Origin of the sequence: Bacillus hominis, assembly GCF_018332515.1 — a bacterium.
Taxonomy (GTDB): domain Bacteria; phylum Bacillota; class Bacilli; order Bacillales; family Bacillaceae_G; genus Bacillus_A; species Bacillus_A hominis.
In genome coordinates, this window is record NZ_BOQD01000027.1 from 1 (window position 1) to 56,416 (window position 56,416).

Here is a 56,416-nt window from a genome sequence, read left to right on the forward strand (position 1 = left end):
TGATAATCCTTATCAATTAAAGTAGAATAGTAATCAATGATTATCATTATCAATTAGAGGTGAAAAAATGAAGAAATCCATTACGCTGTTTACAGCGATCTTATCTATTTTTTTCTTATTAATAGGTTGCAGTGCAAAGGGAAACGAAAAAGCATCCGCAACGAAAACAGAAAAAGGAACAGACAAAATCGAAATTACCGATTTCTCAGACAGAAAGGTAACATTTGATAAAAATCCAGAGAGTTTTGCAACATTAAGTATGGGGGACATGGATATTATTCATACTTTGGGTGGCAAAGTAATAGGTCGTCCAGATACAAAGTTAACTCTTCCAGAAGATTTAAAGAAAGCACAAGTAATTGGGAATGCACATCAGCCAAACTTTGAACAAATTGCTAGCTTAAAGCCGGATGTACTTGTTGCTAATAATGGGTTCCAAAAAAATATTCCAACGGTTGAAGGGCAAGGAACAAAAGTAATCATTTCTTCAGCCAACTCTGTAAAAGACATTCAAAAGAGTATTGAAATGTATGGAACAGTAATGAAAAAAGAAGATAAAGCAAAAGAGCTTAATCAGAAAATTAATGATCAAATGAAGAAATATGAGAAAAAGAGCGATGTTAAAGCGTTGCTAGTTTATGGAGCACCAGGTACTTATTTAGCAGCATTACCAACTTCTCTATCAGGTGATATTTTAGAAAAAACAGGCGGGAAAAATATTGCAGCTGGTTTTCCAGAAATGAAAGAATATCCGCAATATGCACAGTTAAGTGTAGAACGTATTATTGAAGCAAACCCGGATGTGATTTATTTAATTACACATGGAGATCCCAATAGCGTGAAAAAAGCATTTGAAGGCGAAATGATGAAAAATGAAGCGTGGAAAAATTTAGAGGCAGTCAAACAAAATCACGTCGTTATTTTACCACCAGATTTATTTGGCTCAAATCCTGGAACAAAAGTGATAGAAGCGATGGACTTTATGTATAAAAGTATACAAGATGTAAGGAAATGATAAGCATGGAGAGTAGTGAAATAGTAAGAGAAAAGAAGCATCCTTTTGCAAAGAAAAGATGGATGATAACAGTTACTTTAGTTGTATTAACTGTTCTAGGTCTTTTTTATGGCCTTTTTGCAGGAAGTTTAGCCTTTTCTTTACGAGACATTATAGTGGGAATACAAGATGAGGGTTCGACAGTTCATCGAATTGTATGGGATCTTCGCATACCGAGAGTGCTCGTTGGTTTTATTGTAGGAACATGTTTAGCTGCATCAGGAGCGTTATTGCAAGGGGTTATGAGAAATCCTCTTGCAGATCCTGGCATTATCGGAGTTTCATCAGGAGCAGGTCTTGTAGCAATTATAATCATGATTTTATTTCCTCAGCATATGGCATTCTTACCACTAGGAGCTTTTTTAGGAGCTTTTATTACAGCAATGGTCATTTACGCACTATCATGGCAAAAGGGTGCGCCACCTTCACGAATTGTATTAGTAGGTGTTTCAATAAACGCCTTAATTGGTGCAGCGACTTCAGCGTTAATGTTATTACATAGCGACAAAGTACAATCAGTTCTACCGTGGTTAGCTGGTGGTATTGGTGGTGTGAGTTGGGCACATTTAAATATGATTATTTATTATGCGATATTCGCTATTGTATTAGCTTTCTTCGGTATTAAACATATTCGAGTATTAATGCTTGGGGATGAAATGGCCAAATTATTAGGGCATAACGTGGAAAGAAGTCGGTTTTATTTAATAGTAGTAAGTACAATGTTAGCTGGAATAGCAGTTAGTGTTTCTGGTCTTATTGGATTTGTCGGTCTCGTTGTACCACATATGCTACGTTTATTAGTCGGAAATGATTATAGATATTTGCTGCCATTATCATGCCTTGGTGGCGGAATATTACTTGTTTTCGCAGATGCGATAGCTAGAAGTTGGTTTGATCCAATCGAATTACCAGTTGGTATTTTATTGTCCTTCTTAGGTGGTCCGTTCTTCTTATATTTAATTCATAGAGGAGGAAAACAACGTGATTTCCGTTGAAAAAGTGTTTTACGCACATTCTGAAAGATTTCTAATGCAAAATATGAATGTACATATTAAAGCTGGGGAAATCGTTAGTTTAATCGGTCCAAATGGATCGGGGAAATCTACTTTGCTTCGTTTAATGGCAAGACTACTTAAACAAAGCGAAGGGGAAATCATTTTAGATGGGGAAAATATTCATACGATGAAGAGTGCCGATGTAGCGAAGAAATTAGCGATGTTACCACAAATGCATGATCATCAATTAGATTTAACAGTGAAAGAATTAATCGAATTTGGAAGAGGCCCCCATAAATCATGGAGCGGTCGCTTAAATAAAGAAGATGAAGAAATTGTTGATTGGGCATTGTCTGTTACAAGTCTTGAAGGGTATGAATATCGTCTTTTACAGTCTTTGTCCGGAGGAGAAAGACAACGGGCTTGGATTGCAATGACGCTAGCACAACGTACAAATGTCTTATTGTTAGATGAACCAACAACCTTTTTGGATATCGTTCACCAGTTGGAAGTAATGGAACTTGTGAAACGCTTAAATGAAGAGTTTGGTATGACAATTATAATGGTTTTACATGACATTAACCAAGCGGCTCAATATAGCGATCGTTTACTCGTATTAAAGCGAGGGAAGATTCAGTATGACGGCGTACCAGAAGAAGTACTATGTCATCAAATGTTTCAACATGTATTTGGCATAGAAGTAGATATTTTTCACGGAAGCGACAAGCCATTTTTTACACCGAAACGAATTTCTAAAAAAGGGGAATCGAGATGCAAACAGAAGAGCGTATTACCACTGAATTAGTAAGAGAATTTGTTATGGCAGCTCACGGTGATCTAGAAAAAGTACAGGAGCTTTTGGCCGAATCACCTAGCTTACTTCATGCTTCTTATAATTGGGGCGGATCAGATTGGGAAAGTGCGTTAGGGGCATCGGCACATGTAGGGCGTAAAGATATTGCTTTATATTTACTGGAAAAGGGTGCTCGAATGGATATTTTTGTAGCGGCTATGCTTGGTGAACTTGAAGTTGTACAAGCCATTTTAGTAGTACAACCAGAAGCATTATTTGCACCTGGCCCGCATGGCATCTCTCTTCTTCAACATGCACGAATGGGTGGTGAAAAAGCTCAGCGTGTATTTGAGTACTTAACAGTGCTTTCTTAATGACCGCAAAGTTCTTATGTGCGGTAAACTTTCCACTCAAAAGATTGGAAGGTTTACCGCCCGTTAGAACGGGATAAGTATCTAGTATATTTGGAAATCCTACACCCCCCTCAATTGTAGTTTTCCTTATGCTAGTTATGATATGGATGAAGTAGACAATATTTGTCTACTTCTTTTTTTACGTTTGTAAAGAGTGAATATTCTATATTTTAATGTTGGTTCATTTATAATAGAGAGTAACACGTACTATACATACAAAATATGATCATGTAATCAAGAACAGCATGCTGGGAAGGAGTTTAAAAATGTTCCATACAGATCGCCTACAATTCCGCAAATATACAATGGATGATTTACAGTTCTATGCTTCGTTATGGGGGAACGAGAAAGTAATGCGCTATATTGGAAATGGGACGTTAAAAACATATATGCAATGTAAAAAAAGTTTGGAGGAGTGGGTGCTTCCAAGTTATAAAAATGGTCTCGGTTTATTTGTAATGATTGAAAAGGAAACTGGGATACGAATTGGTCATGCAGGACTTGTTAAGCAGAAGGTAGATGGAAAAGAGGAAATTGAAATTGGTTATTGGTTACTTCCTCAGTATTGGGGGAAAGGGTATGCGAAAGAATCAGCGGCAGCATTTCGAGACTACGGTTTCCAAGCATTACAAATGAATAAATTAATTTCTCTTATTAACCCGAACCACCCAGCTTCAATATTTGTCGCCAGAAAAACAGGGCTTAGTTATGAGAAAACAACTTCATTTCATGAGATGGATGTTCTCGTTTATTCCATTAAGCGGGTTGGATGAAAAAAGGTGAATTGCATCTTTTGGAGAATGGTATATAAAAATAAAAGGAGGGATTACATGTATATTTACCATAATGGACTTATTATTCGTGAGGGAACGAACGGTGTACCAGCATATGCGATTAAGACATTATTTGAAGATGCTGGCTGGAGTAATGACAATATCCCTTCTTGGCAAATTGAAAAGTTTACGATTGCATTTGAAAATTCAACATGGGCTTTCACAATTTGGGATGAAGAAGAAATGGTCGCGATGGTTAGAGTGATTTCTGATCAAATCATGGTTGCTAACATAGTAAATTTAGTTGTGAAGTGTGAGTATAGGGGAAAAGGGTTAGGTAAGAAACTTGTAGCTCTTTGTTTACAAAAGCTTCCGCATGGCGATTGGTTTGCACATACATCTGCTAACAATTTTGATTTTTATAGAAGTTGTGGTTTTGAAGTAAGAGAGTTATCAAGAAATGGAACATGTGCGTATTATGGGTATCAAGTGGCAAAAAAGGATGGGCATCGATAAAATTATAAGGTAGTGAAGAAAAAGGATTGCTATTTTAATAATATAAACTGAACTGAGACTTATTTTATGATAAAATAAAAGAAAATTCAGTTTATTAAACGGGGGATAAAAATGAATGTAAAAGTCGGGGATGTATTTAAATACGAAAGAAAGTTTACCGAGGAAGAAGTTTTTGAATTTGCAAATATTACAGGTGATAAGGGTAGACATCATATGGAATATGATGAGAATGGACGATTAATGGTTCACGGTTTATTGACTGCTAGCATTGGGACGAAAGTAGGAGAAGAGTTACATTACATAGCGAGGGAATTGGTAAGTGAGTTTATTAGACCAGTTTTTACAGGAGATACGATTACTTGTGAATTAACTTTAACAAATATTGAACAAATGGAAGGATATAAAAAAGTTTCAATTGAGTCAGTTTATCGCAACCAACAGGAAAAGACCGTACTAGTTGGAACAAGTTATGGAATTATAAGGGAGTAAAAAAGAAGCCTGTTATGAAACAGGCTTCTTTTTTTATCATTTAATAAACACGCTTTCGATTTTCCGCATGACTAGAGATAAGTAATAGCGCAGACTCTTCACCTATATTGCGGACAATATGAGGAACGCAAGCATTCCACGAGAAAGAATCACCTTCTGTTACAACCGCGATATCTTCACCATGTTGAACTTCTAGCTTTCCGCGTAATACAAGGTGACACTCTTCACCTTCATGAGCATTTGGTGAATTTTCTTTCGGAAACCCGGCGGAAATTTCTACTAAAGATAAGCGAAGACCACCTTGCTCTGCAACATGCTCAATTCTTTGTTCATCTTTACCATACACACTGTATTTGCGTTCTTCTTTTTTTACAATTTTTAAACGATCTTTTTGTTCTAACAATAAATATGGAAGGGGAACATTTAAAAAATTAGAGATCGTTTCTAAAGTTGAGATAGACGGTGATGTTTTATTGTTTTCAACCTGACTCATAAAGCCTTTAGAAAGACCTGTTCCTTCACAAATTTGGGCAATCGTAATACCTCTGCGTTGACGAATTTCACGAATTGCAGAACCGATATTCATAAAATCAAGCTCCTTTTTGTAAACAACTATTTGTATCATAGCAAAAAAAAAATATTTTATCTCATAAAAAATGAATTGACGAATAAAAAAAATTAGTGTATGTTTTGTAATGTAAATAAAAGTTTTGTATAAGAAAACTATAAAGGAGAGAGAGAAATGAATCAACATATTAGTAACTTAATTATTCGTATCGTGTTAGGGGTAACATTCTTTATGCACGGTTTAACAAAATTCCAATCAGGAATTGACAATATTGCAGGGTGGTTTACAAGCATTGGTTTACCAGGAGGACTTGCATACGGTGTAGCAACAGTTGAATTAGTTGGAGGTCTATTGTTAATTCTAGGTTTAGGTGTAAGATATATTGGATTATTATTTGCACTTGTTATGGTTGGAGCGATTGTGAAAGTAAAATGGTCAGCTGGCTTGTTAGGAGACGGGAAAAATCCTGGGTTTGAGTTAGAACTTGCATTATTAGCAATGGGTGCTTACTTATTTGTTGCAAAAGCTGATGGTTTTATAGATAATTTCTTAAAAGAGAAAATGTCAAAGAAGAACTAATTTAAATGGGGGTATAACAAGATGAGCTTTCAACTTCATCCCGAAACAACACTTGGGGTTGTTCATTTATATGTATCAAATATAAAGAAGTCGCTAGAGTTTTATACGGAAGTACTAAGCATGAAGGTACTAAAAGAAGAGGAAGCAGTCGTTACATTTGGGAATGAAAATGATGAACCACTCCTTATCATTGAAGAAAAGAAAGAAGCTTTTCCGAAACAAAGAGGAAGAACAGGGTTATATCATTACGCAATTTTATTACCAAATAGACAAGACTTAGCGAACATTCTTCGTCACCTTGTAGAGATGGTATATCCACTGCACGGTGGAGCCGATCATTACTTTAGTGAAGCTCTTTATTTAGCTGATCCAGATGGAAATGGGATTGAAATTTATCATGATCGCCAAAAAGAAGTTTGGCGTGATGAGAATGGAGAGCTACCATTTGTTAGTAACCCGTTAGCTGGTGAAGAATTATTACAGCAAGGAAGTGTATGGAATGGGTTCCCGGCGGGTACTGTGATGGGACATATTCATTTACATGTAGCTGACTTAGAAGAAGCGAAACGTTTCTATGTTGATGGTCTTGGTTTTGATGTAACAATCCCAGCTCGTAATGGAGCGCTGTTCGTATCCGCAGGTGGTTATCATCACCATATTGGCTTAAATACATGGCAAGGTGAAGGGATACCACCGCAAATGCCAAATTCCGTTGGCTTGAAGTATTTCACAATTGTACTAGCGGATGAAAAACAAAAAGAGCAAGTATGTGAAAGCTTAAAAAATATTGGCGAGATTGCTACGTATAAAGATGGAATATTACAGGCCAAGGATCCATTTGGACATTGTATCCATTTAAAAATAAAAGGAGAAGCCTAAAAAAGGCTTCTCTTTTTTACTTTCTTATAATTGCTTTTTCGTTTTGTAAAAATAGGTCATCAAATTGCTTCGCAAGTTCAAAATCTAGTTTCGTTAAACCTTTTGCATTCCAAGATGACAAAGTAATAATGACTGCTTTATACTGGATAAGGATAAATGGATGGTGATTATGTTCTTCTGATAGTTTGGCGGCTTCAGAGACAAATTCGACTCCTTTTAAGTAGTCGGAAAACATATATTTTCGTTCAATCCATTTTTCATCTTTTACCATCCATTTATCTACCTTCAATAATTCCTCTTGAACTTCTTCTTCAGTTAATCGTAGCATCATTTTCCACATCCTTTACCTGTAGTAGCGCAAGACCATTGTTAATAAGGCGTGTTACAGCTTCATCAGTTGTGAAAGTAGAAAGTTGCTTTAATAAGGCTGCTGATGTTTCATGCCCTTTGTTATGTTGTAAAAGTAATTCTAAAATTTCAAGACGAAGCAACCATTCTTTCGGATAAAATTTATTTAATACTTCTTGGATTGCTACTAATTGATCAGCGTGAGCATCGTGTAAAATATTTTCGTTACGAATATCCCGAACTGTTTGATACATACGTTCAAGCTCAGTCAGTACAAGCGGATCAGGAGTTTTTTGTATTTCTTCATCCATCGGGAAGAATGCGGCTGCATCTGCTGCTCCTGGGAATACGGAAGTAATTGTTGAACCAACAGCCATATCAAATGCTCCCCATGAAGGATCGAATAATAAACGATCTTTATGAGTAACTGTGCAATCCATAAAGGAGATAAGAGCAATCTTTTCATTATTCTTTATAATGTTTGTTACTGTTCCTTTTACATGAATGCCACTTGCAAAAGTAAGTTCTACACTATTTCCAATTGTAATACCTAATGACTGTAACTTTTCTTCTGTACAATCTTCTAATGTGATATTACCCTCTAGTAATCCGACCGGTGTGCCAAATCCATCGTTGTGTACAGATGTAGAATGATTTGCTAACTGTTTATTATGAATTGCTAATGCAGTTGGTGTATTTGTTCTCATATAAATGACTTCACCAGTATCATTTTTAATTGTCTCTGTAAATGTGCCGGTAATTTGTAATCCGCTACTTAGCTCAGCTGTAGCATGATTTTCGGAGCGAATTGCTTTTTCTAATCCCTCTGTGCCACCTGTTTTGAATGCCATCGTTTCAGAGAACTTCTCAAGTGCCTCAGTCAACTCTTCAAATGATTCACAAACAAATAACTGTGGCTGCATTTTTGTCACGTCATAAGTTGTCCCTGTGCAGGCTTCAATTGAGAATGGAACTTTTTCTACAGCATCTGTTAAGCAATGCTTGCTTTCACCGACAGAGGAAAGGAGACCAGCACCGTAGATTTTTGGAGCGTCTATATTTCCAATCAATCCGTATTCCACTGTCCACCAGAAAAGACGTGAAATTTGTTCTGCTTCTGATAAACCGGAAACTAAGTTTTGTTTTTCGATTACAGTATTTTCAGCAACTTTAACTTCTTCAGGTGTAGAAGTCGGGCTTTCTTTTACAATCGTTAATGTACGAACAGCTTCAAAAGCCTCATGTTCTTCTTTTGTTGAGAAAGCTTTCGCTCCAATTTGTCCAAAGCGCTTCACATATTTTGCATATGTAGAATCAAGTAAAATCGGTGCATGTCCTGCTGCTTCATGAACGATATCAGGAGCAGGGGTATACTCGATATTTTCTACTTTACGAATATCTGTTGCGATTGGTAGTAATCCGTGCCCTTGAAAATCGAAGAATGCTACGCCAGGAATAAGTCCGTCAATCGTTACAGCCCCCCAGCCACTTGGTGCTAAACAATCATTCATTTCTTCTACTTTTGGGATTGCATCTATATTAATACCAGATGATTGTAGTCCGTTAACATAGGATGGATGAGCAACATCTTTTAAGAAGCTATGGTTTTGTCTCATAATGTAACGCCAAACAGCGTGATTCACCGGTGTGTATTGATCATAATGCTGTGTAGATACGAATGGTTTTAAATGTGATGGAATATCTGTTTTCTTTGTCATTTAGACGTCCTCCTTTTTCTTTATCAAAATGAATACCGGTTTCGTATAGCTTGTACCACATCCTTTCAAAATTGTAAGCGCTTATAAAATTTTATCATAAGATTCGGAATTATTTAACATTTGTTTCTGTGAGAAATAGAAAAAGCCCCCATCGGAACATCCGATAGGGGCGAAAGAATCGCGGTACCACCCTATTTGTAAGTGAAAATATACTTACATCTCAACTAATGATAACGGAAAAATTCCGTCTTTTCCTTCATGCATAAAAGCACTACGAAAAAGAAGCTCCAGAATTGTAATTCGTACTTATATATGTGCTAATTCCCACCGACCATTAGCTCTCTGAAACAGGGATATAAGATACTACTGCGATTCTTTCAACGCATAATATATGAATTTATTTAAAAGGGAAGGGCGCAAAAAAGCCCCTATCGGAAAATCCGATAGGGACGATAAAAATCGCGGTACCACCCTATTTGTAAACAGAAAAATTGTTTACCACTCACTTTAAGATAACGGAAAGATCCGTCTTTCTCTTCATGCATCATGTGCACTACGGGAAAGAAGCTCCAGAATTGTAATTCACGCTTGTATATGTACTGATTCGCACCAACCATCAGTTCTCTGAGACAGGGATATAAGTCGCTACTAGTATTCCTTCAAAGCCGATATATAATTCGTTCAACTAAACTATGTTTTGTATTATAAAACTATATTTAAAAACTTGTCAACAATAATTTTATCCTATCCAAAAATCGACTTTAAAGTAAAGCGGTTAGGTGGGGAGTCTTATTGCCTGTTAATGCGGGATGAAATTTGCATATAGTAAGCAGAATATGAGGAATGCTATAAGGGAAATGGAGGGGGCGTATGAAAGGGTTTATCGTGAACAGTAGTGTGGTTTTGTTCATTTTTTTATCTTCAATTTCTAGTACTAGTGCGGAACATAATGGAGCAAAAGTTGCTTTTATTCGTCATCATGACCTTTGGATTAAAGTTGATGGGAAAGAAAAACAAATTACAAAAGGTGAGTACATAACAGGGCCGAAGTGGTCGCATAATGGAGAATGGCTTGCATATGCAAAGGGAACGAAGCAAAACAACCTTGAGTTGTACCAGCTGAAAGATGGAAAGAAAGTTAGGCCGTTACAATCTGAAGTATCGAACTATCAATGGTCACCGGCTGAGAATGTAATTGCATTTGTATATGCGCGTACATTAAATACGTTTGACGTCCAAAAAAAGAACGCAGATTTTGAAAATGTATCGGGTGGTGTAGGGGATTATGCATGGTACCCTGATGGAAAGAAGTTTCTTGTATCTTCCGAGGCGTACTTACTTCCAACCGGATGGACAGGAGCCCAGCTATATGAAGTGCAAAAGGATGCCCATATGAATCCACATAAAATGAAACATTTGTATGCATTACCAAATGAACATGATGATTTTCTAGCGCTAGTTGCAAGTGGATTTAAGTGGTCACCAGATCGAAAGTGGATCTCATTTTTAGCGGTACCGACAGCATCCTTGTCAGCTGATAGTAATACACTTTGCTTAGTTCGAGCAGATGGCAGTCGGTTTGAAAAAGTAGATCAAATGCTATTAAACACACAATGGTTCCAATGGGCGCCATCAAAAAATATATTAGCCTATATTGAAGGAAGCGGGAGAGTTGCATTAGAGAATAAACATTTAAAAGTAAAAGAATTTCCAGCACTTCAGCAGAACACATTTACCCCAAAAGGATATGTTGATTGGGATTTTACATGGAAGAGTGATACAGCGATAATCGTTTCAAGGGCGAAGGAAGCGGATTTATCACCCGAGTTAGAAAAAAGACCATTCCCATCTTTATATGAGATAAATAGCACAAACGATGAACAGCATCAAATCACAAAGCTATCTAATAAGCAAGGCGATTATCATCCCAACTTCTTGAAGAAGAGCAACCAATTAATATGGATACGTTCAGACCGTAAGAAAGCTGATGTATGGATTGCTCATAGTGATGGGAAACATGAAAAGAAGTGGATTGAAAATATAGATGTACCAGAGTGGTATTACGAGAAATGGAATTGGGAAAATGTTATCTCGGTGAAAGAAGAATAAAAAAACTGCCTAAAAGATCATTTTAGGCAGTTTTTTATTATTATTTATGTGTTTTATTTGGCTTTTTTTTCGCTGGGTTTCCGTTCCCTTGGCGTTTTCTATTTTGTTCATCTTTTGCTTGTTTTTCATGTAAAGTATCTAAAAAGTCATTTGAGTTACTCATTTTTATATCTCTCCTTTTTTCATTTCGTCCTAGTTACTATAACCATTTAGGAGGATAATCATGAGATGAAAATTAAGCGCTTAGCTTTCTTCGGTAGTATACGTAAAATAGTCCATACGTCATGAATAACATAAGTAAAACTTGTACCTCTACATTTTCTTTTAAAATAGTTGCGACAGGGTCTGGTAAGTAAGGTGATGTATTGCCCGTTCCTACACCTAACCATTTATTTAAGAGGTTAATGATACAAAACATGAAAACACCAGACCAGCTTGCAATAACGGCCTTCTGCTTAATTTTTGTTTCACGTTCATCATCTGTAATCCAAGGGTTAGCGGTTTTATCACTACTAAAAAATCCATTTCATATTTGTATTCCTCCCCTTATTGTAAAAAGTATTTTACATATATAATTGTAATGTTTTCCAAATATTGATGTCAAAAACTTTTTACATTCTGCTTTTTAAAATAGCAGGAGTAAAGAAAAAAATAGGGAAGAAATATGTGAGACCATTTTCTAGTGAGAGGAAGAGGAGAATGAAACTTGTCTTTGTTCGGCATGGTGAAGGTGAGCATACGAAAGATTTACCATTAAGTTTACAAGCAGTGAATCCACCATTGACGAGTGTGGGAAAGAAGCAGGCTAAATTGCTTCAGTACGATGTACCATTGCAAGAAAAGGATATATTAATCGCTAGTCCTACACTTCGAACTTTACAAACTGCGACAATATGGAGTGCGAAAGTAGCTTGTCAAAAAATCGTTCATCCATATATATCCCCGCGTATTTTTCCTTATCGGGAATCCGCCAAAACATTGCCATGCGATCAATTGTTAGATGGAAATATAATTAAAAATTTATTTCCACATTTTTCATTAGAAGAAAGTATGAATGAATTGTTATGGAATGAGGGAATTAATATCATCTCAGAGAAGGAATTTCAGCAAATAGTAGATGAATTTCTACATTGGTGCAATCAGTTAAAAGCGGAAAAAATTTGTATCGTTTCACATGATGGAACAATTACAGCGTATAGGCAATATTTGCAGAAAGTCGCTTTAACTAGAGCGGATTTTTTGAACGAAACGGGTATGTATGAAATTGATTTATAGGGTAGGGAATTTGTAATGGAAGAGTTAGGAGAAAATGTATACGACTTAAACGAGCAGAGGGTATACTTTGGCGTAGCGGAAATTAAGTAATATGCAAAATTGCATATTACACATATTGTAAATGATTGGTATGAGTTTGGGGAGTTGAAACTAGTAGAATCGATTATTACATAATGATGCAAAATCGTATGTTAGCTCGATAGATTATGTAGATGGGAATGCAGCACTTATGTTTACAATACGCTTATTTTACAGGCTTATTAACCATAACAAAACGTTAGGAGAAGCTGTTCGAGAAGCGAGATTAATCGATGAGGAGACATGTACATTTCGAGTATATAAACAACATGAAACGCATTTGTTCTATATTCGAATGAATGCGTTTCACATTTAACTCACATTTTTTTTACATTTTCTTCAATGAAAATGATTATCACTTGTGGTATGATATGTTCAAGTTTTTACAGGTAATAAAAGTTACTAAATAAACGTTAGTATTTAATGTTTTTTATGTATGTCACAAATTATTCATAATTAACATTTTAAAAGTAAGTAACTAATGTTATTATATTATCTGTAACTGATTTAATTACAACTTTAGGAGGAAGATATGATTATTCAATTTTTAAGAGAAAACAAAGCAGTTTCTTTTGTATTAGCGATAGTTCGAGTGTATCTTGGTTACACATGGTTAATGGCTGGAATCGGTAAACTACAAGGAAAAGGATTCGATGCAACGGGTTATTTACAAGGTGCAATTGAAAAATCTAAAGGAGCACAACCGGCTGTTCAATCTTGGTGGGCATCATTTTTACAAGAATTTGCAATTCCAAATGTAGATCTGTTTAATACACTTGTAACGTGGGGAGAAATTTTAGTCGGAATTGGTTTAATTGTAGGCTGTTTAACAAAAACAGCGGTCTTTTTTGGTCTTGTAATGAACTTTTCCTATATGTTTAGTGGGTCAATTGGTGTGAACCCTGAGATGGTTATCTTATCTATGTTCGTTCTTGTTTCGGGTATGAACGCGGGGAAATTTGGAATGGATGGTTTCGTTATCCCGAAAGTATTAGGATCAAAAACTCAAAAACGTCAAAAGCAAGCTGCTTAATATATGAAAACGGGTATCTCAAAATGAGATACCCGTTTATTTTTCAGCACTTATAGGATTTTTCTCGAAGAAATCTTTTACATACCCTACAAATTCTTGTGGCTCTTGACGAAATGGTGCGTGATAACCTTTTTCAATAATATGGAAAGTGCTATTTTTTAAGAATTGATGATAAGTTTCTCCTTCTTTCCAAGAAACGCTACTATCATTTCTTCCCCATATAATTAAAGTGGGTTGTTTAATTTCATTTGCATTGATTTGAAGACGTCTAGGCCATAATTTCATTTTATTATAATGCTCTTCATCATTACGCTTGAATTTAACTTTGCTCTCGTCATAATCTGCAATAGAAGAAACGGCACTTAAATCGGTCGACAACTCTGGTTTTGGTGAACCTTGTTTATTAACGAACGTATGAGGGCCGCCTGTAGCATCAGTTAAAATAAGATGGGTAACTGCTTCAGGGTATAAATATGTTAAATTAAGAGAAATTTCTCCGCCCATTGAATGCCCCAGTATTGCAAATGAATCATAACCTAGTTTTTTCATTAACTTATAGTACAAATTTGCATGGGTTGGGAAAGAGTAATAAAAATCCATCGGCTTAGAGGAACGTCCGAATCCTAAAGCATCCACAGAAATAATTGTATGGTCTTTTGCTAAATCTGAGTAAACCTTTTGGAAACCATCTGATGATCCTCCAAATCCATGGATCATAAGTAAAGGTGGTTTTTCATCACCAATCTTTTTAAAGTAAATCGTTTGACCATCTATCTCTACCATTTTTTCCTCGGTAGCTAGTTTCGCTGTCATTGTATTTTTAACTTGTTTTACTTGTTCTACTGACTTTTCTGCTGCACTACATCCTACTAATAGTGTAAGAGTAAGACAACCTACCATAAAATAGCTAAATCGCTTCAATTAGTTGTCCCCTTTCTAACATAACGCTGCATCTATCATAGCAAATAGCATATTACGATTTCCAGGAAGTTTATCACCATTTTTTATCATAAGAGGTGAAAGAAGTGTTTCATGGAAATTTGCTGTTTGAAGAAATTTACGAAACGTATATTGTGAATGTGGGGCATCAATTCGTACTATGCCATTCCAACATTCACAAATCACTTTTAATAATTGAATAGCATCCTCCTCTTGTTTTGCGATAAGTGGATTGATACATAATATATTGCCTTTTTGTATGCATAAAGAAAAAGCTTCTATACAGTTATTCCTTTCAATTTTAAAAGAGTGTACCGCTCTTGGTAACAGCGACGAGTAAAGTAGAGCGCGATTCGCACCAGTTGCAATTTGATCGAGAGAAGTAAGAGAAACAAGGTCTTTTTCTTCTACTTGTTGTGTAAGAACGGTATTTGTCTTAGAGGTCTGCTTTTCAAAACGATGAATCGTTGTTACTGTTTGAAATCCACATGATGTGTATAAGGGTTCGCCAGCTTTTGTTGCAATAAGTGAAATTGGTTGTTTTGGATGAGTATGTTCCAAACAACGATTTAGCAACATCCGTCCAATCCCTCTTCCTTGAAAATTAGGGTGTACGAGTAACATACCAATGGAGGAAAGGCTACTTTTAAAGGGAAATACTCCTCCAGTTGCAATTAGTTTGTTTTCATGAAGATAGCCGAAAAGTGTGCCGACAGAAAGGTACATTTCGAATTGTTTTTTCATAAAGGTTTTATCTTGTAGCCATCCAACAGATTTGCAAAGGTCGAGTAAATCAAAAATGAAAGATTTATTTAGATTTACTATTTTCATAAAAGCTCACCACATTTCTATTTATTTTCATGGAAATAGGTTCGAAATTAAAAATAAGAGATTTACGTTGTATGAAATCCAACTTGTTTATATGTAGTTTGTAAAGGGGACGATGATTGATACAGAAAAGACAAACTTATACAAATTATAACTGAAATTTACATAAGTTAACAAAAAATTTACATATAACTAATTTTCTCTTAACAGTCTTCGGTTAAATTTGATAGTGGGAAATGAATAACCTAATTAGGGGGACAAGACAGTGAAAAAGTTTGTAAAGAAAGCATGGCCATTTGCAGTTGTGGCGTCATTAGCAGTTACTTCGGTTGCGACATGGAATTTTACACGTTCTAGCGAGGTTAATGCAGATGAGAATGGAAGCAATGCAAAGATTAAAAATGTCATTGTATTAATTGGGGATGGTATGGGACCTTCATATATGACAGCTCATCGCTATATGAAAGACAATCCAAAAACATTTGAGATGGAATCTACAGAATTTGATAAACATCTTGTAGGGACACAAAAAACATATCCAGAAGATGAACATGAGAATATTACAGACTCTGCATCGGCAGCAACTGCGATGTCAGCAGGTATAAAAACATATAATGCAGCTATTGCAGTTGATAATGATAAAGCTGAAGTGAAAACAGTGCTTGAGCAAGCGAAAGAAAAAGGGAAATCAACAGGACTAGTTGCAACTTCTGAAATTACGCATGCAACACCAGCGGCTTTCGGTGCGCATGATATTAGTCGTAAAAACATGGATGCAATTGCAAATGATTACTTTGATGAGAAAGTAAAAGGTAAGCATAAAATAGATGTTATGCTTGGCGGTGGCGTAAATAACTTTGTTAGAAAAGACCGTAATCTTACAGAAGAGTTTAAGAAGTCTGGTTATAGTTATGTAACAGATCGTAATCAATTACTAAATGATAAAAGCGATCAAGTTCTTGGTTTATTTGCACCAGGTGGTTTAGATAAAATGATTGACCGTAATGATAAAACACCTTCATTAGAAGAGATGACAAATGCAGCGATTGAGCGCTTGAATAAAAATGAAAACGGGTTCTTCTTAATGGTTGAAGGTAGCCAAATTGATTGGGCTGGACATGATAATGATATTGTCGGCGCAATGAGTGAAATGGAAGATTTCGAAAAAGCGTTTAAAGCAGCGATTGAGTTTGCGAAAAAAGATAAAAATACATTAGTTGTTGCAACTGCAGATCATGCAACTGGTGGACTATCTTTAGGAGCGAATGGTGAGTATAACTTTAAAGTAGATCCGATTAAAGCTGCGAAACGTACGCCAGACTTTATGGCAAATGAAATTGTAAAAGGTGCAAATGTAGAAGAAACATTGAAAAAGTATATCGATTTACAATTAACACCAGAAGAAATTAAAGCTGTAAATGATATAGCTCCATCGAAAGATGTAACAAAGATTGATAATGCGATTGAAGATATCTTCAATAAGCGTTCGGTTACAGGTTGGACAACGGGTGGACATACAGGTGAAGATGTGAACGTATATGCATTCGGACCAGGTAAATACTTATTCTCTGGCGTTCAAGAGAATACAAACATAGCGAAACGTGTCTTTGATATTGTTGGCGGTGGCGACCCAAATAAAGGAAGACGTTAATTAAAGAAAGTGAGGCATTTTTGCCTCATTTTTTCTTTTTAGGAAGGGTGAAAAGATGAGCGGTTTTACGAGGAAATTAGGAGGCGCTATGCTAATTGGGCTATTGTTAGTTGGCTGTCAATCTACAGAGGAGCATGTAGAAAAGAAAACAGTTGCTAAGAAAATGGAAGAACGAGTACAGATAACGAGCGAAGAAGAGAGGGCTGTTCAAGGAGTTATTGAAGCATTTGTACGAACGACAAATGAAAAAAATATCACTGAGCATATGGCGTTATTTTCAAGCAAAATGATTGGTGCTGAAGACCTGAAAACACGGAAGGAAGCAGCATTTCAAAAAGGAAATAAGAAAATTGAATTGGAACATATAAATATGAAAGCTCTTAAAGATGGGCTTGTTATTGTGGAAGCAGAGGAAAAAGAAGTAGATGGGGAAGTCAGCCTTCAGAAGAAAACACAGTATGCACTTGGAAAAGAAGAAGAGCAGTGGAAAATTGAAGAGGTTCGTACGATAGAGAAGAAATAAAAAAGGTTCTCATAGAAGAGAACCTTTTTAAAGCGGTAATAAAATTTGATTTGAACAAGCTTCAATGTCATCAATATCTTGACGGATTGTTGCCATCTTATTATCAAGGTCTTCAGCCTTCATTGCAGCATCATGTAGTTCATCCTTCAAATAATCAGGTATGTTTCCTTCATATTTGTAGTAAAGTTTATGTTCTAAACTTGCCCAAAAGTCCATCGCAAGTGTACGTAATTGAATTTCTGCAAAGACATCTTTCGTACCAGAATTTAGTGATAAAGGATATTTAATAATCATGTGCAAACTTTTATATCCGTTTCCTTTTGGATTAGCAATATAATCTTTTACGTCTACGACTTCCATATCCTCACGATTTTCAATTACTTCTTTTAAATGATAGATATCTTCTACGAAGCAACATGTAATACGAATACCAATAATATCTTGTAACTGTGTTTGAGCATTTTCAACTGTTGGTGATAAGTTTTTACGCTCTAGTTTTTTAATAATACTTGCAGGTTGTTTTAGTCTAGTTTTTATATGTTCAAACGGGTTGTAATCCTCTAGAAATTGAGCTTCCCGGTTCATAATTTCAAATTTAGTTTTTAACTCTTCTAAAGCAAATGTATAAGGTAATACAAAAGCTTTCCAGTAGTTAACTGTTGATTGGTTATATTCCATTTATATACACACCTTTTCTTATTTACAAGTGAAGTTGTTATTATACTAAACACCAAATCATGTAGGCACAAGCAGCAAATGATGAGATCATAAAGCGATATTTAGTTTTCATATTTTCAACCCCTTTCAAATGAAATTATATATGAATAAACGTCATTGTTAGTAATTTCATTATGTACAATTCTTATAGTAATAGATTCATGTGAAATTCGTATGAACTAATTGTTTCAGTTTTTTGTCTTTTTTCTCTATATGTAAATGACATTCGTGTAGAGGGAAAATATATTAGGGTTAACATCAATACAGAAAATGGTGCTGTGATGCACTACTCAGGAGAATCTAGCAACATTATAAAAGAATTACTTACATATAAAACAACACCAAAAGTAACAAAGGAAAAAGCGTTAGAAATATATATAGGGGCCATGCGAGTTAATTTAGAATGGTTTTTAGAGAATGATGTAGAGGAAACAAGCTACGAACTACTGTATAAACAAACAACGGATGAAAATTATAAAGACCCCTTCGATTGTAGTCGAGAACTGCGTTATATTGATGCCGACACAGGAAAGAAAATTTGGAGTGAATATTAGTAAAAGCCAATCGGTACGTATCGATTGGCTTTTACTATGTTCGTAGAATCATTTATTAATTTCCGTTAAGTGGTTGAAGAATACCATCTTGAGCTTTTGACCACTCATATAAATTCCCATCAGATCCTACTGCAAAATTTAGAGCACGTTGACGTTCACCGTCACCATTTGTGTATAAAACGTCATATAGCTTAATGCCATTTATTGTGCCGATTAGTTGGTCTTCTGCCGAGACGTAATGAATGTCAGCTGATCGAGCGCCCATTCTTTTTTCTAGAACTCTTACAGCATCTTCACTTGTGAATGTAATAGTATCAGTTTGTTTATTCGGTTGTTTAGCTGGTTGTTGCTCTTTTTGTGTATTTTTAGATTCTGCTTCAGGCTTTGTATTATTTTTAGCTGTTTCGTTATTTTCAGTTTTTTTGTTGTTTTCAGTAGTTGCGTCGCTCTCAGTTTTTGTATTGTTTTTAGGTGTTGCATTGGTCTCAGTTTTTTTGTTGTTTTCGGTAGTTGTGTTGTTCTCAGCTTTTGTGCTGTTTTTAGCTGTTACGTTGTTTTCAGGTTTTGTATTACTTTTAGGTGTTGCATTGTTTTCAGTTTTTTTGTTGTTTTCAGTAGTTACGTTGTTCTCAGTCTTTGTATTGTTTTCAGTTTTTACGTTATTCTCGTTTTTTGCATTTTCCTCAGTGTTTACACTGTCTTCAGCTTTTTGGTTATCTTCTGTTTTTGTGATGTCTTTGGATGCTGCAGTATCCTGTTTAGTCGTCTCAGTTTTTGTGGGCGAAGTTTGTTGTCCACAAGCTGACAGTAAGAAAAAAGATAATGTGAGTACTACAAGGTTTCTTATTTGTGCAGTAAAGTAGCGCATGAAAACACCTCTTTCAAAATTTTGGAACTTAACATATTGTAATACATTGGAAAAATTATGCAAGGTATGAAAGGGTTATTTCGTTCGACAAAAAGCTAAGGATTCCATATTTATATCGTACAGACACAAACAACCTCATGCCCACATACACATAGTAAAGACCACTATTTTGGCGGAGGTGAAGGGTTTGAGTCTATTCGCCGCAATTGGATATATGGTTCGAGAAGTGTTTGTATTTGTTTCTTATGTGAAGAACAATGCGTTCCCGCAGCCATTATCATCAGATGATGAGAGAAAGTACTTAGAGTTAATGGAGCAAGGTGATGCTCAAGCAAGAAATCTTTTAATTGAACATAATTTACGGCTTGTAGCTCATATTGTTAAGAAATTCGAAAACACCGGTGAAGATGCAGAAGATTTAATTTCAATTGGTACGATTGGGCTTATTAAAGCGATTGAAAGCTATTCAGCAGGGAAAGGAACTAAGCTTGCAACATATGCAGCACGCTGTATCGAAAATGAAATTTTGATGCATTTACGTGTGCTGAAGAAAACGAAAAAAGATGTTTCACTTCATGATCCAATCGGGCAAGATAAAGAGGGGAATGAAATATCGCTTATTGATATATTAAAATCAGAATCTGAAGATGTAATTGATATGATTCAGCTTAGTATGGAGTTAGAAAAAATTAAAGAGTATATCGATATTCTAGATGAACGAGAGAAAGAAGTAATTGTGAAGCGTTTTGGACTGGGGCTTGATAAAGAGAAAACACAGAGGGAGATTGCGAAGGCACTCGGTATTTCAAGAAGCTACGTATCGCGAATTGAAAAGCGTGCTTTAATGAAAATGTTCCATGAATTTGTAAGGGCTGAGAAAGAGAAAAAAGCAAAAGAATAATGTATATTGTAGGCAGCTACACTTTAAAAGTGGCTGCTTTTCTTTCGGTAAAACGGAAAGAAAACGAGCTACTCTAAGAAGAAATACATGTTCACTGTTGAAAATGGCGGGTTCTATCTGTAATATTAGAAGGTGCTAAACAATTTAAGAATAAAAATTATACTTAGTTTTTCTTCGTGTATAACGAGACGGCTCAATTCTATATGTGGGAATAAGAACCAATTTTACATATGATATAGAGAGAAAAGAAGGGGAAACTAAAGTTATAGGCTGATTAGGAGGTTTCGTAATTTGCGACGGACATTATATCGACTTATGATCGAACTTACAAATGGTCGTTTTACTTCTTATATATTACGTAAATTTGCACAATCTCGTTTGAGCTCTATCATTATTCCATCGTATGCGAAAGTTTTTCAAATTAATCAAGATGAGATGGAAAAGGGTTTGAAAGAATATCGAACATTGCATGATTTATTTACACGTAGGCTAAAAGAAGGAAAGCGTAGTATTGATACTGATGCATCGAGTATCGTTAGTCCTGTTGATGGTGTTTTTGCTGATCAAGGTCCTATTGAGAATACAAAAACATTCGATATAAAAGGAAAGCGTTATTCAATTGTGGATATGCTAGGTAATGAAGAGCGTGCAAAGCGATATGCAGGCGGTACATATATGGTAATTTATTTGAGTCCAAGTCATTATCATCGTATTCATAGCCCGCTCTCTGGATCTGTAACTGAAAGATTTGTACTCGGCAGAAAATCATATCCGGTAAATGCAGCGGGTATGGAGTATGGGAAAGAACCATTGTCAAAAAATTATCGCTCTGTTACAGAAGTAAATAGTGAAGGCGAACATATGGCGCTTGTAAAAGTAGGTGCTATGTTTGTTAATAGTATCGAGCTCCTTCATGAAAGAAGTACTGTTCAAAAAGGTGAAGAGATGGCATACTTTACATTTGGCTCAACAGTTGTTTTATTATTTGAAAAAGATATGATTGAAGCAGTGCAGGAATTGACAAGTGGGCAAGAGTTGCGTCTTGGTGAAAAAATTGCAACCCGAGTATCTCATAAGTAAAGAAAAGATTTTATAATATATTTATGAAGCTCTAATTAAGAAATGTGGACAAAGATGCTTAATGAAGAAATCCCCTAGATGGGAGTACTTGTTTATTCGAGAGCCATCGCAGGATGGCTCTTTTTACAGGTCAATCAGCAATCTATATGTACTCAAGAAGATTTGAAGAGCTTGTCCTCTAACGAGCGTCTAATAATTTCTTGTTTTATAAGTAAAATGAAGTCGGGATTTAATTTTAGTTCTTTTGCTTTATAATAAGACTCAGTGAGTAAATCAGTAGATAACTGTTCCATATGTTTTGTTTTCAAGGTGAGTCACCTCCTAATAATATAAGGGTTGATTCGTTGTTGCATTTAATGTACCAAAAAAATATGACAGTCACAAACAAGAGGTTATCCACATACCTCAGTGGATAAAGTGTGTATAGAATGTTGGTAAATTCCGAATTAACTGAAAAATTAATGTGGAAAGTGTGTACAAGTTTATCCACAGGTTATCTATCGAAAAATGTTGTCGAAAAATTTTATGAAAAATCCTCAAAGAGGTGAAAGAAATTGAAGTTATTTTTACCAAATGAATATGTGAAAAATGTATATCATGTTCAACCAGAAGATTTGAAAAAACGTGGAATTAAAGGAGTTATTACTGATTTAGATAACACTTTAATTGAATGGGATCGTCCAAACGCAACACCACAGCTTGAAGAGTGGTTTTTGAAAATGAAAGAAAATGATATTCAAGTAACGGTCGTTTCAAATAATAACGAGCAACGCGTTAAAGACTTTGCTGACCCATTAGGTATTCCGTTTATTCATAGTGCGCGCAAACCGTTTGTTCGCGCATTTAAGCGTGCGATACACGAGATGCACCTGCAGCCAGATGAAGTTGTAGTAATTGGAGATCAGTTACTAACGGATGTGCTCGGTGGGAATCGTGTGGGACTTCATACGATTTTAGTTGTACCGGTAGCGCAAACGGACGGATTGGTGACACGCTTTAATCGAAAAATTGAACGAAGAATTATGAGAAACATGAAGAAAAAAGGCTTAATTAACTGGGAGGAATAAAGTTTGACTGAAACAATTAAATGTATTGGTTGCGGTGTAGAAATTCAAACAGAAAATAAAAATGAAGTAGGATACGCTCCTGCATCATCTTTAGAAAAAGAACAAGTAATTTGCCAGCGTTGTTTTCGTTTGAAACATTATAACGAAATTCAAGATGTATCTTTAACAGATGATGATTTCCTTCGTATTTTGAATGGAATTGGACAATCAGACGCACTAGTGGTTAAAATCGTAGATATTTTCGATTTCAATGGTAGCTGGTTACCGGGCTTACATCGTTTTGTAGGGAACAATAAAGTATTACTTGTAGGGAATAAGGCTGACTTAATTCCAAAGTCAGTTAAGCATGATAAAGTAAAACATTGGATGCGCTATAGTGCAAAGCAACTTGGTTTAAAACCAGAAGATGTCTTTTTGATTAGTGCAGCTAAAGGACAAGGAATCACTGAACTTGCTGATGCAATTGAGTATTACCGCGAAGGTAAAGATGTTTATGTTGTTGGATGTACGAATGTTGGTAAATCAACATTTATTAATCGTATGATTAAAGAGTTTAGTGATGAGACTGAGAATGTAATTACAACATCACATTTCCCAGGAACAACGCTTGATTTAATTGATATCCCATTAGACGAAACGTCATCTTTATACGATACACCAGGTATTATTAATCATCATCAAATGGCGCATTATGTTGGGAAACAAAGCTTAAAGCTTATTACACCGACTACAGAAGTTAAGCCGATGGTATTCCAATTAAATGAAGAACAAACATTATTCTTTGGTGGATTAGCACGATTTGATTATGTAAGTGGAGGCCGTCGTGCATTTACTTGTCATTTTTCAAACCGTTTAACAATCCATCGTACAAAGCTTGAAAAGGCTGATGAATTGTACGAAAGACACGCTGGAGAATTATTGAATCCACCGACACCAGAAGAATTAGAAAATATGCCTGAGTTTGTGAAATATGAATTTAATATTCGTGAGCCAAAAACGGATGTTGTATTCTCTGGATTGGGCTGGGTTACTGTAAATGAATCAGGAGCGAAAATTGTTGCTCATGTACCAAAGGGAGTAAGTGTTTCATTACGTAAATCTTTAATTTAATATGGAGAGGGATTTATGAAACAATTATATGGTGTAGTCGGAAATCCAATTGGACATTCATTATCACCTGTTATGCATAACGATGCATTTGAACACTTGAATATGGATGCCCATTATCATGCGTTTCTTGTAGAAGAAGAGGCGCTAGGGGAAGCAGTAAAAGGTTTGAAAGCATTAGGTATTTCAGGATTTAATGTAACGACTCCGCATAAAGTTGCAATTATGGAGTACTTGGATGAGGTTGCCCCGCTAGCAAGGCAAATCGGTGCGGTAAATACAGTAGTTCATCGAGATGGAAAATTGATTGGGTATAATACAGATGGAATTGGTTTTGTTCGTGCCCTGCAGTCAATTAGTGAAGATCCACTTCAAGAGAAACGTATTTTATTAATCGGTGCAGGTGGTGCTAGTCGAGCTATTTACTTCTCGCTTGCAGATGTAGGTGTGAAAGAAATTGATATTGCTAATCGTACGAGAGATAAGGCGGAAAATCTTATCGCTGGGTGCATGGCAAATGTTAATTCGCATGCTCTATCGCTAGAATGTGCAGCAGAAGATCAAGGGGAATATGATATTATCATCCAAACAACAACGATAGGTATGCATCCACATGTTGAGTATACGCCACTGGAAATTCGTTCATTGAAACAAGGAACGATTGTTTCTGATATTATTTATAATCCATTTGAGACGAAAATTTTAGGCGATGCGAAAGAACAAGGTGCAATAATTCAAAATGGAATCGATATGTTCGTTTATCAAGGTGCACTTGCATTTGAAATGTGGACAGGGTGTGTGCCGAATATTGATAGAATGAAACAATTAGTAATGAGAGAGCTTGGAGGCTAATTATATGTTAACAGGAAAACAAAAAAGATTTTTACGTGCAAAGGCACATCATTTAACACCGATTTTTCAAGTTGGAAAAGGTGGCGTAAATGAAAATATGGTGAAACAAATTGGAGAAGCATTAGAAGTTCGTGAACTATTTAAAGTGAGCGTATTACAAAACTGTGAATTTGATCGTCGTGAAGTTGCAGAAGAGCTTGCACAAGGTGCACGAGCTGAAATCGTTCAAGTAATCGGAAGCACAATTGTTTTATACAAAGAATCAAGAGAAAATAAGCAGATTAAACTCCCACGATAAATTGAAACTTTAATTTGTGTTTTTTAGCCTTCATCAATTGGGCTTTTGTGTGCAGTTAATTTCCGGTCTAGCCTAGTTATTGTCAGTGGTTTTTGAGGTGTTGGCAAATAGCGAGATGAAAAATCACGTAAATTATTTCCATAATTGACGCTTGATAGATAGAGAGTGAAATCAATTGAACTTTTATTAACAGTAGACTCTCTTCGAATATTTATGGGGAGAGTTGCTGTATGTAAAAGGAAGGAGCGTTTCTTTTGAGGAAAATTGGCATTATTGGTGGTACGTTTGATCCACCTCATAATGGGCATTTGTTAATTGCAAATGAAGTGTATCATGCTTTAGGGTTGGAAGAGGTATGGTTTTTGCCGAATCAAATTCCACCGCACAAGCAAGGACGTAACATTACGAGTGTGAAAAGTCGATTAAACATGCTGCAAATAGCGACTGAGGAAGAAGCATATTTTTCAATTTGTTTAGAAGAGCTAGACAGAGAAGGCCCATCTTATACGTACGACACTATGGTACAATTAACGGAGAAGTATCCGGATGTGCAGTTTCACTTTATTATTGGCGGAGACATGGTTGAGTATTTACCGAAGTGGTATAACATTGAAAAGTTACTTAAGCTTGTGACTTTCGTTGGAGTTACAAGACCAGGTTATACATTACATACGCCTTATGATATCGTAAAAGTGGAAATTCCGGAGTTTGCAGTTTCTTCTTCTTTGTTACGTGAGAGATATATGACGAAGAAAACGTGCAAATATTTACTCCCCGAAAAAGTACAGGTATATATCGAGAGGAATGGGTTGTATGAATCGTGAGGACGCACTTAGTATTGTCAAACAACAAATGCATGAAAAACGTTATATACACACGGTTGGTGTAATGGAAACAGCGATTGAACTTGCACGGTTATATGGTGTAGATGAGAAAAAGGCAGAGACGGCTGCTATATTTCACGATTATGCAAAATGTAGAGCGATTCCAGAAATGGAAGAGATTATTAAGAGAGAAGCTTTGCCGAAGGATCTACTGCACTATAACAAAGAGTTATGGCATGCACCTGTTGGGGCATACTTAGTAGAAAAAGAAGTAGGCATTACTGATCCTGAAATTCTACAAGCTATTACATATCATACAAGTGGTCATGAAAAAATGACAATGTTAGATAAAGTTATTTATGTAGCAGATTACATTGAACCAGGACGTAAGTTTCCTGGTGTGGAAGAAGCGAGGAAACTCGCATATAAAGATATAAATCAAGCTTTACTATTTGCTTTAAAGCGAACAATTCAATTTTTAATGGAAAAAGATCAAACGATTTATCCATTAACATTCCAAACATACAATACAGTTATCAAGGAGGAAATTAATAAATGAAAGATAAAGAGTTATTAGTATTAGCGGCAAAAGCAGCTGATGATAAGAGAGCAGAAGATATGGTTGTACTAAATATGCAAGGTATTTCACCGATTGCAGACTATTTTATTATTTGTCACGGAAATTCAGACAAGCAAGTGCAAGCAATTGCACGTGAAATTAAATCGAAGGCACATGAGTTCGAAATTAACGTACAACGTATGGAAGGCTTCGATGAAGCGCGTTGGGTTTTAGTGGACCTTGGTGATGTGGTTGCTCATGTATTCCATAAAGACGAGCGTAATCACTATAATTTAGAGCGTCTATGGGGCGATGTGCCGCGTGAAGATATTGCAGATGAGCTAGATCAATGAAATACGAACAATTTGCTTTGCTGTATGACGAACTGATGAATGATGTCCCTTATGATAAATGGGTGGAATTCACAGAGGAAAGTTTGCAACAGGCATCTATGAAAGAGGCAAAAATTCTTGACGTAGCATGTGGAACTGGTAACGTAACACTTCCGCTTGTGCGAAAAGGTTATGATTTAATTGGTGTAGATCTTTCGGAAGAAATGTTAACTGTCGCACAGCAAAAATTGGCGGGAGAAGGTTATTTTATTCCTTTTTACCAACAAGACATGAGAGAGCTCGATGTTCCTGGTGAATTTGATTGTGTGACAATCTTTTGTGACTCATTAAATTATGTATTGCAAGAAGATGGGGTGCAAGAGACATTTAGAAGAGTTTTCCACCATTTACGTCAGGATGGTTTGTTTTTATTCGATGTACACTCTTTATATAAAATACATCACGTATTTCAAAATGAAACATATACAGTGAACGGCGAAGAAATATCACTTATTTGGAACTGCTTCCCTGGAGAAGAATCAGATAGTGTGGAACATGATTTGACATTCTTTGTACAAGATTCAGAAGAAGATGTGTATCATCGTTTTGACGAATGTCACGTGCAGCGTGCATATTCGGTTGAAGTGTTAACAAAATGGCTTGAAGAAGCTGGGTTTACAGTGCTTCGCGTCACAGGGGACTTTGAACGAATTGAAGTGACAGAACAAACAGAGCGCATCTTTTTTATGGCGAAGAAGAATGGATAAAACAAAAGCAACCGATAAGGTTGCTTTTGTTTTATAGAAAAGATGTAGTTTTAGTTCTAGAAAAATAAAAAGATGATATGTGTGAAGTGTAAAAATGCTAGTTTTAGTGAAAATGTAGCATGAAAAAGATAAGTATTAATAAAAAGGATTTGGGATTACGATGGCGTATTTATTATGTGTGTTTATTGAATTGCTGCTCAACGCATTTTAAATCTTCATCAAACTTCTCATGTGTCCGTTCGATTAATTTATGAAACATATCCCCAACGTGCTCTTCTAAAATACGAATACCTTCTCCTGTAACACCGCCTTTAACGCATACCTTTTCTTGTAAAGTAGGTAATGTGAAAATTTCTTTTTCAAGTAATTTCCCCATTCCAATGACCATTTCACTTACTAAAGTAGTGGCTTCTTCGTGTGTGATATTTGTTTTATCTACAGCAGCGTTAATGAAACATTGTAATAAATAACTAAAAAAAGCAGGGCCGCAGCTTGCTATATCAGATGAAACGCGCGTTATATCTTCTTCTATAACAAGGGGAGTAGAAATGTTTTTGAATAGACGAAGTAGTTTTTGTTGCCATTCTAGAGAGCAGTTATTTCCAAATGTAAATAGTGATGCGCCGGATAAGGCGCGGTTTGTGATGCTTGGAATGATACGAGCGACGTGGCAAGGTATAAGTGTTTCTAATTGTGATGGAGATATGGGGCTTGTGATAGAAACTAAGCAATTTTCATCTGAAAAATGGTCGGCGTATTTTTGTAGAATAGGGTATATATCTATTGGTTTTACGCAAATGAAAATAAGCTGGGATTGTTCGATTACCTCTTGGATTGTTTTGGCTATATGAACAGAAGGGTATTTTTCTTTTATATGATATGCTTTGGCAGGCGTCCGATTAATAATAGTAAGGCACGAAGGTTTGACAGCACGGGTTTCTAAAAATGCATCGATTAGTATATTCCCCATGTTCCCTGTCCCTATAATTCCTATGTTCAATGTTTCATCCCTCCTTCGTAACAGCTTTCTCATAAACAATATGAATGATGTTATAAATTTATGATTAGAGGTGTAAAATGATGTGGGATTTTCCAAAAAAATGGTTGGGATTAGTGGTTATTATTGGCACTTTGATTTTTCTTTTTTTCTGGAAAACGAATCAGCATACAGAGCAAACGCTCATTACAACGGAAGTTCAAGCGAAAGATGTGGAGAAAAAAATTAAACCGAAAATATTGGATACAAAGGAACAGAAAAAAATAATTGTAATTGATGTGAAAGGGGCGGTTTTTAAAGAGGGTGTGTATGAAATGAAGGAAGGGGACCGGGTGAAGGAAGCGATTGAAAAAGCTGGTGGTTTGTTGCCGGATGCAGATATGAAGAAAGTGAATTTGGCGCAAATGGTCCAAGACCAAATGCTTCTTTATGTTCCTAACAAAAATGAGCCAGTGCAAGAAGGGGCTGCTTCTTCAAAAGGTGAGGGTAAAGTACAAATAAATACAGCTTCTAAAGAGCAACTTGAAAAAATAACAGGCATTGGTTCTCGGAAAGCGGAAAGTATTTTGAAATATCGAGAAGAACACGGCCCGTTTCAGAAAATAGATGATTTATTGGAGATTGATGGGATTGGAACGAAGTCAATTGAAAAAATAAAAGATCAAATAATTATTCCATAAAAGATTGACGAAGTTTTTCTTCTTTCGCTACACTACAAGTAGACAAAAAAGTAGGTGAAAAATATGGAACGAATTTCATGGGATCAATATTTTATGACACAAAGCCATCTGTTATCTTTACGTAGTACATGTACAAGGCTTGCGGTAGGGGCGACAATCGTTCGTGATAAACGAATTATTGCTGGTGGATATAATGGCTCAATTAAAGGTGGCGTACATTGTATAGATGATGGGTGCTACGTGATTGATAATCATTGTGTTCGAACGATTCATGCAGAAATGAATGCTTTATTACAATGTGCGAAGTTTGGTGCAAAAACAGAGGAAGCGGAAATTTATGTCACACATTTTCCTTGTTTACAGTGTTGTAAGGCGATTATTCAAAGTGGTGTTACAGCAGTTTATTATGCACAGGATTATAAAAATCATCCGTATGCCGTAGAGTTATTTGAACAAGCGAGTGTAACAGTGAAGCACGTTCCGCTAGAATATGATATTACATCGCTAGAGGAACAAGAGCGTCACTTGCAGCTAAAGGAACTATTCGTATCTTTAGAAAAAGATAATTTGTCAATGGAAGAATTACAGCGTGTATTCACTAAAGCAAAAATGATGCTATAAGGAGTGAGTATGAGTTGAATGGACAATGGGGCTATGTTGCAATCTCGTTTATAGTGGGGATTGCAATTACCTTTTCCGCATTGCATTTGTTGACTGCTTGTTGTTTCATTTGTTATGTTTTATTTTGTTTATATCGTACTTCGCGTAAAACCTTCATTTTTTGTATTGTAGCGTGTTTTAGTGGCGCTATGTACACCACGTATGTTCAGAGTCGAAATGAGCCGCTAGGGGATTCCTACGAAGTTACACGAGGGATCGTGCAAAATACACCTCTAATTAATGGGGATCGTCTTTCTTTTCAAATTGAAGATCAGAATAAAAACTTAGTGCAGTTAAACTATAAAATGCAATCTGCTTCGGAAAAAAAGCGATTGCAACAATTACATGCAGGTATATCGTGTATATTTAAAGGGGAGGTGAAAGAACCACAAACTGCCCGGAATTTTCACGTTTTTGATTATCGTAATTATTTATATCAGCAAAAAATACATTTTATATTTGATGTGACATACATTTCTGAATGTCAAAAAACATCGTTGTCATTCGTTCAATGGATTTTCCTTCTCAGGCAACAAACAATCTCGAAAGTTACAGAAATGTTCCCAGAACAATCAGGTGCATTTATGAACGCATTATTATTTGGAGATCGACAACAAATGACGTTTGAAGTAGAAGAGCAATATCAACAATTCGGTCTTATACATTTGTTAGCGATTTCAGGATCGCATATCGTATTATTAATGGTTATAATGTATTTTGTTTTACTAAGAAGTGGTGTGACGAAAGAGACAGCAACAGTATGCCTTATAGTTTGCATTCCCCTGTATATGATCATAGCTGGGGCGTCGCCATCTGTTGTGAGGGCTTCTATAACAGGAGTTTTATTGTTGGTAGCTTTCATGTGCTCTGTTCGCTTATCTAGTCTAGACGCCTTAAGTATAACAGTTGTATGTATGCTTATATACGATCCGTATCTTATTTTCAACGTTGGATTTCAATTCTCATTTGTAGGTAGTTTTGCTTTACTACTATCTGCGCCGATATTATTAGGGCGTAGTAATGGAGTAGTTCGAAATTCTATTTACATTTCTATAATTTCACAGCTCGCTAGTACCCCCATCTTGTTATATCATTTTGGTTATTTTTCTCCTTATAGCATTTTCCTCAATCTTATATATGTTCCTTTTCTATCCATTATTGTATTGCCGTGTAGCATTATTATTCTTATATGTATGCCGGTTATTCCATTTTTCGCAAAAGGAATTGCATATGTACTTTCATTATGTCTAAGCATTTCTAATGATTTTCTAAGTTACTGTGAAAGTTTCCCTTTTATCCGACTTACTTTTGGTCAAACTCCTTTATTTCTTGTGGCTATATATTGTTTTAGTATCGTTAGTATATTTGTGATTTGGGAAAGAGTAGTAACGAAAAAAAATTTGTGCATAGTTGTGGGTGTGTTTCTTTTTATTAGTACTTGTCATTATGTATATCCATATTTTCGCGAAAGTGGGAGTGTTACATTTCTTGATGTTGGACAGGGAGATGCAATATTAATTCGTCTCCCGTATGATAAAGAGGTTTATCTTATTGATACAGGTGGAGCCCTTCCTGTCAAGAAGGAAGCGTGGCAACAGAAAAAGCATGAATTTTCTGTTGGGCATGATATTCTTGTTCCTTTTTTACAAAAAGAAGGTATAAAAACGATTGATAAATTAATTGTAACGCATGGGGATGCGGATCATATAGGTGCTGCGCTGGATTTGCTGTCATCTATTATTGTAAAAGAGGTTGTATTTGGGAGAAAGGAACAAGATGCTGTATTGGAAAAAGTGGTGAAGAAAAAGGCGTTAGAAAAGAGCATGAAGATAAGTGTAGTAGGAGAAGGGGAAGGTTGGAGAGTAAATGAAGCGGAATTTTTCGTATTAGCTCCAAGGGGGAAAGAAAAGGGAGAAAATGACTCTTCGATTGTAATATGGGCCAGATTAGGAGGACTAACATGGCTATTTACGGGTGATTTAGAAGAAGAAGGAGAAAAGTTGATAGTATCGACATATCCTGATTTGCGGGCTAATATTTTAAAAGTTGCCCACCATGGGAGTAAAACATCATCTGCAGATCCTTTTTTAAGCCTTGTACAGCCTAGTGTAGCGATTATTTCTGTGGGGGAGCGTAATAGGTATGGGCACCCGCATAAGGAAGTTATAGAGCGTTTTAAGAAGATGGGTATTGATATATGGCGTACGGATAAGCAAGGTGCTATTTCCTATGTTTTTAATGGAGAAAAAGGAACCTTTCAAAGTAAAATCACATATGATGAAACAAATAGAAGATGAAAAAAAGAAGACTGCCATTAAGCAGCAGCCTTTAAGAACCGATGAATTTAATAACAGTTGCAATAATGAAAAGTGTTGCGAAAAAACCAAATGAGACGATAAATCCTACCCCTGAATCAATAGCGTCATTGCGTTTACTTTGAACGTTTTGTTCAAAATCATTCATTTAGAATCCCTCCCCAACATTCCATTTTAGTATAAAATATTGTCAGAAAAAAATCTACAATTTCCATATGAAGCGAAATAGAGTATTTGTACACTTTTTCTAGTTAGTTAAGTAGCGTGAATTTTTCATTTCCAATCATGTTAACAGTTGGCACTTATACTAAGATTATTATTGTAAATAATAAAGGGAAGGTGATTACCGCATACCAATAAGCAATCCGGGGCTTATTGCGTGGCGTTTTATATAAATAAAGGGGCGGGTTATAAAGCCTGTCCCTTTGTACTTGTAAAACAAAAGCTAGGGCATTAGTATAAATATATATTGCCAAGTTAGGGAGTAGGAAAAAATATGAGTGATATACATAAGAAGATTAAAAAGAAACAGTTCGCTCCGTTATATGTATTGTATGGAACGGAAGCCTATTTTATAAATGAAACGATAAAACTTATTACAACGGAAGCGCTTGAAGAGGAAGATCGAGAGTTTAATGTTGTGACATACGATTTGGAAGAAGCGTATTTAGAAGATGTAGTTGAGGATGCGCGTACGCTTCCTTTTTTTGGAGAGCGTAAAGTTATATTAATAAAATCACCATTATTTTTAACGGCACAAAAAGAAAAAATAGAACAAAATATAAAAATTTTAGAAGAATATATTGGGGAGCCATCTCCTTTTTCTATTCTTGTTTTTGTTGCGCCTTATGAAAAATTAGACGAACGAAAAAAAATTACAAAACTATTAAAGAAAACAGCGGATGTAATAGAAGCAAATGCGATGCAAGTGCAGGATGTTCAGAAGTGGATTGTTTCTCGTGCGGATGAGGTGCATGTGCATATTGATAATGCAGCTGTTAGTTTGTTGTTAGAGCTTGTGGGAAGTAATGTAACAATGTTGGCGAAGGAAATGGACAAGTTAACGTTATACGTCGGTATGGGCGGAGAAATCACGCCAAAACTTGTCACGGAACTTGTGCCGAAATCTGTTGAGCAAAATGTATTTGCTTTAACAGAAAAAGTGGTGAAAAAAGATATCGCTGGTGCGATGCAAATTTTAGACGGATTATTTACACAGCAGGAAGAACCAATTAAATTGCTCGCGTTATTAGTAAGTCAGTTCCGCTTGCTCCATCAAGTGAAAGAATTGCAACAGCGTGGTTACGGACAAAATCAAATCGCGTCACATATTGGTGTACATCCGTACCGGGTAAAGTTGGCGATGAATCAAACGAAGTTTTTCTCTTTTGAAGAATTAAAAAAAGTTATTATAGAATTAGCGGAAGCTGATTATAGTATGAAGACTGGAAAGATGGATAAGAAACTTGTGCTTGAGTTTTTCTTAATGCGGTTAAATCATATGTAATGATACAAAAAAGTTCACGTACTTGTTACGTGAACTTTTTTGTGTATATAAAAAACGATCCGAATGGATCGTTTTTTAAACGCCTTACGCGTTTACTTGTTTCGCTAAGCGAGATTTTTGACGAGCTGCAGCGTTTTGGTGGATAAGACCTTTACGAGCTGCTTTGTCAAGTTTTTTAGAAGCAGTTTTGAAAGCTTCTTTAGCATTTTCAAGATCGTTATTAGTAACTAAAGCTTCTACAGTTTTAACAGCAGTACGCATGTCAGACTTGATAGAAGCGTTATGTGAACGACGCTCTTCGCTAAGTTTAGCGCGTTTGATAGCAGATTTGATGTTTGCCATACTTTTCACCTCCCTGGTGCAATCGAATGACTCGATTCTTACATAGAACAAGTGATATTTTATCAAACGGTGAAGAGAATTGCAATAGTATATCAATGAAATTTCACGTAAAGGAAAGAATGACCTAATATAACTTGGGGAAATCTAACGATATTTACTATGAATTACGGAGGAGATACGATGAAAGAACCATTAGATTTAAGTAAATATAGTGTTAGAACTGACCTTGCTGTAGAGGCGCACCAAATGCTGCAAGAGCGCCAAGAAGAACAAAAAGGGATACAAGGAGTAATTGTAAAAGAGAGGGAAGAAGAGGGAATTACAATTACAAAAGTAACTATTGATGAAATTGCATCTGAGTCGATGGGAAAAAAACCTGGGAATTATTTAACTCTTGAGGTGCAAGGTATACGACAACAAGATACGGAACTTCAGCAAAAAGTAGAGAGTGTTTTTGCAAAAGAGTTTTCTTATTTCTTAGAAGAGGTTGGTGTTTCAAAAGAAGCAAGTTGTTTAATCGTCGGGCTTGGGAATTGGAATGTAACGCCGGATGCACTCGGACCGATAGTTGTAGAAAACGTACTGGTGACGAGACATTTATTTAAATTACAGCCTGAAAGTGTGGAAGAAGGTTTCAGACCTGTTAGTGCGATTCGTCCAGGGGTAATGGGGATTACAGGAATCGAAACGAGCGATGTCATTTACGGAATTATTGAAAAGACAAAACCAGACTTTGTCATCGCAATTGATGCATTAGCTGCGCGTTCTATTGAACGAGTAAATAGTACGATACAAATTTCTGATACAGGAATTCATCCAGGATCTGGTGTTGGGAATAAGCGTAAGGAACTAAGTAAAGAAACATTAGGTATTCCTGTTATCGCAATTGGTGTGCCAACTGTGGTAGATGCCGTTTCGATTACGAGTGATACAATTGACTTTATTTTGAAGCATTTTGGCCGGGAACTGAAAGAAGGAAACAAACCATCACGCTCTTTATTACCAGCAGGTTTTACATTTGGAGAAAAGAAAAAATTAACAGAAGAAGATATGCCGGATGAAAAGAGTCGAAATATGTTTTTAGGGGCTATTGGTACGTTAGAAGAAGAAGAAAAGAGAAAGTTGATTTATGAAGTGTTATCTCCTCTTGGTCATAATTTAATGGTAACCCCAAAAGAAGTAGATGCGTTTATTGAGGATATGGCAAATGTAATAGCAAGTGGTTTAAATGCAGCACTGCATCATCAGATTGATCAAGATAATACAGGGGCATATACACATTGATGGAAAGAGGCAGAAATAGTTTGAGCCGATTTACGCTGTTATGTATATGCGTTACAGTCTTATGTTTGCTTATGATGATAGCTGGAGTGGGCCTCGCTAATCATGGTCTGAAAAGTATGAAGGGGTATCGTCAACTGTCATATGAACAAATTGCTCATATGACAGGAACAGAAGGCGCTGGGGCTGAATCGGAAATTTCGGGAGAAACGTTTTCGGCTATTGAAAAACAAAAACAGTTAGAAAGCTTAAGAAGTTTTAATGTTGTAGAAGGTATCGGTATAGCGATAGCAAGTGTTGCTCGTAATATGACAAAGTTTGGAACGGATATAGTTGTTGGGGCAATAAAAGGAATTTTTAGTTAAGGATAGCGGGAAGGGTGGTTGTCTTATATTTGTAAGAGAGCCGTCCTTTAATTTGAAAAAGGTTTGTCTCTTATGGTTTGTTCGCATAAGATATAGATAGAGTGATTTGTATTGTAAGCAGCACGAGTTTTCATTGAATCTTTGCTGCTCTATTGATATAATCAGTGCTAGTGTATATTGGCGAGACTATTAGGAGTTGAGAACATAGATGAATAAAGAAGAAAGAGCAAAAAGACAGTCAAAAATTCGTAACTTCTCCATCATTGCTCACATTGACCACGGGAAATCAACGTTGGCAGACCGTATTTTGGAGAAAACAAACGCGTTGGCACAGCGCGAAATGAAGGCGCAATTGCTTGACTCTATGGAGTTAGAGCGTGAGCGCGGTATTACAATTAAATTAAATGCAGTACAATTAACGTATAAAGCGAAAGACGGTGAAGAATATATTCTTCACTTAATCGATACTCCAGGACACGTCGACTTTACGTATGAAGTATCTCGTAGTTTAGCGGCTTGTGAAGGTGCAATTCTTGTTGTGGATGCAGCGCAAGGGATTGAGGCGCAAACATTAGCGAACGTATATTTAGCGCTTGATAATAATTTAGAAATCTTACCAGTTATTAATAAAATTGACTTACCAAGTGCGGACCCAGAACGTGTACGTCAAGAGGTAGAAGATGTAATTGGTTTAGATGCATCGGAAGCTGTACTTGCTTCAGCGAAAGCTGGCATTGGTATTGAAGATATTTTAGAACAAATCGTTGAAAAGGTACCAGCTCCGGCGGGTGATTCAGAAGAGCCTTTACAATGTATGATTTTCGATTCTTTATATGATCCGTACCGCGGTGTAATTGCATATATCCGTGTTGTAAATGGAACGGTAAAAGTTGGCGATAAAGTACGTATGATGGCAACTGGAAAAGAATTTGAAGTAACAGAAGTAGGTGTGTTTACACCGAAAACAACGCAACGTGACGAGTTAACAGTAGGTGATGTAGGCTTCTTGGCAGCATCTATTAAAAACGTAGGTGATACACGCGTAGGTGATACGATTACACATGCGAAGCGTCCAGCTGCAGAGGCGTTAGCGGGGTATCGTAAATTAAATCCAATGGTATTCTGTGGTTTATATCCAATCGACTCTGCACGTTATAACGACTTGCGTGATGCGTTAGAAAAACTAGAATTGAATGATTCTGCTCTTGAATTTGAGCCTGAAACATCTCAAGCTTTAGGTTTTGGTTTCCGTTGTGGTTTCTTAGGGCTGCTTCACATGGAAATTATTCAAGAACGTATTGAACGTGAATTCAAGATTGACTTAATTACAACAGCGCCAAGTGTTATTTATAAAGTTTATTTAACAAACGGTGAAGATTTTATTGTTGATAATCCATCTAATATGCCAGATCCACAGGTTATCGATCGTGTAGAAGAGCCGTTTGTGAAGGCTGCAATTATGGTTCCGAATGACTATGTTGGAGCTGTAATGGAAATTTGCCAAGGGAAACGTGGAACGTTTATTGATATGCAATATTTAGATGAAACACGTGTTACATTGACATATGAAATCCCGTTATCAGAAATCGTATATGATTTCTTCGATCAATTGAAATCAAATACGAAAGGATATGCATCATTTGACTACGAGTTAATTGGTTATAAACCATCTAAACTTGTGAAAATGGATATTCTTTTAAATAATGAACAAGTGGATGCTTTATCATTTATTGTACATCGTGATTCAGCGTATGACCGTGGTAAAGTAATTGTAGAGAAATTAAAGAAATTAATTCCAAGACAACAGTTTGAAGTGCCAATACAGGCGACTATCGGAAATAAAGTTGTATCTCGTTCTACAATTAAGGCGATGCGTAAAAACGTACTTGCAAAATGTTACGGTGGTGACATTTCTCGTAAGCGTAAACTTCTTGATAAGCAAAAAGAAGGTAAAAAACGTATGAAGTCTGTTGGTTCTGTAGAAGTACCACAAGAGGCATTCATGGCTGTACTGAAAATGGATGATAACTAATAATTAAAATAAAAAGGAGTCGTTTATGCGGCTTCTTTTTTTCTGTATAATTACTTTTTAGACATCTTAGCTTCTCTCATTTACAATGATGAGAGAACTTTTTAGTGATTGATATAGAGTTAGGAGACTATTAATGTCCGAAAATATTCGAAAAGATATTCAAGGTAAAATACAAAATGGTAATTTTAATTGTGAAAAGGAATTGACGCTTTCTATTATTAGTGGGAAGTGGAAAGTTGTGATATTGTGGCACTTAGGTGTGGAAGGGCCACATCGTTTTAGTGAATTGCAACGACTATTCCCGAGTATTTCTCATAAAGTTTTGTCGAACCAATTAAAAGAGTTAATGGAGGATGGGATTGTTGATCGAACAGTATATCCAGAAATTCCTCCGCGTGTTGAGTATTATATGACGGAACTAGGCATGTCGCTTTTACCGATCGTTGAAATGATGTATGATTGGGGAAAAATGCGAATGGAACAAATTCGTAACACGTTATAAAAGTAAAGGACCCTCCGGAGCGCGGAGGTTTTCTTTTTAGAAAGGTAGGAGTTATATTTGGTACAAGCTGCATATATTCATATTCCATTTTGTCAGCATATTTGTCACTATTGTGATTTTAATAAAGTATTTATTGAACGCCAACCGGTTGATCAATACTTACAATATTTAGAGAAAGAAATAATAAATACGGTTCAAAAAGTACCGTTTGAAAGTATGAAAACGATTTTTGTTGGTGGAGGAACGCCGACAGCATTAAATATGGAACAGACAAAAAAACTACTTGATATCATTAATCGTCGTTTGCGACCATTTGCTCCGAATTGTGAATTAACTTTTGAAGCGAATCCAGGCGACTTACCGAAAGAGAAGTTGAACTTATTGTTAGAAGGTGGCGTGAACAGAATTAGTTTTGGTGTACAAACGTTTCGTGATGAACTGCTTGAGAAAATTGGGCGCAAGCATACGAGGGAAGATGCGTTTGTAGCAATTCGAGAAGCGCAGGAAGTGGGCTTTACAAATATTAATATAGATATTATCTATGCTTTGCCAGGACAGACGTTAGAAGATGTAAAAGAAACATTAGATATTGCCTTCACACTTGGTGTACAACATTTCTCAGCATATTCATTAATTGTGGAACCGAAGACTGTATTTTATAACTTAATGAATAAAGGGAAGTTGAGACTTCCGGGTGAAGACCATGAAGCGAAAATGTATGAAATGGTAATGGATGAAATGGAGAAACATGGTTATAGCCAGTATGAAATTAGCAACTTCTCAAAAGGTGATAATGAAAGTAGACATAATCTCACATACTGGAATAATGAAGAGTATTATGGATTTGGAGCTGGAGCGCATAGTTATGTAAATGGGGAACGTATCCAAAATGTAGGGCCGCTCAAGCAATATTTCACGAAAATTGATGAAACAGGATTTCCGTATTTAGATGTTCACGCAGTGACGGAGAAAGAAAGAATGGAAGAAGAGTTGTTCTTAGGGCTTCGAAAAACAAAAGGTGTGTCTAAAATAGCGTTCCAAAAGAAATTCAATATGGAGATGGATCAAGTTTTCGCGAAGCAGTTACAAAGCAATCAAGAACGAGGATTGCTTGAAGAGAGAGATGAATATGTGCGTTTAACACGAAAAGGAAAATTATTGGGTAATGAAGTGTTCCAGTCATTTTTGATTGACTAATTAAATGTTCCATTAACGTGAAAAATTTTCATTATTTCGTGACGTTTCCGTTGACAATTGAATGTCAATTTTGGTAAGTTATTAATAGATTTAGCACTCGAAGACAAAGAGTGCTAACAGAGGTGATGATGAGATGCTTACGGAACGTCAGCTCTTAATTTTACAAACAATTATTGATGACTTTATTGGATCAGCGCAACCAGTTGGATCGAGGACGTTGGCTAAGAAAGATGAAATTACGTTTAGTTCAGCTACTATTCGAAATGAAATGGCTGATCTAGAGGAACTAGGATTTATTGAAAAAACGCATAGTTCTTCTGGGCGTGTTCCTTCTGAAAAAGGGTATCGTTTTTATGTAGACCATCTTTTAGCCCCGCAAAACTTACCGACTGATGAAATTGTACAAATTAAAGATTTATTTGCTGAAAGAATTTTTGAAGCAGAAAAAATTGCACAACAATCAGCTCAAATTTTATCAGAGCTTACGAATTATACGGCCATTGTTCTTGGGCCTAAGTTAAGCACAAATAAACTTAAAAACGTACAAATTGTACCGCTTGATCATCAAACAGCAGTCGCTATTATTGTAACAGATACAGGGCATGTACAAAGTAAAACGATTACCGTTCCGGAATCTGTTGATTTATCAGATTTAGAAAAAATGGTTAATATTTTAAATGAAAAGCTATCTGGTATACCTATGGCAGAACTTCATAATAAAATCTTTAAAGAGATTGTTACAGTCTTGCGTGGGTATGTTCATAATTACGATAGCGCAATAAAAATGTTAGATGGTACATTTCAAGTTCCTTTATCGGAAAAGATATACTTTGGAGGAAAAGCAAATATGCTTTCGCAGCCAGAGTTCCATGACATTCAAAAAGTAAGATCCTTGCTGACGATGATTGATAACGAAGCTGAGTTTTATGATATTTTGCGGCATAAACAAGTAGGTATTCAAGTGAAAATTGGTAGGGAAAATTCTTCGATAGCTATGGAAGATTGTAGTTTAATTTCTGCAACGTATTCGATTGGAGAAGAGCAACTGGGAACAATTGCGATTTTAGGTCCAACGAGAATGCAATACTCTCGTGTAATTAGTTTGTTGCAGTTATTTACAAGGCAATTTACTGATGGACTTAAAAAATAAATGAGAGTAATACATTCGCTCAAGTGATGAAAATTTCATTGCTGTGTGTAATATATAATGCTTAGGTAATCATGCTAAGCGTGATACCTAATACCTTTTAAGGAGGTGAAAATTGTGGAAGAGCGTAACGAACAAGTGGTAGAAGAAGTGAAAGAAGCGCAAGTTGAAGAAGCTGTCACGCCAGAAAACAGTGAAAAAACTGTAGAAGAAAAAAGTGAGGCTGCTCTTTTACAAGAAAAAGTAGATGAGTTACAAGCGAAACTAACGGAAACGGAAGGTCGCACATTACGTCTACAAGCTGATTTTGAAAATCATAAGCGCCGTGTCCAAATGGATAAACAGGCTGCTGAAAAATATAGAGCACAAAGTTTAGTTTCAGATATTTTGCCAGCTCTTGATAATTTTGAAAGAGCGATGCAAGTGGAAGCAACTGATGAGCAAACGAAATCCTTGTTACAAGGTATGGAAATGGTGCATCGTCAATTGCTAGAAGCATTGACTAAAGAAGGTGTTGAAGTGATTGAATCTGTTGGTAAACAGTTTGATCCTAATGAGCACCAAGCTATTATGCAAGTGGAAGACAGTGAATTTGAATCAAACGCGGTTGTGGAGGAATTCCAAAAAGGTTATAAACTAAAAGACCGTGTGATTCGCCCGTCAATGGTAAAAGTAAATCAATAATTTACATAAAAGTAGGAGGAATCGCCATGAGTAAAATTATCGGTATTGACTTAGGTACAACAAACTCTTGTGTAGCTGTTATGGAAGGTGGAGAACCAAAGGTTATCCCAAATCCAGAAGGAAACCGTACAACACCTTCTGTTGTAGCTTTTAAAAATGAAGAGCGTCAAGTTGGGGAAGTTGCGAAACGTCAAGCAATTACAAACCCAAATACAATTATGTCTGTTAAACGTCATATGGGTACAGACTATAAAGTAGAAGTTGAAGGTAAAGATTATACACCTCAAGAAATTTCTGCAATCATTTTACAAAACTTAAAAGCTTCTGCTGAAGCATACTTAGGTGAAACAGTAACGAAAGCTGTTATTACAGTACCTGCATACTTCAACGATGCAGAGCGCCAAGCAACGAAAGATGCTGGTCGTATCGCTGGTTTAGAAGTTGAGCGTATCATTAACGAACCAACAGCAGCAGCGCTTGCTTACGGTCTAGAAAAACAAGATGAAGAACAAAAAATCTTAGTATATGACTTAGGTGGCGGTACATTTGACGTATCTATCCTTGAGTTAGCAGATGGCACATTCGAAGTTATTTCAACTGCTGGTGACAACCGTCTTGGTGGAGATGACTTTGACCAAGTTATCATCGATCACTTAGTAGCTGAATTCAAAAAAGAAAACAACATTGATTTAAGCCAAGATAAAATGGCACTTCAACGTTTGAAAGATGCAGCTGAAAAAGCGAAAAAAGATCTTTCAGGTGTAACACAAACACAAATTTCATTACCATTCATTAGTGCTGGAGCTGCTGGTCCATTACACTTAGAATTAACGTTAACAAGAGCGAAATTCGAAGAGCTTTCAGCAGGTCTTGTTGAAAGAACTTTAGAGCCAACTCGTCGTGCATTAAAAGACGCTGGTTTTGCTCCAAGCGAATTAGATAAAGTTATCCTTGTTGGTGGATCTACTCGTATCCCAGCTGTACAAGAAGCTATTAAACGTGAAACTGGTAAAGAGCCATACAAAGGCGTAAACCCTGATGAAGTTGTAGCATTAGGTGCTGCAGTTCAAGGTGGCGTACTTACTGGTGATGTAGAAGGCGTACTATTATTAGACGTAACTCCACTTTCTTTAGGTATCGAAACTATGGGTGGTGTGTTCACGAAATTAATCGAGCGTAACACTACAATTCCAACAAGTAAATCACAAGTATTCTCAACAGCTGCTGATAACCAACCAGCGGTAGACATTCACGTGCTACAAGGTGAGCGTCCAATGTCAGCTGATAACAAAACACTAGGTCGTTTCCAATTAACAGACCTTCCGCCAGCACCACGTGGTATCCCACAAATCGAAGTAACATTCGATATCGATGCGAACGGTATTGTTAACGTACGTGCGAAAGACTTAGGAACAAGCAAAGAGCAAGCTATTACAATCCAATCTTCTTCAGGTCTTTCTGATGATGAAGTAAATCGTATGGTACAAGAAGCAGAAGCAAATGCTGACGCTGACCAAAAACGTAAGGAAGAAGTTGAACTTCGTAACGAAGCTGACCAACTTGTATTCCAAACAGACAAAGTTGTAAAAGATTTAGAAGGTAAAGTAGATGCAGCTGAAGTAGCGAAAGCAACGGAAGCGAAAGAAGCATTACAAGCGGCAATCGAGAAAAACGAACTTGAAGAAATCCGTGTGAAAAAAGATGCTCTTCAAGAAATCGTACAACAATTAACTGTTAAATTATATGAGCAAGCTCAAGCGGCTGCAGGGCAAGCGGAAGGTGCACAAGGAGCACAAGACGCTGGCGCGAAAAAAGACAATGTAGTTGACGCTGAGTTTGAAGAAGTAAAAGAAGACAAGTAATACAGTGAAATAAAATAAGTAAGATGACAAAAAGTCAAAGTCAAGCGTGCCTTGGCTTTGGCTTTTTTCACGAATAAGAAGAAATGTGTAAGGATCTTAAGTTTTTTGTTTTGCATACTGTAAGTGAGGAAACTTTGTTGCAAAGGACTTTCTTTCGGTGTTAAAATTACGTTTATGTGAAAGATTCGGGGGTTGCAAATTTATGAGTAAACGAGACTATTATGAGGTCCTTGGACTTAGCAAGGGCGCTTCTAAAGATGAAATAAAAAAAGCGTATCGTCGTTTGGCTAAAAAGTACCATCCAGACGTAAGTAAAGAAGAAAATGCAATTGAAAAGTTTAAAGAAGTACAAGAAGCATACGAAGTATTAAGCGATGATCAAAAGCGTGCGCAGTACGATCAATTTGGTCATGCTGGTGCAAATCAAGGATTTGGCGGCGGAGGAGACTTCGGTGGTGGATTCGGCTTTGAAGATATCTTTAGTTCATTCTTTGGCGGCGGTGGCGGCAGACGTCGTGATCCAAATGCTCCGCGCCAAGGTGCTGACTTACAATACCAAGTTACTTTAGAGTTTGAAGAAGCTATTTTTGGTAAAGAGTTAAATATTGAGATTCCAGTAGAAGATCCATGTGATACTTGTAAAGGTAGCGGAGCAAAACCAGGAACGTCAAAAGAAACATGTAAACATTGTTCAGGATCAGGGCAAGTAAGTGTAGAACAAAATACACCATTTGGGCGTATTGTAAACCGTCAAGCTTGTGGGCATTGTTCAGGAACAGGTCAAATGATTAAAGAGAAATGTACGACATGCCATGGTTCTGGTAAAGTTCGTAAAAACAAAAAAATCAATGTTAAAATTCCAGCGGGTATCGATAATGGTCAACAAATTCGTGTATCTGGAAAAGGTGAAGCAGGCGTAAATGGCGGGCCGGCAGGTGACTTATATGTTGTTATTCATGTGAGAAATCATGAATTCTTTGAGCGCGAAGGTGATCACATTATTTGCGAAATGCCATTAACATTTGCGAAAATGGCACTTGGTGCGGAAGTAGAAGTTCCTACCGTTCATGGCAAAGTGAAGTTGAAAATTCCAGCAGGAACACAAACAGGAACAGAATTCCGCTTAAAAGGAAAAGGTGCTCCGAACGTACGTGGATATGGTCAAGGAGATCAATATGTAGTCGTTCGTGTTGTTGTGCCGACGAAATTAACTTCACATCAAAAAGATTTATTGCGTGAATTTGCAGGGCAAGAAGAGCAGGATGATAGCTTATTTGGAAAGCTTAAACGTGCTTTCAAAGGGGAATAATGGAAATAAAAAATGGAGTTGGTAAATTGTGAAATGGTCAGAAATTAGTATTCATACAACAGAAGAAGCAGTAGAAGCTGTCTCTCATATTTTGCATGAAGCAGGCGCTAGTGGGGTTGCGATTGAGGACCCAGCGGAGTTGACGAAAGAGCGCGAGCAACAATACGGCGAGATTTATGCACTTAACCCAGATGAATATCCAAGTGAGGGCGTTTTAGTAAAAGCATATTTCCCACAAACGGATTCTTTACACGAAACGGTTGCAGGTGTAAAATCATCTATTGATGCACTACCATCTTTCGACATCGAAATTGGTACAGGAAATATTACAATTAATGAAGTCGATGAGGAAGATTGGGCTACTGCTTGGAAGAAGTATTATCATCCAGTTCAAATTTCTGATACATTCACAATTGTGCCGACGTGGGAAGAGTATACACCGTCTTCTCCAGATGAAAAAATTATTGAATTAGATCCAGGTATGGCGTTTGGTACAGGGACACATCCAACAACAACGATGTGTATTCGTGCGTTAGAAAAAACGGTTCAGCCAGGTGATACTGTGATTGATGTGGGGACAGGTTCGGGAGTACTTAGTATTGCTGCAGCAAAATTAGGTGCGGCTTCTGTTCAAGCGTATGATTTAGACCCAGTTGCAGTTGAAAGTGCAGAAATGAATGTGCGCTTAAATAAAACAGATGACATTGTCAATGTTGGACAGAATAGTCTATTAGAAGGTATTGAAGGTCCAGTTGATTTAATCGTAGCAAATTTACTAGCGGAAATTATTCTTCTATTCCCTGAAGATGCAGCGAGAGTTGTGAAACCAGGTGGATTATTTATTACATCTGGTATTATTGGGGCGAAAGAAAAAGTAATTTCTGAAGCGTTAGAAAAAGCTGGATTTACAATTGAAGAAGTGCTTCGAATGGAAGATTGGGTAGCAATTATTGCACGAAATGCGTAATATAGATTTTAGTCTATAAAGAACAGGGGGAGTCTCTCACCGTATAAGGTGAGGGACTTGCCGTTTGTTATATGAAAATGATAACGTTTCGTTCTTTTCGTAAGTGTTTGACTTACGAAAGGAACGAAACTCTACTAAGGTGATTATATGCAACGTTATTTTGTAGAAGAGAAATATGTAAATGAGACAAGTATTCGCATAATGGGTGATGATGTCCATCACATCGCAAGAGTGATGCGTATGTCAGCTGGTGACCACATTTATTGCTGTGTAAATGGTAAAACAGCAGAGTGTTCAATTGCTGAAATTACCAGTGAATTTGTGGATACCACTATTGTAGAATGGGTAGAGGCATCAAGCGAACTTCCTGTGTTCGTGACGATTGCAAGTGGACTGCCGAAAGGAGACAAGCTAGAGTTAATTTTTCAAAAAGGAACTGAGCTTGGGGCAGCTGCATTTTTACCATTTCAAGCATCTCGATCTATTGTAAAGTGGGATGCGAAAAAAGCAGATAAAAAAGTTGAGCGTTTGAAAAAAATTGTAAAAGAAGCTGCGGAACAATCGCATAGAAGTGAAATTCCAGAAGTACACGTTCCCTCATCATTTAAACAACTGCTGTCGATGAGTAGCGAGTATGATGTATGTCTTGTTGCGTATGAAGAAGAAGCGAAACAAGGTGAGAAATCTAATTTTGCGAAAGCTTTATCGACGATTAAACCAGGACAAAAGCTGCTGATTGTATTTGGACCAGAAGGTGGTTTAGCGGAGGAAGAGATTACCGCACTTCGTGAACATAAATTTGTACCATGTAGTTTAGGACCAAGAATTTTAAGAACAGAAACGGCTCCGCTTTATGCGTTAAGTGCCGCTTCTTATCATTTTGAATTGATGGGGTGATAATCAATGGCAACTGTTGCGTTCCACACGTTAGGTTGTAAAGTAAACCACTATGAAACAGAAGCGATTTGGCAATTGTTTAAACAAGGTGGTTATGAAAGAACTGAATATGAAAAAAAATCTGATGTATATGTTATTAACACATGTACAGTAACAAATACTGGAGATAAAAAAAGCCGTCAAGTAATTAGACGTGCTGTACGTCAAAATCCAGATGCGGTAATTTGTGTAACTGGATGTTATGCACAAACATCTCCAGCAGAAATTATGGCAATTCCAGGTGTAGATATTGTTGTTGGTACGCAAGATCGTGAGAAGATGTTAGGATACATCGAAGAATTCCGTAAAGAGCGTCAACCAATTAATGCTGTCCGCAATATTATGAAAACACGTGTATATGAAGAGCTGGATGTTCCATATTTCACGGACCGTACACGTGCATCTTTAAAAATACAAGAAGGTTGCAATAACTTCTGTACATTTTGCATCATTCCTTGGGCGCGTGGTTTAATGCGTTCTCGTGATGGAAAAGAAGTTATTAAACAAGCGCAGCAATTAGTAGATGCGGGCTATAAAGAAATCGTATTAACAGGTATTCATACAGGTGGGTACGGTGAAGATATAAAAGAGTATAACTTAGCTGGATTACTGCGCGATATGGAAGCGGAAGTAGGCGGATTGAAACGTCTTCGTATTTCTTCTATTGAGGCGAGTCAAATTTCTGATGAAGTAATTGAAGTGTTAGATAAATCAGAAGTAGTTGTACGTCACTTGCATATTCCATTACAGTCAGGATCTAATACTGTATTGAAACGTATGCGCCGTAAGTATACGATGGAATTTTTCCAAGAGCGTTTAGATCGTTTGAAAGAAGCGTTACCAGGTCTTGCGATTACATCAGACGTAATTGTTGGATTCCCAGGTGAAACAGAAGAAGAATTCATGGAAACGTACAATTTCATTAAAGAGAATCGTTTCTCTGAATTACACGTTTTCCCTTATTCAAAACGTACAGGTACACCAGCAGCACGTATGGAAGATCAAGTTCCTGAAGATGTGAAGAATGATCGTGTTCATCGTCTAATTGAGCTATCTAATCAATTAGCGAAAGAGTATGCTTCTGGATTTGAAGGTGAAGTACTTGAAATCATTCCGGAAGAGACATTTAAAGATGGTGACCGTGAAGGTTTATATGTAGGTTATACAGATAACTACTTAAAAATTGTGTTTGAAGGATCTGAAGAATTGATTGGTAAGCTAGTAAAAGTGAAAATTACAAAAGCTGGTTATCCATATAACGAAGCCCAGTTTGTTCGTGTTCTTGAAGATGATGTAAAAAAAGAATCAGCAAGCGCATAATAAAAAGCATGCAAACGACAAGGGTTTGCATGCTTTTTTCGTTCGTGGAGAAGTTAAGTATTGAAAAAAGAAGAGCATCAATTCTTCTTTTATTCTGCCAAATAGTTGACCTGAAGTGATAAAATGTATTATAATCGTAAAAGACATGCTGAAGAAGTGTTTCTTTTTGCATGCTGAAGTTAGTATGTAAGTGTGATGTTTCGGAGGGAGGGAAAGAGAATGTCAAAAACAGTCGTTCGTAAAAACGAGTCTTTGGAGGATGCACTTCGCCGTTTTAAAAGATCGGTTTCTAAAACTGGTACACTTGCTGAAGCAAGAAAGCGCGAGTTTTATGAAAAGCCAAGTGTAAAACGTAAGAAGAAATCTGAAGCGGCAAGAAAGCGTAAGTTCTAAGAGAGGGTGTAAGTTATGAGTCTTCTCGGTCGTTTAAACGATGATATGAAACAAGCGATGAAGAATAAACAAAAAGAAAAATTAACCGTTATTCGTATGGTTAAGGCTGCTTTACAAAATGAAGGTATTAAACTGCAACATACTCTTACTGAAGAAGAGGAATTAACAGTTTTAGCTCGTGAAGTAAAACAGTATAAGGACTCCCTCCTTGAATTTAAAAAAGCTGGTCGTGAAGACCTTGTTGATAAACTGCAAAGTGAAATTCAGATTTTAAGCGCATATTTGCCGGAGCAATTAACAGAAGAAGAACTAGCGGATATAATTAAGCAAGTTATTTCTGAAGTTGGTGCTACATCTAAAGCAGATATGGGTAAAGTGATGACTGCTGTTATGCCGAAAGTCAAAGGTAAAACAGACGGATCACTAGTGAATAAGCTGGTTATACAGCTATTAGCATAAAAAAGCGTCTCATTTCGTATGAGACGTTTTTTTATGCTTTTTTCAGTTTGGACGTGATATTACAAGCTCTTTTTTCATACATATGGGATGAGAGGGGGTCTTTTGAGATGAAAAAATTAGAACAAATGAAGAATTGGTTAACGAAGCAAATAGACCTACCAGTGGATGTGCTAATGGATCTACCTCGGATCACGCTTGTTGGGCAAGTACATATCTATATAGAAAATCATCGAGGATTATTAGTGTTTTCAGATAAAGAGGTAAGATTGCTATTGAAACATGGTCAATTATTAATTAAAGGTCAATCCTTTGTTATTAAAACAATCCTTCCAGAAGAACTGTTGCTTGAAGGGATTATTGAACAAGTGACGTTTTTAGAAAATGAAAAGAAAGAGGAGTGAGGAGAAACTTCCGTTTGTGAAGTTTTTCTTCGTTACCTTGTATTAACAGGTGATAACGTTCTGGCCTCAATATTCGGTTCGTACAAAGAGGATAGGTGGGAATTGAGTTCCACGTAAAAAACCTGGCTCGTGAAGGTTAATAATTAGTGAGGATCAAGGAATCTGCTAATTAAAATTTTAGTACGAGCTAGTTTGATAATCGAATTGAAAAGTAGTGTATCTACTTTTAGAAAGGTAGTGGAGATAGTCGATGAAAAATAAATGGTTTATAAAATGGCTTGGGTATGTAAAGGTGCGAATTGAAGGTAGAGGAGCGGAACGCTTTGTTAACGAGTGTGTGCGGAGGAAATTACTAGTTTGGGATGTAAAGAAGATAGCTGATGAAACGTTAGTTTTTTGTATGTTATTACGAGATGTGAAAAAGATAAAACCAATTTATAGAAAAAATGAATGTAAATTATATTTTATTGGACGTTACGGTTTTCCGTTTTGGAATAAGCGTTTAATTAAAAATAGTGGATTTTTAATTGGGTTTTTAATATTTTTTTTCGGAATGATCGCATTGTCAAATATGGTGTGGAAAATTGAAATTACAGGAGCAAAACCTGAAACGGAATATATCTTGATGAAAGAATTGGACAAAATGGGTATAAAAAAAGGGAAATTACAGTTCCAAATGCCGAATGTAGAAGATGTTCAACGTCATTTGACAGACAATATTAATGCGATTACTTGGGCGGGATTAGAAATAAGAGGGACAACATATCATTTTAAGATTGTCGAAAAAAATGAACCGAAAAAAGAAAGTGAACAACAGCCACAAAACTTAGTAGCAAAAAAAGAAGGGATTATTACAAAGACATTTGTGGAAGTTGGGAAGCCTGTTGTCATGAAAAATGACCATGTAGAAAAGGGGCAACTTCTCGTATCGGGGATGTATGGTAATGAGGAGAATCCGACAATTGTTTCGGCTAAAGGGATTGTATATGGAGAAACGTGGTACAAATCTGAGGTGGATGTTCCGTTAAAGACGCAATTTCAAGTGTATACTGGTAATTCGTATAATGAATATTTTCTTAAATTTGGGAGTGCTAAAATAAAAATATGGGGATTTCAACATGATAAGTATAAACGCTCTCGTACTGAAAGTGTAAAACATGATGTGAAATTATTTGGATTTACATTACCAGTTGCATATGAAAAAAATATTGTACGAGAAGAGGAAGAAGCGAACCGAGAATATACCGAAAAACAGGCAATGAAAGTAGCGAAAGAGATGGCAGAAAAAGAACTGAAGAAAAAATTGGATGAACATGCTATGATTGTAAGTGATAACATTTTGAGTAAAGAGGTTGAGGCGGATCACCTAAAGGTCACATTACATTATACAGTGATTGAAAATATTGCAGAGCCACAACCAATATCTGAATCCGATATTCAAGGAGACTGAGTAATGGCAGAACAATTAGTAGAAATGAACCAACAATTGGAAAATCCCAACGAGGCAATCGCTCTTTTTGGGGTAAATGATGCTCATTTAAAAGTAATTGAACGAGAACTTAGTGTATCGATTGTGACTAGAGGAGAATCTGTTCGGGTATCTGGGGCAGATGAAACTGTGGTGCTCGTAGAAAAAATCTTACAACAGTTACTTGTTGTTATCCGTAAAGGTGTATCAATTTCGGAAAGAGATGTTGCGTATGCGATTCAGCTTGGGCAACAAGGGAAAATTGCTCAATTCGAAGAGTTATATGAAGAGGAAATTTTTAAAACGGCAAAAGGTAAATCCATTCGTGTGAAAACGATGGGGCAAAGACGATATATCCATGCAATGAAAAAGAATGATATTGTATTTGGGATAGGTCCTGCTGGGACAGGAAAAACATACTTAGCCGTAGTAATGGCTGTGAGAGCCTTAAAGCAAGGGTATGTAAAGAAAATTATTTTAACAAGACCTGCTGTAGAAGCTGGAGAGAGCTTAGGGTTTTTACCAGGTGATTTGAAAGAAAAAGTAGATCCGTATTTACGTCCACTATATGATGCGTTACATGATATTCTTGGACAAGAATATACACAACGTATGATGGAGCGTGGTGTAATTGAAATTGCACCTCTTGCTTATATGAGAGGGCGTACTCTGGATGATTCATTTGTTATATTAGATGAGGCGCAAAATACAACTGGTGCTCAAATAAAAATGTTTTTAACACGATTAGGTTTTAGTTCTAAAATGGTTATTACGGGGGATCCTTCACAGGTAGACTTGCCAAAAGGGGTAAAGTCAGGTCTTTCTATTGCTGCTAATATTTTATCTGGTGTATCAGGTCTTTCGTTCATTACATTGGAACAAACGGACGTTGTGAGACACCCGTTAGTGCAACGTATTATTGAGGCATATGATAAAATGGAATGATCCTATTTGTCAGGATCATTTCTTTTTGTATGATAAGGTTGGCGAATGACATATTTTTTACTATCATTAAAGACGAGGGAAATAAACTATAGGTGATGGTCTATAAAAATATGGCCCCAAAAAGCATCGTTGGCTGGAAGAAATGAAAGCTATAAATAGTTTCACTTTATTTCTGGAGAGGAGAAGGTATTGAAATCATGTCAAGATCTCAAGAAATTTCTAAGTGGTTTCGTAATTTACAACATTCGAAAAAACTAAGTTGGATTTCTTACGTTTTATTAGGAGCAGTACTGTTTTTTGCACTTATGAATAATGTAAAACCAGAGCAATTAGATGTTGAAACATACTCTATTGCTAAAAAAACAATCCACTCTCCTATTAAAATTGAAGATAAAGTTACAACGGAAAAAAAGAAAAAAGAAGCTGCTACCAAAGTTGAAGATCAGTATACATATAGAAGTGAGCTTAAACAAAATAAAGTGGATATTGTTAATGATGTTTTTGCAAAGGTAGATGAAGTGGTGCAAGAGATTAAAGCTGTTGGACCAGATGAGCAAAAAAAGATTACCGATGCTGATAAAGTGGACAAGTTGAAAAAGAAACTACCTGTCGATTTAACAAAAGATTTATCGGATTCAAACTTACTAAACTTGATTAACGCGGATTCAAGCCAATTGGTATTAGCAAAAGATGCAGCAGTCACAGCCGTTAATAGTATAATGGCTATGCATATTAAAATGGACGAATTGAAGGACGCTAAAGAGCGGTATGTAAGTGAGATGAATAATGTTAATGTCGATAGTGGTTTAAAAGAAGCTATTAAGGCACTAGGGAAATATGCAATTTCAGCAAATTATTTTTATGATCCGACTTTAACAAAAGAGAAGAGAAAAGCAGAGGAAGATTTAGTGCCGCCTGTTTATATCCTTCAAGGGCAAGTTCTTGTGAGAGAAGGAGAAACGATTTCAAGTGATATGTATAATCAGTTGAAATTAGTTGGGTTGCTAGAGAAAGGTAATAGCTTCCAACCTTATGTTGGTTTGGCGGTGCTCATTTGTGTGTTGCTATACTTTATGCATAAGCAGTTTGAAGTATTTTTACAGCGAAAAAGAGAAGATAGGCCGTATGTTTTAGCATACATCACAATTCTGTCTATCACGATTGTTTTAATGAAAATCATTAGTTTATTCCAAAAGCTTGAATATGCAGGAATTGCGTATGTTGTTCCGGTCGCGATGGGGACAATACTTGTGAAATTAATGATTGGTGACCGATTTGTATTTTTAACAAGTATGATTTTTTCTGTTTGCGGAAGTATTATGTTTAATGAAGGTGTAACGAGTACACTGAATTATAGTGTAGGGATTTATGTTTTGTTAAGTTCATTATCGGTTAGCATATTCTTGAGAGAAAAAAATCGTCGTACGATGATTTTGCAAGCTGGTATACTCGTTTCCGTATTAAATGTAGTCGTATTGGCGGCATTGCTACTATTACGAAATGGGAACTTTTCACCTCTTGAAATTGGTACGCAATTATTAATGGCAGCAGTTTCGGGGATTATCTCTTCTGTTCTAGCTATGGGGATTTTACCGTATTTAGAAAGTGGGCTCGGAATTGTATCGAGTATGAAATTAATGGAACTTTCAAGTCCGAATCACCCGCTCCTGCGTAAAATCTTATTAGAAGCACCGGGTACGTATCACCATAGTGTAATGGTAGCGAATCTTTCTGAAGCTGCTTGTGAAGCAGTTGGAGCAAATGGAGTATTAGCGCGTGTAGGGGCGTATTATCATGATGTAGGGAAAACAGTACAACCGCAGTTTTTTATTGAAAACCAGATGGGGATTGAAAACCCGCATGATAGATTAGACCCTGTAACGAGCAAAGATATTATAATTGCTCATGTAACCGATGGGGTGAGGATGTTAGAAGAACACCATATACCTCAAGAAATTATCGATATTGCTGGACAGCATCATGGTACAACGTTACTTAAATATTTTTACTATAAGGCGATTAAAGAAGATAAAGAGAAATATACTGAGGGAATGTTCCGCTATCCAGGATCAAAAGCAACTTCTAAAGAATCGGCGATCGTTGGTATTTCTGATAGTGTAGAAGCGGCGGTACGTTCGATGAACCATCCAACACCAGATCAGATTAATAATTTAGTGCAAAGTATTATTAAAGATCGCCTGCAAGATGGTCAATTTAGTGAATGTGATTTGACATTTAAGGAACTGCAAATCGTTGGAAAAACGTTATGTGAAACGTTAAATGGTATTTTCCATTCCCGTATTACATATCCGGAACCGCCGGAAGAAAAGGAGAAAGAATGAGTTTATTAATTGATTTTATTGATGAAACAGAAGAAGTGAAAGATGAATATATAAGTTTGATTCGAGGTTTAGTAGAGAAAGCAGCCCAAATGGAGAACATAGAAGAAGGCGCAGAATTATCGGTTACATTTGTAGATAATGAACGTATTCGTGAAATAAACCGTGATTACCGAGATAAGGATCAGCCTACGGATGTTATTTCTTTCGCCATGGAAGAAATGGGAGAAGGCGAAATGGAAATTGTCGGTGCGGAGATGCCGCGTATGTTAGGAGATCTTATTATTTCTATTCCAAGAGCAAAAGAACAAGCTGAAGAATATGGACATTCTTTTGATCGTGAACTTGGCTTTTTAGCGTTACATGGCTTTTTACATTTACTTGGTTATGATCACATGACAGAAGAAGATGAAAAAGAAATGTTTGGAAGACAAAAAGAAATTTTAGAGGCATTTGGATTAGGACGATGAAAAAAGGAAAACTTTTAAATAGTTTTGGATATGCTATAGCTGGTATATACTTTTGTCTTCGTTATGAACGAAATATGAAAATTCATTATTTAGCCGCAGTCATTGTTATATGCTGCGGCTTTTATTTCCATATTACAAAAATAGAATGGATTGTATTACTTATTGTGATAGGGAGTGTAATGAGTTTAGAGATGGTGAATACGGCTATTGAAAAAACCGTAGACTTAGCCACCACCGATATTCATCCGTTTGCAAAAATCGCAAAGGATGTTGCAGCGGGGGCAGTTTTATTGTTCGCAATTATAGCTGCTGTAATTGGTGCTATTATCTTTTTACCGTATATGGTATAGTTGCATTCCGAAGCTTTTATTAAGCTTTGGGAGCGCCGTGAAGGCCTTTAATGAAAGAGTGTATCTATTCACATCTGTGAACGGAAAGGATGCGGGAATATGAATAGCAAACAATTAATTCAAGAAGCAACCGAAGCGCGTAAACGAGCGTACGTACCATATTCTAAATTTCAAGTAGGTGCAGCTTTACTAACTCAGGATGGAAAAATATATCGTGGATGTAATGTTGAAAATGCATCATATGGTTTATGTAACTGTGCAGAAAGAACAGCGTTATTTAAGGCGATTTCTGAAGGAGATAACGAGTTTGTAGCTATTGCAGTCGTAGCGGATACAAAGCGTCCAGTACCTCCTTGTGGAGCATGTCGACAAGTTATGGTAGAATTATGTAAACAGGATACGAAAGTATACCTATCAAACTTACATGGTGATGTTCAAGAGACAACAGTCGGAGAATTGTTACCAGGAGCATTTTTAGCGGAGGATTTACATGAATAGAAAAGGTTATAAATCAGGTTTTGTCTCTATTATTGGCAGACCGAATGTTGGGAAATCTACATTTTTAAATCGTATTATCGGCCAGAAAATTGCCATTATGAGTGATAAGCCACAAACAACTCGTAATAAAATTCAAGGTGTATATACAGAAAATGATTCACAAGTAGTATTCATTGATACACCAGGAATACATAAACCTAAACATAAACTAGGCGATTTCATGGTGAAGATGGCTCAAACGACATTAAAAGAAGTTGATATTGTTCTGTTTATGGTCAATGCAACTGAAGGATATGGTCGTGGTGAGGAATTTATTATTGAGAAATTACAAGAAACGAAACAACCGGTATTTTTAGTAATTAATAAAATTGACCAAGTTCATCCAGAGCAATTGCTGGAGTTGATTGATCAATATCGTAAATTATATGAGTTCGCGGAGATTGTGCCAATTTCTGCATTGGACGGTAATAACGTTGAAGCGTTAATCGGAGCAATTAAAAAGTATTTACCAGAAGGACCACAATACTACCCGGATAATCAAGTAACGGATCATCCAGAGCGATTTATTATTTCAGAGCTTATTCGTGAAAAAGTATTACACTTAACACGCGAAGAAGTACCGCACTCTGTAGCGGTTGTTATTGATGCGATTCAGAAGCGCGAGGGCGGTGCAGTTTATATAAACGCAACGATTGTTGTTGAACGTGCATCACAAAAAGGAATTATTATAGGTAAGCAAGGGAAGATGTTAAAAGAAGTCGGGAAACGAGCTCGTTTTGATATTGAAGCACTACTTGGCTCTAAAGTATTTTTAGAAGTATGGGTAAAAGTGCAAAAAGATTGGCGTAATAAAATGTCTCAGCTTCGTGACCTTGGTTTCCGCGAAGACGAGTACTAAAATAGAGTAAAGCTGTAATCAGTGGGTGTACTATTCGTCCGCTGATTATTGGTTTTTATGAACTTTGATAAATTAGGAAAAATTTTTCTCACATGAAAATGGACAAAATGGGTCAATTTAATAACAACAAAGGAAATTGGTTTATAGGCTACGCTTATTGAGAAAGGTGGATTCTTATGCTAGATTTTACCTGGAAGTTTTTCTCCAAAACAGGAAGCATTGAAACGTATTTGCTTTTGAAAGAAATGGAAAAAGACGTGAACGATGAGATGGATCAACATGAAGAAGAGTTAGCGCATCTAGACTCTCCAATTTCTTGACCCGTTTTGTTCAAACCTTGGATGGTGACGAACATGTTTCAAAAAGTTGAGGGCATTGTTATCCGTACAACAGATTACGGAGAAACAAATAAGATTGTTACAATATACTCACGGGAATTTGGTAAGGTAAGTGCAATGGCAAGAGGGGCGAAAAAGCCGAAGAGTCGGTTAGCAGCTATTTCGCAGCTTATGACACATGGTCATTTTCTTATTCAAATGGGTTCTGGACTTGGAACTTTGCAACAAGGCGAGATTATTTCATCTATGAAAGAAATTCGCGAGGAT

The 56,416-nt window shown here is 36.4% G+C and carries 65 protein-coding genes, 2 pseudogenes and 2 other annotated features (1 of these 69 cut by a window edge); of the genes and pseudogenes, 54 read left to right on the forward strand and 13 right to left on the reverse strand.

Going from position 1 to position 56,416, the window contains the following annotated elements:
* Positions 1-67: 67 nt before the first annotated feature.
* The 7 genes from KI356_RS03620 (at position 68) to KI356_RS03650 (ending at position 5,033) form a co-directional block, all read left to right on the forward strand.
* Entirely contained in the window at positions 68-1,015 is a 948-nt protein-coding gene (locus tag KI356_RS03620; RefSeq protein ID WP_128280886.1) for a helical backbone metal receptor, read from the forward strand.
* 5 nt (positions 1,016-1,020) lie between these two features.
* Positions 1,021-2,049, forward strand: a complete 1,029-nt coding sequence (locus tag KI356_RS03625) for a FecCD family ABC transporter permease (protein WP_128280887.1) — start codon at positions 1,021-1,023, stop codon at positions 2,047-2,049.
* Positions 2,036-2,854: an ABC transporter ATP-binding protein gene (locus KI356_RS03630; protein ID WP_128280888.1), complete on the forward strand. Its 819-nt coding sequence runs from the start codon at positions 2,036-2,038 to the stop codon at positions 2,852-2,854. Before KI356_RS03625 ends, KI356_RS03630 begins: the two co-directional genes overlap by 14 nt.
* The gene (locus KI356_RS03635; protein WP_128280889.1) at positions 2,821-3,216 is read left to right on the forward strand and encodes an ankyrin repeat domain-containing protein; all 396 of its coding nucleotides are present in this window, start codon (positions 2,821-2,823) and stop codon (positions 3,214-3,216) included. Before KI356_RS03630 ends, KI356_RS03635 begins: the two co-directional genes overlap by 34 nt.
* Before the next feature lie 284 nt (positions 3,217-3,500).
* Positions 3,501-4,028: a GNAT family N-acetyltransferase gene (locus tag KI356_RS03640; RefSeq protein ID WP_080018471.1), complete on the forward strand. Its 528-nt coding sequence runs from the start codon at positions 3,501-3,503 to the stop codon at positions 4,026-4,028.
* Between the two features lie 57 nt (positions 4,029-4,085).
* The gene (locus KI356_RS03645; protein ID WP_002111948.1) at positions 4,086-4,544 is read left to right on the forward strand and encodes a GNAT family N-acetyltransferase; all 459 of its coding nucleotides are present in this window, start codon (positions 4,086-4,088) and stop codon (positions 4,542-4,544) included.
* 111 nt (positions 4,545-4,655) lie between these two features.
* Positions 4,656-5,033, forward strand: a complete 378-nt coding sequence (locus KI356_RS03650; protein ID WP_088060057.1) for a hotdog family protein — start codon at positions 4,656-4,658, stop codon at positions 5,031-5,033.
* Positions 5,034-5,073: 40 nt separating this feature from the next.
* Here the strand turns inward: KI356_RS03650 and KI356_RS03655 are convergent, their stop codons facing one another.
* Positions 5,074-5,619, reverse strand: a complete 546-nt coding sequence (locus KI356_RS03655) for a helix-turn-helix domain-containing protein (protein ID WP_128280890.1) — start codon at positions 5,617-5,619, stop codon at positions 5,074-5,076.
* 156 nt (positions 5,620-5,775) lie between these two features.
* Between KI356_RS03655 and KI356_RS03660 the strand changes: the two genes are divergently transcribed.
* Together KI356_RS03660 and KI356_RS03665 are read left to right on the forward strand one after the other, a co-directional pair.
* Positions 5,776-6,180 carry a DoxX family protein gene (locus tag KI356_RS03660; RefSeq protein WP_128280891.1) on the forward strand — a complete coding sequence of 135 codons (405 nt, stop codon included), beginning with the start codon at positions 5,776-5,778 and terminating at the stop codon, positions 6,178-6,180.
* 21 nt (positions 6,181-6,201) lie between these two features.
* The gene (locus KI356_RS03665; RefSeq protein WP_128280892.1) at positions 6,202-7,059 is read left to right on the forward strand and encodes a VOC family protein; all 858 of its coding nucleotides are present in this window, start codon (positions 6,202-6,204) and stop codon (positions 7,057-7,059) included.
* A 16-nt stretch (positions 7,060-7,075) separates the two neighbouring features.
* On the opposite strand, the gene KI356_RS03670 is transcribed toward KI356_RS03665, so the two are convergent.
* Complete coding sequence (locus KI356_RS03670; protein WP_212934819.1) at positions 7,076-7,390, reverse strand: 4a-hydroxytetrahydrobiopterin dehydratase; 315 nt, start codon at positions 7,388-7,390, stop codon at positions 7,076-7,078.
* Positions 7,371-9,125 carry an aromatic amino acid hydroxylase gene (locus KI356_RS03675; protein ID WP_212934820.1) on the reverse strand — a complete coding sequence of 585 codons (1,755 nt, stop codon included), beginning with the start codon at positions 9,123-9,125 and terminating at the stop codon, positions 7,371-7,373. The genes KI356_RS03670 and KI356_RS03675 overlap by 20 nt, the downstream gene beginning before the upstream one ends.
* Before the next feature lie 162 nt (positions 9,126-9,287).
* Positions 9,288-9,515, reverse strand: a binding site (T-box leader).
* A 52-nt stretch (positions 9,516-9,567) separates the two neighbouring features.
* Positions 9,568-9,797, reverse strand: a binding site (T-box leader).
* 198 nt (positions 9,798-9,995) lie between these two features.
* Between KI356_RS03675 and KI356_RS03680 the strand changes: the two genes are divergently transcribed.
* On the forward strand, positions 9,996-11,234 hold the full coding sequence (locus KI356_RS03680) for a TolB family protein (RefSeq protein WP_212934821.1): 1,239 nt from the start codon (positions 9,996-9,998) through the stop codon (positions 11,232-11,234).
* A 40-nt stretch (positions 11,235-11,274) separates the two neighbouring features.
* Here KI356_RS03680 and KI356_RS03685 read toward each other — a convergent pair whose 3' ends face one another.
* On the reverse strand, positions 11,275-11,397 hold the full coding sequence (locus tag KI356_RS03685) for a DUF4023 domain-containing protein (RefSeq protein ID WP_000071861.1): 123 nt from the start codon (positions 11,395-11,397) through the stop codon (positions 11,275-11,277).
* Between the two features lie 72 nt (positions 11,398-11,469).
* A complete protein-coding gene (locus KI356_RS03690) occupies positions 11,470-11,721 on the reverse strand; it encodes a phosphoglycerate mutase (RefSeq protein ID WP_212934836.1) in 252 nt (83 codons plus the stop codon).
* A 212-nt stretch (positions 11,722-11,933) separates the two neighbouring features.
* On the opposite strand from KI356_RS03690, the gene KI356_RS03695 reads away from it, so the two are divergent.
* From KI356_RS03695 to KI356_RS03705, 3 genes and pseudogenes are all read left to right on the forward strand, one after another.
* A complete protein-coding gene (locus KI356_RS03695; protein WP_212934822.1) occupies positions 11,934-12,509 on the forward strand; it encodes a histidine phosphatase family protein in 576 nt (191 codons plus the stop codon).
* A gap of 6 nt (positions 12,510-12,515) precedes the next feature.
* Positions 12,516-12,903, forward strand: a pseudogene (locus KI356_RS03700) (hypothetical protein); the annotation flags it as partial.
* 216 nt (positions 12,904-13,119) lie between these two features.
* Positions 13,120-13,620, forward strand: a complete 501-nt coding sequence (locus KI356_RS03705) for a DoxX family protein (protein WP_212934823.1) — start codon at positions 13,120-13,122, stop codon at positions 13,618-13,620.
* 36 nt (positions 13,621-13,656) lie between these two features.
* Here the strand turns inward: KI356_RS03705 and KI356_RS03710 are convergent, their stop codons facing one another.
* Both KI356_RS03710 and KI356_RS03715 read right to left on the reverse strand, forming a co-directional pair.
* Entirely contained in the window at positions 13,657-14,541 is an 885-nt protein-coding gene (locus KI356_RS03710) for an alpha/beta fold hydrolase (RefSeq protein ID WP_128280899.1), read from the reverse strand.
* A 15-nt stretch (positions 14,542-14,556) separates the two neighbouring features.
* The gene (locus KI356_RS03715; protein ID WP_212934824.1) at positions 14,557-15,390 is read right to left on the reverse strand and encodes a GNAT family N-acetyltransferase; all 834 of its coding nucleotides are present in this window, start codon (positions 15,388-15,390) and stop codon (positions 14,557-14,559) included.
* Positions 15,391-15,652: 262 nt separating this feature from the next.
* On the opposite strand from KI356_RS03715, the gene KI356_RS03720 reads away from it, so the two are divergent.
* Together KI356_RS03720 and KI356_RS03725 are read left to right on the forward strand one after the other, a co-directional pair.
* Positions 15,653-17,038 (forward strand): alkaline phosphatase, encoded by a 1,386-nt coding sequence (locus KI356_RS03720; RefSeq protein WP_212934825.1) that lies wholly within the window; start codon positions 15,653-15,655, stop codon positions 17,036-17,038.
* A gap of 55 nt (positions 17,039-17,093) precedes the next feature.
* Entirely contained in the window at positions 17,094-17,561 is a 468-nt protein-coding gene (locus KI356_RS03725; protein WP_212934826.1) for a hypothetical protein, read from the forward strand.
* Positions 17,562-17,588: 27 nt separating this feature from the next.
* Here the strand turns inward: KI356_RS03725 and KI356_RS03730 are convergent, their stop codons facing one another.
* The gene (locus tag KI356_RS03730; protein WP_002122636.1) at positions 17,589-18,239 is read right to left on the reverse strand and encodes a GTP pyrophosphokinase; all 651 of its coding nucleotides are present in this window, start codon (positions 18,237-18,239) and stop codon (positions 17,589-17,591) included.
* A gap of 242 nt (positions 18,240-18,481) precedes the next feature.
* Here KI356_RS03730 and KI356_RS03735 point away from each other — a divergent pair.
* Positions 18,482-18,832: pseudogene (locus KI356_RS03735) on the forward strand (YcdB/YcdC domain-containing protein); the annotation flags it as partial.
* Positions 18,833-18,887: 55 nt separating this feature from the next.
* Here the strand turns inward: KI356_RS03735 and KI356_RS03740 are convergent.
* Positions 18,888-19,700, reverse strand: a complete 813-nt coding sequence (locus KI356_RS03740) for a hypothetical protein (RefSeq protein WP_212934827.1) — start codon at positions 19,698-19,700, stop codon at positions 18,888-18,890.
* Between the two features lie 187 nt (positions 19,701-19,887).
* Here KI356_RS03740 and sigK point away from each other — a divergent pair, with 187 nt between their 5' ends.
* Complete coding sequence (gene sigK / locus KI356_RS03745) at positions 19,888-20,601, forward strand: RNA polymerase sporulation sigma factor SigK (protein ID WP_000051382.1); 714 nt, start codon at positions 19,888-19,890, stop codon at positions 20,599-20,601.
* A gap of 291 nt (positions 20,602-20,892) precedes the next feature.
* Positions 20,893-21,681: a phosphatidylserine decarboxylase gene (locus tag KI356_RS03750; protein WP_002122632.1), complete on the forward strand. Its 789-nt coding sequence runs from the start codon at positions 20,893-20,895 to the stop codon at positions 21,679-21,681.
* 152 nt (positions 21,682-21,833) lie between these two features.
* Here KI356_RS03750 and KI356_RS03755 read toward each other — a convergent pair whose 3' ends face one another.
* Positions 21,834-21,989, reverse strand: a complete 156-nt coding sequence (locus KI356_RS03755) for a sporulation histidine kinase inhibitor Sda (protein ID WP_002122631.1) — start codon at positions 21,987-21,989, stop codon at positions 21,834-21,836.
* 246 nt (positions 21,990-22,235) lie between these two features.
* Here KI356_RS03755 and KI356_RS03760 point away from each other — a divergent pair, with 246 nt between their 5' ends.
* The 8 genes from KI356_RS03760 (at position 22,236) to KI356_RS03795 (ending at position 27,487) form a co-directional block, all read left to right on the forward strand.
* A complete protein-coding gene (locus KI356_RS03760) occupies positions 22,236-22,748 on the forward strand; it encodes a YqeG family HAD IIIA-type phosphatase (protein WP_002145684.1) in 513 nt (170 codons plus the stop codon).
* 3 nt (positions 22,749-22,751) lie between these two features.
* Complete coding sequence (yqeH, locus tag KI356_RS03765; protein WP_002122628.1) at positions 22,752-23,858, forward strand: ribosome biogenesis GTPase YqeH; 1,107 nt, start codon at positions 22,752-22,754, stop codon at positions 23,856-23,858.
* Between the two features lie 15 nt (positions 23,859-23,873).
* Positions 23,874-24,707, forward strand: a complete 834-nt coding sequence (gene aroE / locus KI356_RS03770; protein ID WP_088060040.1) for a shikimate dehydrogenase — start codon at positions 23,874-23,876, stop codon at positions 24,705-24,707.
* Positions 24,708-24,711: 4 nt separating this feature from the next.
* A complete protein-coding gene (gene yhbY, locus KI356_RS03775; protein ID WP_000955223.1) occupies positions 24,712-25,005 on the forward strand; it encodes a ribosome assembly RNA-binding protein YhbY in 294 nt (97 codons plus the stop codon).
* 254 nt (positions 25,006-25,259) lie between these two features.
* Positions 25,260-25,829, forward strand: coding sequence for a nicotinate-nucleotide adenylyltransferase (locus KI356_RS03780; RefSeq protein WP_128280904.1), 570 nt, complete (start codon positions 25,260-25,262; stop codon positions 25,827-25,829).
* Entirely contained in the window at positions 25,819-26,388 is a 570-nt protein-coding gene (gene yqeK / locus KI356_RS03785) for a bis(5'-nucleosyl)-tetraphosphatase (symmetrical) YqeK (RefSeq protein WP_002122623.1), read from the forward strand. The genes KI356_RS03780 and yqeK overlap by 11 nt, the downstream gene beginning before the upstream one ends.
* Positions 26,385-26,741: a ribosome silencing factor gene (rsfS, locus tag KI356_RS03790; RefSeq protein WP_002122621.1), complete on the forward strand. Its 357-nt coding sequence runs from the start codon at positions 26,385-26,387 to the stop codon at positions 26,739-26,741. The genes yqeK and rsfS overlap by 4 nt, the downstream gene beginning before the upstream one ends.
* Entirely contained in the window at positions 26,738-27,487 is a 750-nt protein-coding gene (locus KI356_RS03795) for a class I SAM-dependent DNA methyltransferase (protein ID WP_002122620.1), read from the forward strand. The genes rsfS and KI356_RS03795 overlap by 4 nt, the downstream gene beginning before the upstream one ends.
* Before the next feature lie 172 nt (positions 27,488-27,659).
* On the opposite strand, the gene comER is transcribed toward KI356_RS03795, so the two are convergent.
* Complete coding sequence (comER, locus tag KI356_RS03800; RefSeq protein WP_128280905.1) at positions 27,660-28,487, reverse strand: late competence protein ComER; 828 nt, start codon at positions 28,485-28,487, stop codon at positions 27,660-27,662.
* Positions 28,488-28,564: 77 nt separating this feature from the next.
* Here comER and KI356_RS03805 point away from each other — a divergent pair, with 77 nt between their 5' ends.
* From KI356_RS03805 to KI356_RS03815, 3 genes are all read left to right on the forward strand, one after another.
* Complete coding sequence (locus KI356_RS03805) at positions 28,565-29,164, forward strand: helix-hairpin-helix domain-containing protein (RefSeq protein WP_212934828.1); 600 nt, start codon at positions 28,565-28,567, stop codon at positions 29,162-29,164.
* A 63-nt stretch (positions 29,165-29,227) separates the two neighbouring features.
* Positions 29,228-29,785 carry a ComE operon protein 2 gene (locus KI356_RS03810; RefSeq protein WP_002122612.1) on the forward strand — a complete coding sequence of 186 codons (558 nt, stop codon included), beginning with the start codon at positions 29,228-29,230 and terminating at the stop codon, positions 29,783-29,785.
* Between the two features lie 14 nt (positions 29,786-29,799).
* Positions 29,800-32,121 (forward strand): DNA internalization-related competence protein ComEC/Rec2, encoded by a 2,322-nt coding sequence (locus tag KI356_RS03815; RefSeq protein WP_212934829.1) that lies wholly within the window; start codon positions 29,800-29,802, stop codon positions 32,119-32,121.
* Between the two features lie 31 nt (positions 32,122-32,152).
* Here KI356_RS03815 and KI356_RS03820 read toward each other — a convergent pair whose 3' ends face one another.
* Positions 32,153-32,287: a YqzM family protein gene (locus tag KI356_RS03820; protein WP_000997609.1), complete on the reverse strand. Its 135-nt coding sequence runs from the start codon at positions 32,285-32,287 to the stop codon at positions 32,153-32,155.
* 348 nt (positions 32,288-32,635) lie between these two features.
* Between KI356_RS03820 and holA the strand changes: the two genes are divergently transcribed.
* Positions 32,636-33,646 (forward strand): DNA polymerase III subunit delta, encoded by a 1,011-nt coding sequence (gene holA, locus KI356_RS03825; RefSeq protein ID WP_128280908.1) that lies wholly within the window; start codon positions 32,636-32,638, stop codon positions 33,644-33,646.
* An 84-nt stretch (positions 33,647-33,730) separates the two neighbouring features.
* On the opposite strand, the gene rpsT is transcribed toward holA, so the two are convergent.
* Complete coding sequence (rpsT, locus tag KI356_RS03830; RefSeq protein WP_002122607.1) at positions 33,731-33,988, reverse strand: 30S ribosomal protein S20; 258 nt, start codon at positions 33,986-33,988, stop codon at positions 33,731-33,733.
* A gap of 180 nt (positions 33,989-34,168) precedes the next feature.
* Here rpsT and gpr point away from each other — a divergent pair, with 180 nt between their 5' ends.
* The 24 genes from gpr to recO all read left to right on the forward strand — a co-directional run.
* Positions 34,169-35,272, forward strand: a complete 1,104-nt coding sequence (gpr, locus tag KI356_RS03835) for a GPR endopeptidase (protein ID WP_002122606.1) — start codon at positions 34,169-34,171, stop codon at positions 35,270-35,272.
* The gene (locus KI356_RS03840; protein ID WP_164881562.1) at positions 35,272-35,634 is read left to right on the forward strand and encodes a YqxA family protein; all 363 of its coding nucleotides are present in this window, start codon (positions 35,272-35,274) and stop codon (positions 35,632-35,634) included. Before gpr ends, KI356_RS03840 begins: the two co-directional genes overlap by 1 nt.
* A gap of 208 nt (positions 35,635-35,842) precedes the next feature.
* Positions 35,843-37,666 carry an elongation factor 4 gene (lepA, locus tag KI356_RS03845; RefSeq protein WP_128280909.1) on the forward strand — a complete coding sequence of 608 codons (1,824 nt, stop codon included), beginning with the start codon at positions 35,843-35,845 and terminating at the stop codon, positions 37,664-37,666.
* A gap of 133 nt (positions 37,667-37,799) precedes the next feature.
* Positions 37,800-38,168, forward strand: a complete 369-nt coding sequence (locus KI356_RS03850; RefSeq protein WP_002122602.1) for a winged helix-turn-helix transcriptional regulator — start codon at positions 37,800-37,802, stop codon at positions 38,166-38,168.
* Positions 38,169-38,225: 57 nt separating this feature from the next.
* Positions 38,226-39,365 (forward strand): radical SAM family heme chaperone HemW, encoded by a 1,140-nt coding sequence (gene hemW, locus KI356_RS03855; protein WP_128280910.1) that lies wholly within the window; start codon positions 38,226-38,228, stop codon positions 39,363-39,365.
* 133 nt (positions 39,366-39,498) lie between these two features.
* On the forward strand, positions 39,499-40,515 hold the full coding sequence (gene hrcA / locus KI356_RS03860) for a heat-inducible transcriptional repressor HrcA (RefSeq protein WP_128280911.1): 1,017 nt from the start codon (positions 39,499-39,501) through the stop codon (positions 40,513-40,515).
* Between the two features lie 114 nt (positions 40,516-40,629).
* A complete protein-coding gene (gene grpE, locus KI356_RS03865; protein ID WP_002122597.1) occupies positions 40,630-41,196 on the forward strand; it encodes a nucleotide exchange factor GrpE in 567 nt (188 codons plus the stop codon).
* Positions 41,197-41,222: 26 nt separating this feature from the next.
* The gene (gene dnaK / locus KI356_RS03870) at positions 41,223-43,058 is read left to right on the forward strand and encodes a chaperone protein DnaK (RefSeq protein WP_002122595.1); all 1,836 of its coding nucleotides are present in this window, start codon (positions 41,223-41,225) and stop codon (positions 43,056-43,058) included.
* A gap of 202 nt (positions 43,059-43,260) precedes the next feature.
* On the forward strand, positions 43,261-44,367 hold the full coding sequence (dnaJ, locus tag KI356_RS03875) for a molecular chaperone DnaJ (protein WP_088060032.1): 1,107 nt from the start codon (positions 43,261-43,263) through the stop codon (positions 44,365-44,367).
* 28 nt (positions 44,368-44,395) lie between these two features.
* Complete coding sequence (gene prmA, locus KI356_RS03880) at positions 44,396-45,334, forward strand: 50S ribosomal protein L11 methyltransferase (RefSeq protein WP_002145700.1); 939 nt, start codon at positions 44,396-44,398, stop codon at positions 45,332-45,334.
* 147 nt (positions 45,335-45,481) lie between these two features.
* Positions 45,482-46,231: a 16S rRNA (uracil(1498)-N(3))-methyltransferase gene (locus KI356_RS03885; RefSeq protein ID WP_002111902.1), complete on the forward strand. Its 750-nt coding sequence runs from the start codon at positions 45,482-45,484 to the stop codon at positions 46,229-46,231.
* Positions 46,232-46,237: 6 nt separating this feature from the next.
* The gene (mtaB, locus tag KI356_RS03890; RefSeq protein ID WP_212934830.1) at positions 46,238-47,590 is read left to right on the forward strand and encodes a tRNA (N(6)-L-threonylcarbamoyladenosine(37)-C(2))-methylthiotransferase MtaB; all 1,353 of its coding nucleotides are present in this window, start codon (positions 46,238-46,240) and stop codon (positions 47,588-47,590) included.
* A 219-nt stretch (positions 47,591-47,809) separates the two neighbouring features.
* Positions 47,810-47,983, forward strand: coding sequence for a 30S ribosomal protein S21 (gene rpsU, locus KI356_RS03895; RefSeq protein ID WP_000048061.1), 174 nt, complete (start codon positions 47,810-47,812; stop codon positions 47,981-47,983).
* 15 nt (positions 47,984-47,998) lie between these two features.
* Positions 47,999-48,442, forward strand: coding sequence for a GatB/YqeY domain-containing protein (locus KI356_RS03900; protein ID WP_000054578.1), 444 nt, complete (start codon positions 47,999-48,001; stop codon positions 48,440-48,442).
* Between the two features lie 107 nt (positions 48,443-48,549).
* Complete coding sequence (gene yqfC / locus KI356_RS03905; protein WP_002088680.1) at positions 48,550-48,843, forward strand: sporulation protein YqfC; 294 nt, start codon at positions 48,550-48,552, stop codon at positions 48,841-48,843.
* A gap of 250 nt (positions 48,844-49,093) precedes the next feature.
* Positions 49,094-50,293 (forward strand): sporulation protein YqfD, encoded by a 1,200-nt coding sequence (gene yqfD / locus KI356_RS03910; protein WP_128280914.1) that lies wholly within the window; start codon positions 49,094-49,096, stop codon positions 50,291-50,293.
* 3 nt (positions 50,294-50,296) lie between these two features.
* Positions 50,297-51,256, forward strand: coding sequence for a PhoH family protein (locus KI356_RS03915; protein WP_128280915.1), 960 nt, complete (start codon positions 50,297-50,299; stop codon positions 51,254-51,256).
* Between the two features lie 197 nt (positions 51,257-51,453).
* Positions 51,454-53,598 carry an HD family phosphohydrolase gene (locus tag KI356_RS03920; RefSeq protein WP_212934831.1) on the forward strand — a complete coding sequence of 715 codons (2,145 nt, stop codon included), beginning with the start codon at positions 51,454-51,456 and terminating at the stop codon, positions 53,596-53,598.
* Positions 53,595-54,065 carry an rRNA maturation RNase YbeY gene (gene ybeY / locus KI356_RS03925; protein WP_002088675.1) on the forward strand — a complete coding sequence of 157 codons (471 nt, stop codon included), beginning with the start codon at positions 53,595-53,597 and terminating at the stop codon, positions 54,063-54,065. The genes KI356_RS03920 and ybeY overlap by 4 nt, the downstream gene beginning before the upstream one ends.
* A complete protein-coding gene (locus KI356_RS03930; RefSeq protein ID WP_212934832.1) occupies positions 54,062-54,415 on the forward strand; it encodes a diacylglycerol kinase family protein in 354 nt (117 codons plus the stop codon). The genes ybeY and KI356_RS03930 overlap by 4 nt, the downstream gene beginning before the upstream one ends.
* Before the next feature lie 99 nt (positions 54,416-54,514).
* Positions 54,515-54,913: a cytidine deaminase gene (locus KI356_RS03935; RefSeq protein ID WP_002111886.1), complete on the forward strand. Its 399-nt coding sequence runs from the start codon at positions 54,515-54,517 to the stop codon at positions 54,911-54,913.
* On the forward strand, positions 54,906-55,811 hold the full coding sequence (gene era, locus KI356_RS03940) for a GTPase Era (protein WP_002122584.1): 906 nt from the start codon (positions 54,906-54,908) through the stop codon (positions 55,809-55,811). The genes KI356_RS03935 and era overlap by 8 nt, the downstream gene beginning before the upstream one ends.
* A gap of 176 nt (positions 55,812-55,987) precedes the next feature.
* On the forward strand, positions 55,988-56,131 hold the full coding sequence (locus tag KI356_RS03945; RefSeq protein WP_000883924.1) for a YqzL family protein: 144 nt from the start codon (positions 55,988-55,990) through the stop codon (positions 56,129-56,131).
* 33 nt (positions 56,132-56,164) lie between these two features.
* On the forward strand, positions 56,165-56,416 hold the beginning of the coding sequence (recO, locus tag KI356_RS03950; protein WP_002129136.1) for a DNA repair protein RecO. It continues 495 nt past the right edge of the window; 252 of the gene's 747 nt are visible here — the first part of the coding sequence; it begins with the start codon at positions 56,165-56,167; its stop codon lies beyond the right edge, outside the window.

What these genes read in the sequence shown, in the direction of transcription:
- gpr (WP_002122606.1), top strand. Translation starts at nt 34,169, where the DNA reads ATGAAAGAACCATTAGATTTAAGTAAATATAGTGTTAGAACTGACCTT.
- KI356_RS03685 (WP_000071861.1), bottom strand. Translation starts at nt 11,397, where the DNA reads ATGAGTAACTCAAATGACTTTTTAGATACTTTACATGAAAAACAAGCA.
- KI356_RS03730 (WP_002122636.1), bottom strand. Translation starts at nt 18,239, where the DNA reads ATGGAATATAACCAATCAACAGTTAACTACTGGAAAGCTTTTGTATTA.
- KI356_RS03665 (WP_128280892.1), top strand. Translation starts at nt 6,202, where the DNA reads ATGAGCTTTCAACTTCATCCCGAAACAACACTTGGGGTTGTTCATTTA.
- KI356_RS03795 (WP_002122620.1), top strand. Translation starts at nt 26,738, where the DNA reads ATGAAATACGAACAATTTGCTTTGCTGTATGACGAACTGATGAATGAT.
- KI356_RS03900 (WP_000054578.1), top strand. Translation starts at nt 47,999, where the DNA reads ATGAGTCTTCTCGGTCGTTTAAACGATGATATGAAACAAGCGATGAAG.
- KI356_RS03935 (WP_002111886.1), top strand. Translation starts at nt 54,515, where the DNA reads ATGAATAGCAAACAATTAATTCAAGAAGCAACCGAAGCGCGTAAACGA.
- era (WP_002122584.1), top strand. Translation starts at nt 54,906, where the DNA reads ATGAATAGAAAAGGTTATAAATCAGGTTTTGTCTCTATTATTGGCAGA.
- KI356_RS03645 (WP_002111948.1), top strand. Translation starts at nt 4,086, where the DNA reads ATGTATATTTACCATAATGGACTTATTATTCGTGAGGGAACGAACGGT.
- KI356_RS03820 (WP_000997609.1), bottom strand. Translation starts at nt 32,287, where the DNA reads ATGAATGATTTTGAACAAAACGTTCAAAGTAAACGCAATGACGCTATT.
- KI356_RS03945 (WP_000883924.1), top strand. Translation starts at nt 55,988, where the DNA reads ATGCTAGATTTTACCTGGAAGTTTTTCTCCAAAACAGGAAGCATTGAA.
- KI356_RS03650 (WP_088060057.1), top strand. Translation starts at nt 4,656, where the DNA reads ATGAATGTAAAAGTCGGGGATGTATTTAAATACGAAAGAAAGTTTACC.
- KI356_RS03850 (WP_002122602.1), top strand. Translation starts at nt 37,800, where the DNA reads ATGTCCGAAAATATTCGAAAAGATATTCAAGGTAAAATACAAAATGGT.
- KI356_RS03705 (WP_212934823.1), top strand. Translation starts at nt 13,120, where the DNA reads ATGATTATTCAATTTTTAAGAGAAAACAAAGCAGTTTCTTTTGTATTA.
- KI356_RS03675 (WP_212934820.1), bottom strand. Translation starts at nt 9,125, where the DNA reads ATGACAAAGAAAACAGATATTCCATCACATTTAAAACCATTCGTATCT.
- KI356_RS03715 (WP_212934824.1), bottom strand. Translation starts at nt 15,390, where the DNA reads ATGAAAATAGTAAATCTAAATAAATCTTTCATTTTTGATTTACTCGAC.
- KI356_RS03655 (WP_128280890.1), bottom strand. Translation starts at nt 5,619, where the DNA reads ATGAATATCGGTTCTGCAATTCGTGAAATTCGTCAACGCAGAGGTATT.
- dnaJ (WP_088060032.1), top strand. Translation starts at nt 43,261, where the DNA reads ATGAGTAAACGAGACTATTATGAGGTCCTTGGACTTAGCAAGGGCGCT.
- yqfD (WP_128280914.1), top strand. Translation starts at nt 49,094, where the DNA reads ATGAAAAATAAATGGTTTATAAAATGGCTTGGGTATGTAAAGGTGCGA.
- rpsT (WP_002122607.1), bottom strand. Translation starts at nt 33,988, where the DNA reads ATGGCAAACATCAAATCTGCTATCAAACGCGCTAAACTTAGCGAAGAG.
- KI356_RS03635 (WP_128280889.1), top strand. Translation starts at nt 2,821, where the DNA reads ATGCAAACAGAAGAGCGTATTACCACTGAATTAGTAAGAGAATTTGTT.
- KI356_RS03740 (WP_212934827.1), bottom strand. Translation starts at nt 19,700, where the DNA reads ATGCGCTACTTTACTGCACAAATAAGAAACCTTGTAGTACTCACATTA.
- hrcA (WP_128280911.1), top strand. Translation starts at nt 39,499, where the DNA reads ATGCTTACGGAACGTCAGCTCTTAATTTTACAAACAATTATTGATGAC.
- KI356_RS03620 (WP_128280886.1), top strand. Translation starts at nt 68, where the DNA reads ATGAAGAAATCCATTACGCTGTTTACAGCGATCTTATCTATTTTTTTC.
- KI356_RS03625 (WP_128280887.1), top strand. Translation starts at nt 1,021, where the DNA reads ATGGAGAGTAGTGAAATAGTAAGAGAAAAGAAGCATCCTTTTGCAAAG.
- aroE (WP_088060040.1), top strand. Translation starts at nt 23,874, where the DNA reads ATGAAACAATTATATGGTGTAGTCGGAAATCCAATTGGACATTCATTA.
- KI356_RS03840 (WP_164881562.1), top strand. Translation starts at nt 35,272, where the DNA reads ATGGAAAGAGGCAGAAATAGTTTGAGCCGATTTACGCTGTTATGTATA.
- KI356_RS03670 (WP_212934819.1), bottom strand. Translation starts at nt 7,390, where the DNA reads ATGATGCTACGATTAACTGAAGAAGAAGTTCAAGAGGAATTATTGAAG.
- KI356_RS03915 (WP_128280915.1), top strand. Translation starts at nt 50,297, where the DNA reads ATGGCAGAACAATTAGTAGAAATGAACCAACAATTGGAAAATCCCAAC.
- yhbY (WP_000955223.1), top strand. Translation starts at nt 24,712, where the DNA reads ATGTTAACAGGAAAACAAAAAAGATTTTTACGTGCAAAGGCACATCAT.
- KI356_RS03930 (WP_212934832.1), top strand. Translation starts at nt 54,062, where the DNA reads ATGAAAAAAGGAAAACTTTTAAATAGTTTTGGATATGCTATAGCTGGT.
- KI356_RS03810 (WP_002122612.1), top strand. Translation starts at nt 29,228, where the DNA reads ATGGAACGAATTTCATGGGATCAATATTTTATGACACAAAGCCATCTG.
- yqeK (WP_002122623.1), top strand. Translation starts at nt 25,819, where the DNA reads ATGAATCGTGAGGACGCACTTAGTATTGTCAAACAACAAATGCATGAA.
- KI356_RS03695 (WP_212934822.1), top strand. Translation starts at nt 11,934, where the DNA reads ATGAAACTTGTCTTTGTTCGGCATGGTGAAGGTGAGCATACGAAAGAT.
- KI356_RS03725 (WP_212934826.1), top strand. Translation starts at nt 17,094, where the DNA reads ATGAGCGGTTTTACGAGGAAATTAGGAGGCGCTATGCTAATTGGGCTA.
- mtaB (WP_212934830.1), top strand. Translation starts at nt 46,238, where the DNA reads ATGGCAACTGTTGCGTTCCACACGTTAGGTTGTAAAGTAAACCACTAT.
- KI356_RS03805 (WP_212934828.1), top strand. Translation starts at nt 28,565, where the DNA reads ATGATGTGGGATTTTCCAAAAAAATGGTTGGGATTAGTGGTTATTATT.
- holA (WP_128280908.1), top strand. Translation starts at nt 32,636, where the DNA reads ATGAGTGATATACATAAGAAGATTAAAAAGAAACAGTTCGCTCCGTTA.
- KI356_RS03920 (WP_212934831.1), top strand. Translation starts at nt 51,454, where the DNA reads ATGTCAAGATCTCAAGAAATTTCTAAGTGGTTTCGTAATTTACAACAT.
- rsfS (WP_002122621.1), top strand. Translation starts at nt 26,385, where the DNA reads ATGAAAGATAAAGAGTTATTAGTATTAGCGGCAAAAGCAGCTGATGAT.
- KI356_RS03660 (WP_128280891.1), top strand. Translation starts at nt 5,776, where the DNA reads ATGAATCAACATATTAGTAACTTAATTATTCGTATCGTGTTAGGGGTA.
- dnaK (WP_002122595.1), top strand. Translation starts at nt 41,223, where the DNA reads ATGAGTAAAATTATCGGTATTGACTTAGGTACAACAAACTCTTGTGTA.
- ybeY (WP_002088675.1), top strand. Translation starts at nt 53,595, where the DNA reads ATGAGTTTATTAATTGATTTTATTGATGAAACAGAAGAAGTGAAAGAT.
- lepA (WP_128280909.1), top strand. Translation starts at nt 35,843, where the DNA reads ATGAATAAAGAAGAAAGAGCAAAAAGACAGTCAAAAATTCGTAACTTC.
- KI356_RS03680 (WP_212934821.1), top strand. Translation starts at nt 9,996, where the DNA reads ATGAAAGGGTTTATCGTGAACAGTAGTGTGGTTTTGTTCATTTTTTTA.
- yqfC (WP_002088680.1), top strand. Translation starts at nt 48,550, where the DNA reads ATGAAAAAATTAGAACAAATGAAGAATTGGTTAACGAAGCAAATAGAC.
- KI356_RS03640 (WP_080018471.1), top strand. Translation starts at nt 3,501, where the DNA reads ATGCTGGGAAGGAGTTTAAAAATGTTCCATACAGATCGCCTACAATTC.
- rpsU (WP_000048061.1), top strand. Translation starts at nt 47,810, where the DNA reads ATGTCAAAAACAGTCGTTCGTAAAAACGAGTCTTTGGAGGATGCACTT.
- KI356_RS03885 (WP_002111902.1), top strand. Translation starts at nt 45,482, where the DNA reads ATGCAACGTTATTTTGTAGAAGAGAAATATGTAAATGAGACAAGTATT.